This is a genomic window from Sphingopyxis sp. 22461, from assembly GCF_052044915.1.
Classification (GTDB): Bacteria; Pseudomonadota; Alphaproteobacteria; order Sphingomonadales; family Sphingomonadaceae; genus Sphingopyxis.
This window is the reverse complement of record NZ_JBQENY010000003.1, coordinates 341,733-395,325: the sequence shown is the minus strand read 5'-3', so window position 1 is coordinate 395,325 and position 53,593 is coordinate 341,733. Positions and strand designations below refer to the sequence as shown.

Annotated in this window: 61 protein-coding genes (1 of these 61 running past the window's edge); 47 read left to right on the top strand and 14 right to left on the bottom strand. The window is 65.4% G+C overall.

Annotation, left to right across the window (positions count from 1 at the left end; genetic code table 11):
* Positions 1 to 124 precede the first annotated feature (124 nt).
* Positions 125 to 541 carry a CopD family protein gene (locus ACTJI5_RS06865; RefSeq protein ID WP_405053411.1) on the bottom strand — a complete coding sequence of 139 codons (417 nt, stop codon included), beginning with the start codon at positions 539 to 541 and terminating at the stop codon, positions 125 to 127.
* Positions 542 to 574: 33 nt separating this feature from the next.
* A complete protein-coding gene (hemE, locus tag ACTJI5_RS06860) occupies positions 575 to 1,603 on the bottom strand; it encodes a uroporphyrinogen decarboxylase (protein WP_082639746.1) in 1,029 nt (342 codons plus the stop codon).
* 349 nt (positions 1,604 to 1,952) lie between these two features.
* Between hemE and ACTJI5_RS06855 the strand changes: the two genes are divergently transcribed.
* The 12 genes from ACTJI5_RS06855 to ACTJI5_RS06800 all read left to right on the top strand — a co-directional run bounded on the left by ACTJI5_RS06855 (position 1,953) and on the right by ACTJI5_RS06800 (position 10,343).
* Positions 1,953 to 2,765 (top strand): pyruvate, water dikinase regulatory protein, encoded by an 813-nt coding sequence (locus tag ACTJI5_RS06855; RefSeq protein ID WP_440859782.1) that lies wholly within the window; start codon positions 1,953 to 1,955, stop codon positions 2,763 to 2,765.
* Positions 2,762 to 3,358 (top strand): Maf family protein, encoded by a 597-nt coding sequence (locus ACTJI5_RS06850; protein WP_440859781.1) that lies wholly within the window; start codon positions 2,762 to 2,764, stop codon positions 3,356 to 3,358. The genes ACTJI5_RS06855 and ACTJI5_RS06850 overlap by 4 nt, the downstream gene beginning before the upstream one ends.
* Complete coding sequence (gene aroE / locus ACTJI5_RS06845) at positions 3,355 to 4,179, top strand: shikimate dehydrogenase (protein ID WP_440859780.1); 825 nt, start codon at positions 3,355 to 3,357, stop codon at positions 4,177 to 4,179. The genes ACTJI5_RS06850 and aroE overlap by 4 nt, the downstream gene beginning before the upstream one ends.
* Entirely contained in the window at positions 4,176 to 4,799 is a 624-nt protein-coding gene (gene coaE / locus ACTJI5_RS06840; protein ID WP_439512719.1) for a dephospho-CoA kinase, read from the top strand. Before aroE ends, coaE begins: the two co-directional genes overlap by 4 nt.
* A 19-nt stretch (positions 4,800 to 4,818) precedes the next feature.
* The gene (dnaQ, locus tag ACTJI5_RS06835; RefSeq protein WP_440859779.1) at positions 4,819 to 5,520 is read left to right on the top strand and encodes a DNA polymerase III subunit epsilon; all 702 of its coding nucleotides are present in this window, start codon (positions 4,819 to 4,821) and stop codon (positions 5,518 to 5,520) included.
* Positions 5,521 to 5,565: 45 nt separating this feature from the next.
* Positions 5,566 to 6,138, top strand: coding sequence for a ribosome hibernation-promoting factor, HPF/YfiA family (hpf, locus tag ACTJI5_RS06830; protein WP_440859778.1), 573 nt, complete (start codon positions 5,566 to 5,568; stop codon positions 6,136 to 6,138).
* Between the two features lie 148 nt (positions 6,139 to 6,286).
* Positions 6,287 to 6,751, top strand: a complete 465-nt coding sequence (locus ACTJI5_RS06825; RefSeq protein ID WP_037514302.1) for a PTS sugar transporter subunit IIA — start codon at positions 6,287 to 6,289, stop codon at positions 6,749 to 6,751.
* Positions 6,752 to 6,772: 21 nt separating this feature from the next.
* Positions 6,773 to 7,111, top strand: a complete 339-nt coding sequence (locus ACTJI5_RS06820; protein WP_310249976.1) for a DUF1491 family protein — start codon at positions 6,773 to 6,775, stop codon at positions 7,109 to 7,111.
* A 194-nt stretch (positions 7,112 to 7,305) separates the two neighbouring features.
* Entirely contained in the window at positions 7,306 to 7,983 is a 678-nt protein-coding gene (locus tag ACTJI5_RS06815) for a cell wall hydrolase (RefSeq protein WP_440859777.1), read from the top strand.
* Between the two features lie 160 nt (positions 7,984 to 8,143).
* A complete protein-coding gene (locus ACTJI5_RS06810; protein ID WP_310249979.1) occupies positions 8,144 to 8,764 on the top strand; it encodes a DUF4136 domain-containing protein in 621 nt (206 codons plus the stop codon).
* Positions 8,761 to 9,870 (top strand): M14 family metallopeptidase, encoded by a 1,110-nt coding sequence (locus tag ACTJI5_RS06805; RefSeq protein ID WP_440859776.1) that lies wholly within the window; start codon positions 8,761 to 8,763, stop codon positions 9,868 to 9,870. The genes ACTJI5_RS06810 and ACTJI5_RS06805 overlap by 4 nt, the downstream gene beginning before the upstream one ends.
* On the top strand, positions 9,870 to 10,343 hold the full coding sequence (locus tag ACTJI5_RS06800; RefSeq protein ID WP_440859775.1) for a GNAT family N-acetyltransferase: 474 nt from the start codon (positions 9,870 to 9,872) through the stop codon (positions 10,341 to 10,343). Before ACTJI5_RS06805 ends, ACTJI5_RS06800 begins: the two co-directional genes overlap by 1 nt.
* A gap of 64 nt (positions 10,344 to 10,407) precedes the next feature.
* Here the strand turns inward: ACTJI5_RS06800 and ACTJI5_RS06795 are convergent, their stop codons facing one another.
* On the bottom strand, positions 10,408 to 10,863 hold the full coding sequence (locus ACTJI5_RS06795) for an Hsp20 family protein (protein ID WP_058539264.1): 456 nt from the start codon (positions 10,861 to 10,863) through the stop codon (positions 10,408 to 10,410).
* Positions 10,864 to 11,051: 188 nt separating this feature from the next.
* Here ACTJI5_RS06795 and gpmA point away from each other — a divergent pair, with 188 nt between their 5' ends.
* A complete protein-coding gene (gene gpmA / locus ACTJI5_RS06790) occupies positions 11,052 to 11,738 on the top strand; it encodes a 2,3-diphosphoglycerate-dependent phosphoglycerate mutase (protein WP_058539263.1) in 687 nt (228 codons plus the stop codon).
* A gap of 42 nt (positions 11,739 to 11,780) precedes the next feature.
* Here the strand turns inward: gpmA and ACTJI5_RS06785 are convergent, their stop codons facing one another.
* A complete protein-coding gene (locus ACTJI5_RS06785; protein WP_440859774.1) occupies positions 11,781 to 13,871 on the bottom strand; it encodes a TonB-dependent receptor plug domain-containing protein in 2,091 nt (696 codons plus the stop codon).
* A gap of 212 nt (positions 13,872 to 14,083) precedes the next feature.
* On the opposite strand from ACTJI5_RS06785, the gene ACTJI5_RS06780 reads away from it, so the two are divergent.
* Complete coding sequence (locus tag ACTJI5_RS06780) at positions 14,084 to 16,117, top strand: DUF3857 domain-containing protein (RefSeq protein WP_440859773.1); 2,034 nt, start codon at positions 14,084 to 14,086, stop codon at positions 16,115 to 16,117.
* Between the two features lie 18 nt (positions 16,118 to 16,135).
* On the opposite strand, the gene dapD is transcribed toward ACTJI5_RS06780, so the two are convergent.
* Together dapD and ACTJI5_RS06770 are read right to left on the bottom strand one after the other, a co-directional pair.
* Complete coding sequence (dapD, locus tag ACTJI5_RS06775; protein ID WP_439512728.1) at positions 16,136 to 16,978, bottom strand: 2,3,4,5-tetrahydropyridine-2,6-dicarboxylate N-succinyltransferase; 843 nt, start codon at positions 16,976 to 16,978, stop codon at positions 16,136 to 16,138.
* Complete coding sequence (locus ACTJI5_RS06770; RefSeq protein ID WP_439512729.1) at positions 16,975 to 17,652, bottom strand: pyrimidine 5'-nucleotidase; 678 nt, start codon at positions 17,650 to 17,652, stop codon at positions 16,975 to 16,977. The genes dapD and ACTJI5_RS06770 overlap by 4 nt, the downstream gene beginning before the upstream one ends.
* Before the next feature lie 263 nt (positions 17,653 to 17,915).
* Here ACTJI5_RS06770 and ACTJI5_RS06765 point away from each other — a divergent pair, with 263 nt between their 5' ends.
* Together ACTJI5_RS06765 and ACTJI5_RS06760 are read left to right on the top strand one after the other, a co-directional pair.
* Complete coding sequence (locus ACTJI5_RS06765; protein ID WP_440859772.1) at positions 17,916 to 20,312, top strand: S8 family peptidase; 2,397 nt, start codon at positions 17,916 to 17,918, stop codon at positions 20,310 to 20,312.
* A gap of 42 nt (positions 20,313 to 20,354) precedes the next feature.
* Positions 20,355 to 21,656 carry an amidohydrolase family protein gene (locus tag ACTJI5_RS06760; RefSeq protein ID WP_440859771.1) on the top strand — a complete coding sequence of 434 codons (1,302 nt, stop codon included), beginning with the start codon at positions 20,355 to 20,357 and terminating at the stop codon, positions 21,654 to 21,656.
* Positions 21,657 to 21,658: 2 nt separating this feature from the next.
* On the opposite strand, the gene ACTJI5_RS06755 is transcribed toward ACTJI5_RS06760, so the two are convergent.
* A complete protein-coding gene (locus ACTJI5_RS06755) occupies positions 21,659 to 22,153 on the bottom strand; it encodes a DNA-deoxyinosine glycosylase (protein WP_440859770.1) in 495 nt (164 codons plus the stop codon).
* A 305-nt stretch (positions 22,154 to 22,458) separates the two neighbouring features.
* On the opposite strand from ACTJI5_RS06755, the gene rpsL reads away from it, so the two are divergent.
* The 28 genes from rpsL (at position 22,459) to ACTJI5_RS06615 (ending at position 39,922) form a co-directional block, all read left to right on the top strand.
* Entirely contained in the window at positions 22,459 to 22,830 is a 372-nt protein-coding gene (rpsL, locus tag ACTJI5_RS06750; RefSeq protein ID WP_037515637.1) for a 30S ribosomal protein S12, read from the top strand.
* Positions 22,831 to 22,903: 73 nt separating this feature from the next.
* On the top strand, positions 22,904 to 23,374 hold the full coding sequence (rpsG, locus tag ACTJI5_RS06745) for a 30S ribosomal protein S7 (RefSeq protein ID WP_039578261.1): 471 nt from the start codon (positions 22,904 to 22,906) through the stop codon (positions 23,372 to 23,374).
* A 96-nt stretch (positions 23,375 to 23,470) separates the two neighbouring features.
* Positions 23,471 to 25,564 carry an elongation factor G gene (gene fusA / locus ACTJI5_RS06740; protein ID WP_310250007.1) on the top strand — a complete coding sequence of 698 codons (2,094 nt, stop codon included), beginning with the start codon at positions 23,471 to 23,473 and terminating at the stop codon, positions 25,562 to 25,564.
* Positions 25,565 to 25,682: 118 nt separating this feature from the next.
* Positions 25,683 to 26,873, top strand: coding sequence for an elongation factor Tu (tuf, locus tag ACTJI5_RS06735; RefSeq protein ID WP_058539580.1), 1,191 nt, complete (start codon positions 25,683 to 25,685; stop codon positions 26,871 to 26,873).
* 148 nt (positions 26,874 to 27,021) lie between these two features.
* Entirely contained in the window at positions 27,022 to 27,333 is a 312-nt protein-coding gene (rpsJ, locus tag ACTJI5_RS06730) for a 30S ribosomal protein S10 (protein WP_003042199.1), read from the top strand.
* Between the two features lie 298 nt (positions 27,334 to 27,631).
* Complete coding sequence (gene rplC, locus ACTJI5_RS06725; protein WP_058539599.1) at positions 27,632 to 28,408, top strand: 50S ribosomal protein L3; 777 nt, start codon at positions 27,632 to 27,634, stop codon at positions 28,406 to 28,408.
* 2 nt (positions 28,409 to 28,410) lie between these two features.
* Positions 28,411 to 29,037 (top strand): 50S ribosomal protein L4, encoded by a 627-nt coding sequence (gene rplD, locus ACTJI5_RS06720; protein WP_056373120.1) that lies wholly within the window; start codon positions 28,411 to 28,413, stop codon positions 29,035 to 29,037.
* Positions 29,030 to 29,338, top strand: a complete 309-nt coding sequence (locus ACTJI5_RS06715) for a 50S ribosomal protein L23 (protein ID WP_037515644.1) — start codon at positions 29,030 to 29,032, stop codon at positions 29,336 to 29,338. Before rplD ends, ACTJI5_RS06715 begins: the two co-directional genes overlap by 8 nt.
* Before the next feature lie 21 nt (positions 29,339 to 29,359).
* The gene (gene rplB, locus ACTJI5_RS06710) at positions 29,360 to 30,196 is read left to right on the top strand and encodes a 50S ribosomal protein L2 (RefSeq protein WP_039578277.1); all 837 of its coding nucleotides are present in this window, start codon (positions 29,360 to 29,362) and stop codon (positions 30,194 to 30,196) included.
* A 3-nt stretch (positions 30,197 to 30,199) separates the two neighbouring features.
* Positions 30,200 to 30,475, top strand: a complete 276-nt coding sequence (gene rpsS, locus ACTJI5_RS06705) for a 30S ribosomal protein S19 (RefSeq protein ID WP_037515648.1) — start codon at positions 30,200 to 30,202, stop codon at positions 30,473 to 30,475.
* Positions 30,475 to 30,855, top strand: a complete 381-nt coding sequence (rplV, locus tag ACTJI5_RS06700; RefSeq protein ID WP_037515650.1) for a 50S ribosomal protein L22 — start codon at positions 30,475 to 30,477, stop codon at positions 30,853 to 30,855. The genes rpsS and rplV overlap by 1 nt, the downstream gene beginning before the upstream one ends.
* A 1-nt stretch (position 30,856) precedes the next feature.
* A complete protein-coding gene (gene rpsC / locus ACTJI5_RS06695; protein WP_037515652.1) occupies positions 30,857 to 31,564 on the top strand; it encodes a 30S ribosomal protein S3 in 708 nt (235 codons plus the stop codon).
* Between the two features lie 11 nt (positions 31,565 to 31,575).
* Positions 31,576 to 32,007, top strand: a complete 432-nt coding sequence (gene rplP, locus ACTJI5_RS06690; RefSeq protein WP_037515653.1) for a 50S ribosomal protein L16 — start codon at positions 31,576 to 31,578, stop codon at positions 32,005 to 32,007.
* Between the two features lie 5 nt (positions 32,008 to 32,012).
* On the top strand, positions 32,013 to 32,216 hold the full coding sequence (gene rpmC, locus ACTJI5_RS06685; protein ID WP_039578281.1) for a 50S ribosomal protein L29: 204 nt from the start codon (positions 32,013 to 32,015) through the stop codon (positions 32,214 to 32,216).
* Between the two features lie 11 nt (positions 32,217 to 32,227).
* Positions 32,228 to 32,497, top strand: coding sequence for a 30S ribosomal protein S17 (gene rpsQ, locus ACTJI5_RS06680; RefSeq protein ID WP_039578283.1), 270 nt, complete (start codon positions 32,228 to 32,230; stop codon positions 32,495 to 32,497).
* A 60-nt stretch (positions 32,498 to 32,557) separates the two neighbouring features.
* The gene (gene rplN, locus ACTJI5_RS06675; protein ID WP_011543078.1) at positions 32,558 to 32,926 is read left to right on the top strand and encodes a 50S ribosomal protein L14; all 369 of its coding nucleotides are present in this window, start codon (positions 32,558 to 32,560) and stop codon (positions 32,924 to 32,926) included.
* A gap of 2 nt (positions 32,927 to 32,928) precedes the next feature.
* Positions 32,929 to 33,249: a 50S ribosomal protein L24 gene (gene rplX, locus ACTJI5_RS06670; protein WP_440859769.1), complete on the top strand. Its 321-nt coding sequence runs from the start codon at positions 32,929 to 32,931 to the stop codon at positions 33,247 to 33,249.
* On the top strand, positions 33,242 to 33,820 hold the full coding sequence (gene rplE, locus ACTJI5_RS06665) for a 50S ribosomal protein L5 (protein ID WP_058539579.1): 579 nt from the start codon (positions 33,242 to 33,244) through the stop codon (positions 33,818 to 33,820). Before rplX ends, rplE begins: the two co-directional genes overlap by 8 nt.
* 50 nt (positions 33,821 to 33,870) lie before the next feature.
* Positions 33,871 to 34,176 carry a 30S ribosomal protein S14 gene (gene rpsN, locus ACTJI5_RS06660; RefSeq protein ID WP_037515659.1) on the top strand — a complete coding sequence of 102 codons (306 nt, stop codon included), beginning with the start codon at positions 33,871 to 33,873 and terminating at the stop codon, positions 34,174 to 34,176.
* A gap of 12 nt (positions 34,177 to 34,188) precedes the next feature.
* A complete protein-coding gene (gene rpsH / locus ACTJI5_RS06655) occupies positions 34,189 to 34,593 on the top strand; it encodes a 30S ribosomal protein S8 (RefSeq protein ID WP_037515661.1) in 405 nt (134 codons plus the stop codon).
* Positions 34,593 to 35,126: a 50S ribosomal protein L6 gene (gene rplF / locus ACTJI5_RS06650; RefSeq protein ID WP_056373116.1), complete on the top strand. Its 534-nt coding sequence runs from the start codon at positions 34,593 to 34,595 to the stop codon at positions 35,124 to 35,126. Before rpsH ends, rplF begins: the two co-directional genes overlap by 1 nt.
* Positions 35,127 to 35,129: 3 nt before the next feature.
* Positions 35,130 to 35,483: a 50S ribosomal protein L18 gene (gene rplR, locus ACTJI5_RS06645; protein WP_058539577.1), complete on the top strand. Its 354-nt coding sequence runs from the start codon at positions 35,130 to 35,132 to the stop codon at positions 35,481 to 35,483.
* 2 nt (positions 35,484 to 35,485) lie between these two features.
* Positions 35,486 to 36,184, top strand: coding sequence for a 30S ribosomal protein S5 (gene rpsE / locus ACTJI5_RS06640; protein WP_082521561.1), 699 nt, complete (start codon positions 35,486 to 35,488; stop codon positions 36,182 to 36,184).
* A gap of 4 nt (positions 36,185 to 36,188) precedes the next feature.
* Entirely contained in the window at positions 36,189 to 36,374 is a 186-nt protein-coding gene (rpmD, locus tag ACTJI5_RS06635; RefSeq protein WP_037515666.1) for a 50S ribosomal protein L30, read from the top strand.
* Between the two features lie 55 nt (positions 36,375 to 36,429).
* Positions 36,430 to 36,954 (top strand): 50S ribosomal protein L15, encoded by a 525-nt coding sequence (gene rplO / locus ACTJI5_RS06630; RefSeq protein WP_082521560.1) that lies wholly within the window; start codon positions 36,430 to 36,432, stop codon positions 36,952 to 36,954.
* 143 nt (positions 36,955 to 37,097) lie between these two features.
* Complete coding sequence (gene secY / locus ACTJI5_RS06625) at positions 37,098 to 38,471, top strand: preprotein translocase subunit SecY (RefSeq protein WP_058539576.1); 1,374 nt, start codon at positions 37,098 to 37,100, stop codon at positions 38,469 to 38,471.
* A 48-nt stretch (positions 38,472 to 38,519) separates the two neighbouring features.
* Positions 38,520 to 39,179 (top strand): adenylate kinase, encoded by a 660-nt coding sequence (locus tag ACTJI5_RS06620; protein WP_440859768.1) that lies wholly within the window; start codon positions 38,520 to 38,522, stop codon positions 39,177 to 39,179.
* Between the two features lie 47 nt (positions 39,180 to 39,226).
* Positions 39,227 to 39,922, top strand: coding sequence for a hypothetical protein (locus ACTJI5_RS06615; RefSeq protein ID WP_440859767.1), 696 nt, complete (start codon positions 39,227 to 39,229; stop codon positions 39,920 to 39,922).
* Here the strand turns inward: ACTJI5_RS06615 and ACTJI5_RS06610 are convergent.
* Both ACTJI5_RS06610 and ACTJI5_RS06605 read right to left on the bottom strand, forming a co-directional pair.
* Positions 39,919 to 40,449 carry a YceD family protein gene (locus ACTJI5_RS06610; RefSeq protein ID WP_440859766.1) on the bottom strand — a complete coding sequence of 177 codons (531 nt, stop codon included), beginning with the start codon at positions 40,447 to 40,449 and terminating at the stop codon, positions 39,919 to 39,921. The genes ACTJI5_RS06615 and ACTJI5_RS06610 overlap by 4 nt on opposite strands.
* On the bottom strand, positions 40,446 to 40,976 hold the full coding sequence (locus tag ACTJI5_RS06605; RefSeq protein WP_440859765.1) for a ubiquinol-cytochrome C chaperone family protein: 531 nt from the start codon (positions 40,974 to 40,976) through the stop codon (positions 40,446 to 40,448). The genes ACTJI5_RS06610 and ACTJI5_RS06605 overlap by 4 nt, the downstream gene beginning before the upstream one ends.
* 171 nt (positions 40,977 to 41,147) lie before the next feature.
* On the opposite strand from ACTJI5_RS06605, the gene ACTJI5_RS06600 reads away from it, so the two are divergent.
* On the top strand, positions 41,148 to 41,630 hold the full coding sequence (locus tag ACTJI5_RS06600) for an outer membrane protein assembly factor BamE (protein WP_058539572.1): 483 nt from the start codon (positions 41,148 to 41,150) through the stop codon (positions 41,628 to 41,630).
* A 60-nt stretch (positions 41,631 to 41,690) separates the two neighbouring features.
* On the opposite strand, the gene ACTJI5_RS06595 is transcribed toward ACTJI5_RS06600, so the two are convergent.
* Positions 41,691 to 43,955 carry an NADP-dependent malic enzyme gene (locus ACTJI5_RS06595; protein ID WP_058539571.1) on the bottom strand — a complete coding sequence of 755 codons (2,265 nt, stop codon included), beginning with the start codon at positions 43,953 to 43,955 and terminating at the stop codon, positions 41,691 to 41,693.
* A gap of 131 nt (positions 43,956 to 44,086) precedes the next feature.
* Here ACTJI5_RS06595 and mutS point away from each other — a divergent pair, with 131 nt between their 5' ends.
* Both mutS and ACTJI5_RS06585 read left to right on the top strand, forming a co-directional pair.
* Positions 44,087 to 46,750: a DNA mismatch repair protein MutS gene (mutS, locus tag ACTJI5_RS06590; protein ID WP_440859764.1), complete on the top strand. Its 2,664-nt coding sequence runs from the start codon at positions 44,087 to 44,089 to the stop codon at positions 46,748 to 46,750.
* Positions 46,747 to 49,506 (top strand): [protein-PII] uridylyltransferase, encoded by a 2,760-nt coding sequence (locus ACTJI5_RS06585; RefSeq protein WP_440859763.1) that lies wholly within the window; start codon positions 46,747 to 46,749, stop codon positions 49,504 to 49,506. Before mutS ends, ACTJI5_RS06585 begins: the two co-directional genes overlap by 4 nt.
* Here ACTJI5_RS06585 and ACTJI5_RS06580 read toward each other — a convergent pair.
* From ACTJI5_RS06580 to pheS, 4 genes are all read right to left on the bottom strand, one after another.
* Complete coding sequence (locus ACTJI5_RS06580; protein ID WP_310250071.1) at positions 49,503 to 50,054, bottom strand: methylated-DNA--[protein]-cysteine S-methyltransferase; 552 nt, start codon at positions 50,052 to 50,054, stop codon at positions 49,503 to 49,505. The two genes, ACTJI5_RS06585 and ACTJI5_RS06580, sit on opposite strands and share 4 nt — an antisense overlap.
* A 69-nt stretch (positions 50,055 to 50,123) precedes the next feature.
* Entirely contained in the window at positions 50,124 to 51,083 is a 960-nt protein-coding gene (locus ACTJI5_RS06575; RefSeq protein ID WP_440859762.1) for an alpha/beta hydrolase, read from the bottom strand.
* 37 nt (positions 51,084 to 51,120) lie between these two features.
* Positions 51,121 to 53,508, bottom strand: a complete 2,388-nt coding sequence (gene pheT, locus ACTJI5_RS06570; protein WP_440859761.1) for a phenylalanine--tRNA ligase subunit beta — start codon at positions 53,506 to 53,508, stop codon at positions 51,121 to 51,123.
* On the bottom strand, positions 53,505 to 53,593 hold the 3' end of the coding sequence (pheS, locus tag ACTJI5_RS06565) for a phenylalanine--tRNA ligase subunit alpha (protein WP_310250080.1). Its footprint extends 1,030 nt past the window's final position; only the last 89 of its 1,119 coding nucleotides appear in the window; the start codon falls outside the window, past its right edge — the gene reads right to left on this strand; the stop codon is at positions 53,505 to 53,507. Before pheS ends, pheT begins: the two co-directional genes overlap by 4 nt.

Below are 53,593 nucleotides of genomic sequence, written 5' to 3'. Positions count from 1 at the left end.
CCGTGGGACGACCGTTCAAGATAGCTTCGGCGCAAGGAAGCGCCGCCCGCGCGGAGCGGGGTTGATCGGCCCCTATAACCGGGCCGGGGTCAAGTCAATCGGGCAGCGCCCGAAGGATAGGGATTCAGGGACGCACCACGACGAGGATAACGATGATCGCCGCGGCGACCCCGGGAACTTCGTTGAGCATCCGCAGCCGCTTTTCGGAGAGCGGACGCTCGCCGCGCGCGAGTTTCTTCGCATAGCCGATCATCCAGCCATGATAGCCCGACAGCGCGATCACGAGCAGGAATTTGGCGATAAACCATCCCTCGTGCCAATAATCGCCGTTGAAGGCGAGCATCAGCCCGAAGATCCAGACGATGATCAGCGCGGGATTCAAGATGATCCGCCGCAGCCGGTCTTCGCGCTCGATCCATTTCTTGTCCTCGTCGGATCCGACCGGACATTGATGGTGATAGACGAAAAAGCGCGGCATCATGAACAAGCCGGCCATCAGGAAAATCACGAAAATGATATGCGCGGCTTTGATCCAAAGCATCGTCGCCCCCAAAAAACCAGCCAGTTCCATAGATTATCCGCCGCGAACGCGCCTGATCAGATGCTCGACATGCGCGATCGGCGTGTCGGGCACGATGCCATGGCCGAGGTTGAAGATATGGGGACGCGACGGGAAGGCCGCAAGGATTCGATCGATCGCGGTATCGAGCGCTTCGCCGCCGGCGACAAGCGCGAGCGGATCGAGATTGCCCTGCACGGGAAGATGCGCCGGCAGGATGGCGTCGGCCCACAGCGGATCGACCGTTTCGTCGAGCCCGATCGCGTCGACCCCGGTCTCGTCGGCATAGGCGCGGAGCTTGCCGCCCGCACCCTTTGGAAAGCCGATGATCGGCGTGTCCGGATGCAGCGCCCTCAATCGGCGCACGATCTCGGCGTTAGGCGCGATCACCCATTGCTCATATTGCGCCGGCGACAGGCTTCCCGCCCAGCTGTCGAACAACTGCACTGCGTCGACGCCATTTTCGATCTGACCCGACAGATAGGTGACCGTCAGCTCGACGATCGCGTCGATAATCGCCTGGAACGCCGCTGGATCGCCGAACGCGAGCCGCCGGGCGGTAGCCTGATCCTTCGACCCCTGCCCCGCCACCATATAGGTTGCGACCGTCCACGGGCTCCCTGCAAAGCCGAGGAAGGTCGTTTCAGACGGGAGCGAGGCCGCGACGCGCGTCACCGTCGCATAAACCGGATCGAGCCGCTGGTGCGCCGCTTCGAGTGACGCCAGGGCGCTATCGACGAGCGGCGGGGCGAGCCGCGGTCCCTCACCCGCCTCGAACCACAAATGCTGGCCGAGCGCGTGCGGGATCACGAGAATGTCCGAAAAGAGGATCGACCCGTCGAAACCGAAGCGCCGGATCGGCTGCAACGTCACTTCGGCGGCTGCCTCGGGATCGTAGCAAAGCTCGAGGAAGCCGCCCTTGGTTTCGCGCAAGGCACGATATTCGGGCAGATAGCGCCCGGCCTGGCGCATCAGCCAGAGCGGCGGGCGCTCCTGACGCGCCCCGCGCAGCGTTGCCAGAAGCTTCTTCGGTGACGCCTTCACGCGAGCCCTCTTTCTCTTCTCAATATAATCTTAAATGAAATTGTGGTGGTTTGTTGGTCGGCGGACAAGCGCGGCTTTAGGCCGGGGCGTCCTTTTTGCCAACAGCTTGACTCCACAGCCGCCGCCGCCCGCCGCAGAGTCGACCTCGCTTATCCCGCTATTCACAGCCTGTGGATAAGATTCGTCCCTTGTGGATAAGCGATGGAGCGGAATCGACACGGTCGGGGATGAATCGATCGTCCCGATTTGCTCCCCGCGCTTCTCCAAAAATTATCCACAGGGCTCTATTCGTCATCCCGGACTTGATCCGGGATTGCCTTTTTCGGCAGTTTCCCGCCATGGTGCCGCGATGGGCCGGCTCCACTTACATCTCATATCCGACTCCACGGGCGAGACACTCGAAAATATCGCCAAGGCGGCGATCGCGCAGTTCGACGATGTCGAGGTCGTGCGCCATTTCTGGCCGATGGTGCGATCGGAATCGCATCTCGACCGGATCATGGCCGAAGTGCAGGCAAGCCCCGGCATGATCCTCTTCACGCTGGTGAATGGCGAGCTGCGCGTCAGCCTCGAACGCCGCGCGACAGCGCTCAACCTGCCGACGGTTGCGGCGCTCGACGCCGTGACCGACGCGCTGTCGCGGATGCTCGGGCAGGAAGCGAAGGCGCGTCCCGGCCGCCAGCATGCGCTCGATGCCGCCTATTTCGCGCGCGTCGAGGCCATTCAATTTACCGTCGCGCATGACGACGGCATTGGCTGGGAAAATTGGGAGCAGGCCGACATCGTGCTTGCCGGCGTGTCGCGCACCTCGAAAACCCCGACGAGCATCTATCTCGCGAACCGCGGCTTCAAGACCGCGAATATCCCGATCGTCCCCGAATCGCCGCCGCCGAGCGCGCTGTACACGCTGAAGCGTCCGATGATCGTGGGGCTGACGACCGGGCTCGACCGGCTCGTGCAGGTCCGCCGCAACCGCCTCCTGTCTTTGAACCAGGCGCCCGAGACGAGCTATGTTGACGACGAGCGGGTGAAGGCCGAGCTCGCCTATGCGCGGCGGATGTTCGCCGACAATGGCTGGCCGGTGATCGACGTCACGCGCCGCTCGATCGAGGAAACCGCCGCCGCGGTGATCAAGCTCGTCGAAGACCGCAGCGCCGCATGACCCTGCTCCTCGCCTCGCAAAGCAGCGGCCGCGCCGCGATGCTCCGCGCCGCCGGGCTCGATTTCGAGACGAGCGCGGCGCATGTCGACGAAGAGGCGCTCACCGCCTCGCTGCTCGCCGCCGGGCAGACCCCGCGCAACATCGCCGACGCGCTTGCCGAGGCGAAGGCGATCAAAATCTCGTCGCGGCTTCCCGGCGTGACGGTGCTCGGTGCCGACTCCACCCTCGCGCTCGACGACGGATCGATGCTTTCGAAGCCCGAAAGCCCCGAAGAGGCGGCCGATCATCTCCGCCGCATGGCGGGCACGCGCCACCGCTTGTTCAGCGCCGCGGTCGCCGCGCGCGACGGCGCCCCCGTGTGGCGCGCGATCGGCGAGGCGAAGCTGTGGATGCGCCCCTTGTCGGGCGCCTTCATCGCCGACTATGTCGCGCGCGAATGGGACAGCATCCGCTGGACCGTCGGCTGTTACGAAATCGAAGGAGCGGGCGTGCAATTGTTCGAAAAGGTCGAGGGCGATCCCTGGACGATCATCGGCATGCCGATGCTTCCGTTGCTGGCGTGGCTGCGCACCACCGGGCTGGCACCGCAATGAGCACGCCCTATGCCCCCCCTTATGCTGAGGTGATCGGCGATCCGATCGCCCAGTCGAAGTCGCCGCTGATCCACGGCTTCTGGCTCGAAGCGCTTGGCCTCGAAGGCGACTACCGCCGCGCGCATGTGAAGCCCGAAGGTCTCGCCGCTTACATCGCCGAACGCCGCACCGATCCCGACTGGCGCGGTTGCAATGTCACCATGCCGCACAAGGCGGCGGTGATGGATCTCGTCGACGATCCCGGCGATATCCGCGGCACGATCGGCGCGATGAACACGATCGTCCGCCAAAAGGACGGGTCGCTGATCGGCACCAACACCGATGCGGCGGGCTTTTATTCGCCGCTCGCCGAACTCGACCTCGAGGGCGCGCCGGTCGCGGTCGTCGGTGCTGGTGGCGCGGCACGCGCGGTGCTCTTTGCGCTCGCCCGCGCCCAAGTCGGCCCCGTCACGATCCTCAACCGCAGCCCATTGAAGGCGATGGGCCTGCTCGCGACCTTCGGCCTCAAGGGCGATGTCGTCGCGCTCGACGCGCAGCTGCCGCCGGTGTCGCTGCTCGTCAATTCGAGCAGCCTCGGCATGAAGGGCCAGCCGCCGCTCGATCTCGACCTGTCGCCGCTCCCCGAAGATGCGATCGTCTATGATCTCGTCTATTCGCCGCTCCAGACGGGCCTCCTCAAGGCCGCCGAAGCGCGCGGGCTCGATACCGTCGACGGGCTCGACATGCTGATCGGCCAGGCCGCGCTCGCCTTCGAGCTTTTCTTCGGCGCCTCGCCCCCCGAAGGCCGCGACGAGGAGCTGCGCGCGCTGCTGACCGCATGACGCATAACAAGCGCCTCGGCTCGCGGCTCCGCCGTCCCTTCATCCTCGGCCTCACCGGGTCGATCGGGATGGGCAAATCGACCGCGGCGATGATGTTCGAACGCGAAGGCGTGCCCGTGTTCGACGCCGACGCCGAGGTCCACCGGCTGCAAGGCCCCGGCGGCGCATTGGTCGCCGCGATCGAGGCGCGTTTTCCCGGCACCACCGGCCCGAACGGCGTCGACCGCCAGAAACTCGGCGCGCTGGTGCTCGGCAACACCCACGAACTCGCCGCGCTCGAAGCGATCGTCCACCCCGCCGTCGGCAAAGCGCAGAAAAATTTCCTTGCGCGCCACCGCGCGCGCGACGTCGTGGTGCTCGACATCCCGCTCCTTTTCGAAAAGGGCGGCTGGCGAAAGGTCGGGGCGATCGCCGTCGTCTCGGCGCCGGCATGGATGCAGCGGAGGCGCGTAATGCGCCGCCCGGGCATGACCGCGGCGAAGCTCAAGGCGATCCGCCGGCTGCAGGTTCCCGACCGCGTCAAGCGCGCGCGCGCCGATTTCATCATCGAAACGGGTCGCCCGAAAAGCGAGACGCACCGCCAGATAAGATTCATCGCCTCTTGTTTCCACGCCCGATAGGGTCCAGATTAAAGCCTCGATGCGCGAGATTATTTTCGATACCGAAACCACGGGTTTCGATCCCAGGAGCGGGGACAGGCTGGTCGAAATCGGGTGTGTCGAGCTGGTCGACCGCCGCGAAACCGGCGTCACCTTTCACGCCTATTTCAATCCCGAACGCGACATGCCCGCCGCTGCCGAAGCGGTCCACGGCCTGTCGATCCAGTTCCTGTCGGACAAGCCGCTCTTCGCGACTCGCGTCGACGAGCTGATCGAATTTCTGGGCGACGCGCCGCTCGTCGCGCACAACGCCGCCTTCGACTTCGGTTTCGTCAACGCCGAACTCGCACGCGCCGGCCGCCCCGCGCTCGACATGACGCGCATGTGCTGCACCGTTCAGATGGCGCGCAAGCTCCACCCCGGCGCGAAACACAGCCTCGACGCGCTCTGCACGCGCTACGGCATCGACCGCAGCCACCGCGTCAAGCATGGCGCGCTGCTCGACGCCGAACTGCTCGCGCATCTCTATATCGAAATGACCGGCGGCCGGCAGATCGGCCTCGGACTCGCCGCGTCGAGCGCGAGTATCACCGTCGCGACTGCCCCCGCGCCCGCGGCATCGCGCGGTACCGACCGTCCCTTTCGCGAACCCCGTCCCCATATGGCGTCGGCCGCCGAACTCGCGCGCCACGCCGAATTTGTCGCAGGGCTGAACCAGCCGCTGTGGCTCGATACGGTGTGATGACCTTTCCCTAAATCATCGCACCGGCCAAGAAGGAGAAGAAAAATGGAAATCCGCGTCTCTGGCCACCAGATCGAAACCGGCGAAGCGCTTCAGGCGCATGTGTCGGACCGGATGAACGCGATTGCCGACAAATATTTCTCGCGCGCAATCGGGGCGCACGCGACCTTCGGGAAGGGGCCGCACGACAGTTTCCAGTGCGACATCGTCGCGCATGTGATGCAGGGGCTGGTGCTGAAGGGGCACGGCCAGGCGCAGGATGCGCATGTGGCATTCGAAGGCGCCGCCGAACGCATCGAAAAACAGCTTCGGCGCTATATGCGGCGATTGAAGGATCATAACAACGGCGTGGCCGCACCTTCGCCGACGGTCGACGAGATCGAGGACAACGCGGGCTACACCGTCTTCGACGGCGGTAGCGATGAGGATGCGGGCGACGCGCCCGCGATCATCGCCGAAACGCGCGTCGATATTCCGAGCAGCAGCGTGTCCGACGCGGTGATGATGCTCGACCTCAGGAACACCAACGCGCTGCTCTTCGTTAACAGCAGGACCGGCACGCATAATATGGTCTATCGCCGCGACGACGGGACGATTGGCTGGGTCGAACCACGATAGGACTGGATTTTCTCCGCCATCCGGCTTAAGGGCCGCGCCCAACGATGCCCGAAGCCGGGTTGGCGGGGGGCCTGCCACGACAGATCCGCGATCGCTTGCCAGCATGGTTTCTGGCGGTGGCCGGCGTTTAACAAGATTTGACCAGACAATGAATCTTTCTTCCCTTCTCTATCCGGCGACCGTGCGCGCGCATGTGCAGCTCGATTCGAAAAAGGCGCTCTTCCCCTTTGTGGGTGATCTCGCGGCACGTTCGCTCGGCCTCGATGCGGGCGAAGTCAGCGAGGCGCTGCTCGAACGCGAACGCCTCGGCTCGACCGGGTTCGGGCGCGGGATCGCACTTCCGCATGCCAAGATGGCCGATCTCGGCGGCGTGCGCGGCCTGTTCCTGCAGCTGGCGCGGCCGATCGACTTTACCGCGGTCGATGGCCTGCCGGTCGACCTGCTCTTCATCCTGCTGTCGCCGCTCGATGCCGGCGCCGATCATCTGAAGGCGCTCGCCGGCGTGTCGCGGATGCTCCGCAACGATGCGATCGCCGAACGGCTGCGCGGCGCGAAGAGTGACGAAGCGCTTTATGCGATGCTCGCCGACACCGAAGCGCGTGACGCGGCGTAGCGCCGCGCTGCGAGCCATCCCGTGACGCGGCTCAAAAGCCGTTTTCTCGTCGACCTGCTGCTTCGCCGCACCGAAGCGGCCGGCGGCTTTGCGACCGTGGTTATCAAAGGCGACGAAACCTCCGGAATCATTCTCGTCCAATGCAGCGATCGCGGTGAACCCGGACCGCTGCTCGAACGACGCTTTTCAGTAGGCGGCAACTATATCTGGGAGGCGGTCGGCCCGGCCGACGCAAAAGATAGTGAATCGCGCGCGATATATCAGGACCGGCGGCGAAAGGCCGATCCCGATATGTGGCTGATCGAACTGGATATCGCGGATGCGCCACAACTCGTCGCGGAGTGGGCCGCGTTAACTTGACTCTGTTGCGGCGCACAATAAGTGCCGCCCATTCGATAACGCGTAGGTCGTTCCGCGGGTTGCACTGCTTTGCAAGCACCCGGCAAACGGTTTGGACACGCAGTCGGACGATGACCGCAGGCGGCGATACAGGACCATAGTCCCCCGCCTGTTTTGAGAGGTTCGGTTCATCGGCCGCACTTTTGACGGACAATATGAGTCGCATTCTGAACGTAGCCGGCATGGCTGCCGTCGGCATGACTGCCGCCTCCATGCTGCTTTTGGCGGAACCGGGCTTTGCAAGCGATCTTGCGGCCGACGCCAATATCCCCGCGATCATCCTGCCGGGCGCCGACGCGCCGGTCGTGGCTGAGAAGGCGGACCTGTCGACCGATGCCGAACTTCCGGTCGAAGACAGCCAGAAAACCGAAGATGAATCGGCACCCGAGCCGAAGCCGGCGCCGGTCACCGCTGACTCGACCGCCGATTCGCTCGCCGAACTCGTCGCTGCGACACCGAAGCCCGCCGACATCGACCCCGAACTGCGCTGCCTTGCCGGCGCGGTCTATTTCGAATCGCGCGGCGAATCGCTTCCGGGCCAGCTCGCGGTCGCGCATGTCGTGATCAACCGCGCCCAGTCGGGACGTTTCCCCAAGAGCCTGTGCGGTGTCGTCCTTCAGAAGAGCCAGTTCAGCTTCGTGCGCGGCGGCCGGATGCCCGCGGTGCGCAACGCGGCGCAGTGGAGCAACGCCGTGGCGATCGCGCAGATCGCCCGCGACGGCAGCTGGAAGAACCACGCCCCGGGCGCGCTCTTCTTTCACGCGCGCTATGTCTCGCCGGGCTGGCGCAAGACGCGCATCGCGCAGATCGACAACCACATCTTCTATCGTTGACCGGGCGGGCGCCGCGAGAAGCCGCGCCCCTCTCTTCGTCACCCCGGGCTTGATCCGGGGTCCAGCTGCGCCATCGCCGATAGATGCCGGATCGAGCCCGGCAAGACGAAGCGATAGACCGTTCATTGCCAAGCCATATTTGCTGGCGCATGAAGCGGTGATGACGCGTCCCATTTCTGTCGCCCTGCTCTCTGCAGCGGCGCTCGCTCTCGGTGGCTGCGCCACCGCGGTTCCCCCGGTCGAAGTCACGCGCTTCCACGCCAGCGCGCCTGCAGGCTGGGCGCCGGGCACGCGCTATACGGTCGACGCCGCGCCGCTCGGCAACGCCGGGGCGATGATCGACGCGCCCTCGCTCGAATGGAACAGCTACCGCACCGCGGTCGAACAGCAATTGCAACGGCAGGGACTCGTTGCGGCGCCCGACGGCGCCCGCGCGCCCTTGAAGGTGCGCATCGGGTTCGAACGCATGAACCGCGAAGGCGTCGGCAGGCGATCGCCCGTCTCGGTCGGCGTCGGCGGTTCGACGGGCAGCTATGGGTCGGGCGTCGGGCTCGGGATCGGCCTCAATCTCGGCGGCGGTCCCAAGCGGATGGCCGACCTCCAGCTCGCGGTGCGCATCGACGATGCCGCGAGCGGCCAGGCCTTGTGGGAAGGCCGCGCGTTCACCGCGGTCCCGGTGAAGGCGCCCGCCAGCCAGCCCAGCCTCGCCGCGGCGAAATTGGCCGACGCGCTATTCAGGGACTTCCCCGGGGAATCGGGACGCACTATCAGCGTCAAATGACCATCAGCATCAACGCCGCTTTCGACAGCGGCAATATCGTCGTGGAAAATGTCGACGGCACGTCGGCGCGCCTTTCGATTCGCAAGGACCGCGAATCGGACTTTTTCCAGTGGTTCCATTTCCGCGTGTCGTGCGCGGTCGGCGACGCGCTCGACCTCGCGATCACCGGGCTTGGCGACTCGGCCTATCCCGATGGCTGGCCGGGCTATGCCGCCTGCGCCAGCACCGATCGCGAAACCTGGTTCCGCCTCGATACAGCTTATGAAGCCGGCACGCTGACGATCCAGCACACCGCCGAAAGCCCGATCCTCTATATCGCCTATTTCGCGCCCTATTCGATGGAGCGCCATCACGACCTCGTCGCGCAAATCGCCGAATGCGAAGGCGTCACCTATCGCTGCCTCGGCACCAGCCTCGAAGGCCAGCCGATCGACTGCCTCGAACTTGGCACCGGCGACACACAGGTCTGGCTCTATGCGCGCCAGCACCCGGGCGAAAGCATGGCCGAATGGTGGATGGAAGGCGCGCTCGAAAAGCTCGTCGATCCCGCCGATCCGCACGCGCGGTCGCTTAAGCAGAAATGCCGTTTCCACATCGTCCCGAACATGAATCCCGACGGCTCGTGCCGCGGGCATCTGCGCACCAATTTCGCCGGCGTGAACCTCAACCGCGAATGGGACAATCCGACCGCCGACCGCAGCCCCGAAGTGCTCGCCGTCCGCAACGCGATGGACGCGACCGGTGTCGACTGGGCGATGGACGTCCACGGCGACGAAGCGATCCCCGCGGTGTTCCTCGCGGGTTTCGAAGGCATTCCGTCGCTCAAGGCCGAACAGACCGAAAAATATAAGGCGTTCGAGACCGCGCTTGCCGCGAACACCCCCGATTTTCAGGTCGACCTCGGCTATGCCGAAACCGCGCCGGGGCAGGCGAATCTGTCGATGTCGACGACGCAGGTCGCCGAACGCTTTGGCGCGGTGTCGATGACGCTCGAAATGCCGTTCAAGGACAATCGCGACCTCCCCGACCCCGCCCAAGGCTGGTCGCCCGAGCGCTCGAAGCTGCTCGCACACGCGTGCCTCGCGACGCTGGACCAGCTTCTCTGATGTCCAATGCGGGCGCCTGGCGGATCGTCGAGGATGATCTGTCGGGCGCCGACATCCGCGCGCTGCTCGAGCAACATTTTGCGGGCATGCTCGCGAACTCGCCGGCCGGAAGCTGCCATTTCCTCGATTTCGACGGGCTGCGCGCCGACGGCGTGACCTTCTGGTCGATTCACCGCGGCGACGAGCTCGCGGGCTGCGGGGCGCTCAAGATGCTGGGCGCCAAACACGGTGAGATCAAATCGATGCGCACCGCCGAACCCTTCCTGCGCCAGGGTGTCGCGGCGCATATGCTCGACCATATCATCGACGTCGCGCGGACCCGCGGTCTCGAGCGCCTCAGCCTCGAAACCGGATCGAGCGGCGCCTTCGAACCGGCAATCGCGCTTTACCAGCGTTACCGCTTCACCGAGTGCGAGCCTTTCGCCGACTATAAACCCGACCCGTTCAGCCGCTTCATGACGCGCATACTCTAGTCACGAAAACGGGGCCCGGAAGGGACTCCGGACCCCGCAAATTCGTTCAGCCGAGAAGGTCGCGTCACGCGGCCTTCTTTTCCTCAATCGCCGGCGTGCTGCCGCCGATCGCGATCTTGTGCGGCTTCATCGCCTCGGGCACTTCGCGCACCAGGTCGATCGCGAGCAGCCCGTCGGCGAGGTCGGCCTGTTCAACGCGCACGAAATCGGCGAGCTGGAAGCGGCGCTCGAATGCGCGCGTCGCGATGCCGCTATAGAGCAATTGGCGCGCCTCGCCTTCGGCCACCGGCGCCTTGCGGCCGCTGACGGTCAGCATATTCTGCTGCGCGGTGATGTCGATTTCGTCGGACTTGAAGCCGGCGACCGCGACGGTGATGCGGAAATGGTCGTCGGCGAGTTTTTCGATGTCGAACGGCGGATAATTTTCGGCGCCCGAACCACCCGTTTCGAGGAAATCGAACAGGCGGTCGAAACCGACGGTCGAACGGCGATAGGGGGTCCAGTCGAAACTGTTACGCATGGATCTTTCTTCCTTTTACAAAGCGAAGGCAGGGACCGCGGCGGCGTGCCGCGATCGCCACCCGGCCCCGTGTCGGCGGCCGGATAGGGTCAATCTGGTAGCCAGCGAAACCATTTCAAGAGGGCGGTTGGCGTTCGGCGAAAACCCGCGCTAAAGGGCGGCGTCTCTCTCCATCCGAAGGATCCGAAATGCCCCAGCTCATCCTCATCCGTCACGGCCAGTCGCAGTGGAATCTCGAAAACCGCTTCACCGGCTGGTGGGATGTCGATGTCACCGAAAAGGGCGTCGCCGAAGCGATCGCCGCGGGCGAGCTGATGAAGGCGAAGGGCATCGCTCCCGACACCTGCTTCACCTCGGTCCAGTCGCGCGCGATCAAGACGCTGAACCTGGCGCTTGAGGCGATGGGCCGTCTCTGGCTCCCCGTCACCAAGGACTGGCGCCTCAACGAGCGTCATTATGGCGGGCTCACCGGGCTCGACAAGGCCGAGACCGCGGCGAAGCATGGCGACGATCAGGTCAAGATCTGGCGCCGCAGCTTCGACATCCCGCCGCCGCCGCTCGAAGCGGGCTCGCCGTGGGACCTCTCGACCGACCCGCGCTACGCCGGCATCGCCATCCCCTCGGCCGAAAGCCTGAAGGACACGATCGAACGCGTGCTTCCCTATTATGAAGCCGCGATCGTCCCCGAACTCGCTGCGGGCAAGACGGTGCTGATCTCGGCGCACGGCAACAGCCTGCGCGCGCTCGTCAAGCATCTCTCGGGCATTTCGGATGCCGACATCACCGGCCTCGAAATCCCGACCGGCCAGCCGATCGTCTATGAGCTGAACGACGATCTGACCGCGCGCGAGCGCTACTACCTCAGCGAGCGGTAAGGTCCCGTACCCCGGCGAAAGCCGGGGTACGCCGCGGGGACGCTAAAGCGTCCCCGTCACGGTCAGCTGGAAAAACCGCCCGAACTTGCGCAGCCTCTGCTCGCTGAACGCGACCGGCCCGTCGCGCCGGTCGACAAACACCGTCCGGTTGAACCCGTCCCTCATATTCGCGAGGTTGCGGTACGACAGCTTCACCGTGAAGCCCGCGACATCCTTATGCTCGACGAACGCGGTGACGAACGGCCCGTCGGTATATTCCTTCTCGATCGCGCCGAGCCGCAAATTCGGGCTGTAGCGCTCGTCGAAATAGCCCGCGCCCCACGCGAGGTTCGTCCCCGGCACGTCATGCCGCAGGCTCAAATCGACGACATATTCCTGCCCCTCGCTCTGGTCGCGCCACAGGTCGGTGAGCGGGTCGCGCACGCGGTTGCGACGCCAGGTGATGTCGCTGTTGATCCGCGCCCCCTTCCACCCCAGCCGGTCGAGCAGCAAGGTCGCCTTCGAACTGATGCGATAGAGGTGCGCGGGCGGCAAATTGCCGCGTCCTTCGGTGGTCGGCGACAGCGGCACCTGGTCGACGAGGTCCTCGGCATAGGCATAAGCAAAGGCGACCGACGCATTGCCCCACGCCCCCATGTCCTGCACGAATTCCAGCTCGCTGCGATTGACGATCGGCGGCACGAGCAGCCCGTTGCCGCCATTGCCCTGCCCGTTCGCCACATCGACCGAGCTCGCGAAATCGAAAAAGTCGAGCTGGTCGACGCGGCGCTGCACGAACCAGTTGATCGTCGTCTTGGGCGCAATCTTCCACGCCAGCGCGACCTTGCCCTTCGGCCGGATGAAGCGGCGCGTCAGCCCTCCGGGCCCCGACGAGGTCAGCTCGCTATATTCGGCGCCAAGGTTGACCTGCGCGGTCAAATTGGACGCGAGCGAACGCCCCCACGTCAGCGAAGCCTCGCCGCGCTTTTCCTCGACCTTGGTCCGTTCGCCGCCGAAGACGACGGGCCGGAAGCTGCCGTCGGGTTGCAGCTCCGCAAATTCGGAATCGACGTCGAGTATATTGTACGCACCCTCCAGCGCGACCTGCCAGTCGGTGCCGCCGCCGGTGCGCCAGCTATATTCGCCGCGCAGGATCGACTCGCCCTCGTCGGCGGTCTGCTTGAACCGCTCGCCCGCCCGCCCGCCGATCTCGCGATCGACGATAAAGCTGTCGACGAACGGGCTATGCTCGAACCGGTACAGCGTGATCAGCTTCAGCCGCCCCTTGCCCAGCCCCAGTTCGTAATCGCCGCCGATGTCGAAATTATGCTCGTCTTCGGTGAAGCGGAACGCCTCGCGCACCGTGCCGGCGCCGGGCTGAACCGACGTCCCGTCGACCCGCTCGTCGAGGCCCACCAGCTGACCGCCCAGATTGAAATTCCATTTGTTGCCGTTCGCGGTGGTCCGCGCGAGCGCCGCCGACAGGCGCGGCTGATCGGCGTTGTAGCGGCCGAACTCGTCGCGCACGAACAACAGGTCGCCATTGCCGTCGAACCGCTGTTCGGGCCCCCAATGCCCCTGACGCCGCGCTTCGTTCTTCAGGCTGAGCGTCACATTCGTGCCGCCGAGCTTGCCCGTCGTCGAAATCTCGCCGTTCAGCCAGTTCTTGTCGAGCCGCGGGCGCCATTCGGGCTGCCAGCGGATCGTCGTCTTGAACCCGCCGCTCCCCGCGCCCGCGACGAGCACGACATTGGCGACCTGTCCGGTCAGCCCCGGGACGTTCAGCCCCGCGCCGTCGACGATGTCGATATAGGCGACCTCGGCCGCGGTGATGCGGGCCAGCGCGGTGCGCGCATCGGTCGATTTGTTCGCGATGCGCTCGCCGTCGATCAACACATTCTCGGTCGCCGCGCCCAGCCCGCGCTCGCCGCCGTTGGTGCCGGTGACGATCAGGAAGCCCGGCACCTTTTCGACCATGTCGAGCGCGGTGCGCGGTGCGAAGCGCGTGAAGTCGGCGGGCGTATAGCGTTCGGCGCCATTCACCGGCACGGGGATCGCCGCCGGTGCGTCGCCGGTGGGTTCCTGCGCAGCGGCGGGCGCGGCCGACAGCAGAGCCAATATGGCCAGCGATGACCCGTGAAAAACAGCCGACATAATTCCCCCTCGCGGCCGCTATCGAAACAGATGGCCTCCCCAATCGCGAATAATTCGCAATAATTATCCAGCGCTATATTGTCTACCAACGGCTGGCGTCATTCGACGAAGGCCTGGCGATCAGCTTCGACCCCGCTTTTGGCAGCCACCTCGGGTCTCTTCTTGCATCGTGATGAATTCACGACATTATGCTGCGGAGTCGGGGGGGTATAGTGCGCATTCCAGTTTCGATATTCGTGGCGGCCGTGCTCGCGCACGCGCCGGTCCGTGCCGAAGACAATCAGATCCAGCGCGGCGCGGTGCCGCCTTGGGCGGTTCCGTCCGAACTGATGCCGGTTCCGGCCGATGCCGGCGGGATGTTTTTCGTGCGGCGTCAGGATGTGCTCATTCATCTGGATGAACGGGGGCAGGCGCAATATTTCGGTTATCGCATCCGAATCCTCCATCCGAATGCGTTGCAAATCGGAAATGTCTCGACCGCCTGGAATCCCGCATCGGGCGCCCCGGTGGTGCATCTGGTCAAGGTTCATCGGGGCAACGAGACGATCGACGTTCTCGAAAAGACATCGTTCGAAATCCTGCGCCGCGAGGATCAGCTGGAAGCGGCGAAACTCGACGGCGTCCTCACCGCGGTGCTCCGCGTGCCCGATCTGCGCGTCGGCGACGAGCTTGAGGTCGAGCTGACGACCCGGTCGAGCGACCCCACTTTGGGAAAGAATGATTCGGGCCTTCTCTTTCTCGCGCCCAACCCGGCGCCCGGCCGCTACCGGCTGGGACTGAGCTGGGACAAGGGGCTGAAGCCTGCGGTCAGGATGACCCCCGACATGACGGCGATCGGCGTATCGCGCGACGGCGGGATCGACTTCCGGTTCGACAATCCGGCGCTTCTGACGCCGCCGAAGGACGCGCCGGCGCGCTATCAATGGCAGCGGATCGTCGAATTCACCGACTTCGCCGACTGGGCCACGATTTCGCGGCACTTCGCCCCGCTGTACGCAAAGGCCGCGGCGATCGCCGACGGTTCGTCGCTCGACAAGGAAGCGCAGCGCATCGCCGCGGCGCACGCGAAGCCGCTCGACCGGGCCAATGCCGCGCTGAAACTGGTGCAACAGGATGTGCGCTACATCTATGTCGGGCTGGGCAGCGGAAATCTAACCCCCGCCACCGCCGAGGAAACATGGCAGCGGCGTTACGGCGACTGCAAGGGCAAGACGGCGCTGCTGCTGGGCTTGCTCGGCAAGCTCGGAATCGACGCCGAAGCTGTCCTCGCCAACAACAGCGGTGCCGACGACGGCCTCGACGAACGCCTGCCCAATCCGGGGATATTCGACCATGTGCTGGTGCGGGCAAAGATCGACGGCGCTGCCTACTGGCTCGACGGCACGCTTCCGCCGGTCGTTCCGTCCGCTGCCACCCCGGCGATTCCCTATCGATGGGTCCTGCCGGTGACCGCGAAGGGCAGCGCGCTCCAGAAACTCGAATGGCGCCCGGCCAGCAAGCCGAACGAAATCACCCTCTATGAAATCGACGCGCGGGCGGGCTTCGATCGGCCGGCGCGGGTGACGAACACCACCATCGTCCGCGGCATCCGGGGGTTGCAGCAACAGGTCGAGCTGTCCGGATTGACCGCCGATCAATTGCGCGACGGCATGCGCCAACAGCTGGTGGGCGGAACGTGGGAGACGGTCGACGACGTCAAATGGCGCTATGATCAAAAGGCCGAGGCCAGCGTCCTCACCATCACCGGCACATGGACGGTCGACTGGGACGATGACGGCGACGGCGACAAGTCGCTCGCGCTGCCCGGCGGGGGTTTCAACCCGCCCGAACGGCGCGCGCGGGCGGCGGACCAGAATCAGGACCTACCCTATTATAGCGCCCCTGAATTCGACTGCCGCGTGACGACGCTGCGGCTGCCGGCGACGACGAACGCCGCGAACTGGTCGTTCAAAACGGGCTATGACACGCGCATTTTCGGCAAGAATCATTACCGCGCCTTCGACCTTCGCGACGGATCGATCCGCCTGGTCCGCGGCCTGCGCGTCGAACAGCCCGAAATCGACGCGATCAGCGCGCGGCGCGACAATGGCCGGATTGCCAGTTTTGACAACAGCATGGCATGGGTCTTTTACAAGCCCGACGTCGCCAAGCCGCCGGCGCCCGGCGGCAGGCTCGTGCCCGCCACCTACGAGATCGACTGGACCGCCGACACCGTACCCTGCCTTTCGCCCGCCACGATGCGCTGATCGCGGCGCAGGCGGCGATCAGTCGCGCAGCAGCTCGTTGATCCCGGTCTTTGCGCGCGTCTTCGCGTCGACGCGCTTGACGATCACCGCGCAGTACAGCGACGGCCCCGGCGTCCCGTCGGGCAGCGGCTTGCCCGGCATCGCGCCCGGCACAACGACCGAATAGGCCGGGACTTCGCCGATGAAGATTTCGCCCGACGCGCGGTCGACGATCTTGGTCGATGCGCCGAGGTAGACGCCCATCGACAGCACCGCGCCCTCGCGCACGATCACACCCTCGGCAACCTCGGCGCGCGCGCCGATGAAGGCGCCGTCCTCGATCACCACCGGCCCCGCCTGCAGCGGTTCGAGCACGCCGCCGATCCCGGCGCCGCCCGACAGATGGACGTTGGCGCCGATCTGCGCGCAGCTGCCGACGGTCGCCCAGGCGTCGACCATCGAGCCTTCGCCGACATAGGCGCCGATGTTGACGAAGCTCGGCATCAGCACCGCGCCCTTGCTGATATAGGCGCCGCGGCGGACGATCGACCCGGGAACGGCGCGGAAACCCGCGTCGCGAAAACGGTTCTCGCCCCAGCCGGCGAATTTCGACGGCACCTTGTCCCACCAGCGCGCGCCGCCGGGACCGCCTTCGATCAATTCCATGTCGTTGAGGCGGAAGGACAGCAGCACCGCCTTCTTCAGCCACTGGTTGACCTGCCAGGTTCCGCCCGCATCGCGCTCGGCGACGCGGTAGCTGCCGTCGTCGAGCCCGGCGAGCGCGGTCTCGACCGCCTCGCGCACCGCGCCCGTCGTCGTCAGCCCCAGCGTGTCGCGGTCATCCCATGCGGCTTCGATCGTCGATTGCAGGTCGGTGGTCATGAAATTCCCCATGGTAAAGGCAGATTGTCGAGCCAGTCGGCGATGTCGGTCGCGTGGAAATCGACATGCTCCGGCAGGTGGTCCCGATGACCGCTTTCGCTGCCATTGTCCAGCCAGACGGTCGTCATGCCGAGCGCTTTGGCGGGCGTCAGGTTGCGCGCCATATCCTCGACGAAGACGCTTTTCGCCGGGTCGATTCCCAGATGCGTGATCATCATGGCATAGGCTTCGGGATCGGGCTTCGGCGTATAGCGCGTGACGCGGATATCGCAGATGCCGTCGAACAGGTCGGCGATCCCGCGCGCGTGAAGCACGCGCGCGGCATAATCGGCATCGGCGTTGGTGAAGATCAGCTTGCGCCCGGGCAGCCGCTCCAGCCCGGCGCGCAGCCGCGCATCGACACTCAGCCGGTCGAGCGCAATGTCATGGACGTCGACCAGAAAATCCTCGGGGTGCACGCCGTGGTGCCGCATCAGCCCCGCCATCGTCGTGCCATGGTCGTGGAAATACTGCTTCTGCACCCGCCGCGCCTCGGCGGCGTCGACATTCAGCAGCCGCATGATGAAGGCGCCCATGCGTTCGTCGATCAGGTCGAAAAGCCTCGCCGACGGCGCATAGAGCGTGTTGTCGAGATCGAAGATCCAGCTGTCGATATGGTCGAGCGGCGCGGGCATGCGGCGGCGCATAAAGGCTGGGGCGTATGGGAGCAAGCGGAGGTGAAAAGATCCTCCCTGTGGCGAAGCCATGGGGAGGTGGCAGCGCGAAGCGCTGACGGAGGGGCCAATGCGCAACGTCTCCGGCCCCTCCACCATCCGCTTCGCGGATGGTCCCCCTCCCCATGCCCTTCGGGCACAGGGAGGATCGGTTAACCGCATGATGCTACCCCTGCCCCCTCCGCCGCGCTAAAAGGCGGACATCACGGCAAAGGGGAACGGCGATGGCCGACGCGAACCGACGCAGCAGCATCCGGCGGATGGCCGCGCGGCCTTTGCCCCTTCTGCTGGGTCTTGCCGCGCTCTCGCTCGCCGCATGTGGCGGTGGCGGTGCACGGCCCTCGCCGACCCCCGCCCCGCCGCCCGCCCCTGCCCCGGCGCCAACCCCGACCCCGACCCCGACCCCCACGCCTGCACCCACTCCGACCCCGCCGCCGACGGGCAATTTCGATACCGCCGAAACGCGCCGCTCCGACGGCGTCAATTTCCACGGCGCGATCACCGCCTATCAGGCGGGGGCGACCGGGCAGAATATCCTCGCCGGCGTCATCGACGACGGGATCGATCAGGACAGCCCCGAATTCGCCGGCCGCATCTCGTCGCAATCGATCGACCTCGCCGGGTCGCGCGGCATCAACGGCGAGGGGACGCACGGCACCAATGTCGCGCAGCTGTTGCTCGGTGGAAAGAATGACGTCGGCACCTTCGGCATCGCGTTCAACGCCAACCTGCTCGTGCTGCGCGCCGACCGGCCGGGCAGCTGCGCGACCGAAGACCCCTCGAACGACGAAAGCGGCTGCCGCTTTCCCGAAACCGCGATCGCGGCGGGGCTCGACCGTGCGGTCGGCGCGGGCGCGCGCGTCGTCAACATCTCGCTCGGCGGCGAAGACCTGCCCGGTGCCACCTTGCGCGCCGCGGTCTCGCGCGCGACCGCGGCGGGGATTATCGTCATCGTCTCGGCGGGGAATGATGGCGACACGACCGCGAACGGCAATGACCCCAACAACCCCGATTTTTTCGCGCGCGGGCTGCGCGACGCTGGCGGCGGGCTCGTCGTCATTGCCGGATCGGTCAATGAAAATGGCGCGATTTCCGGGTTCAGCAACCGCGCGGGCGGCTATGCCGGCTCCTACCTGAGTGCGCTCGGCGAGGGTGTGTGCTGCGCCTATGAAAATGGCGTGCTCAAGACCGAGGGCAATTTCGTCTTCGTGCTCAACGGCACCAGCTTTGCCGCGCCGCAGATCGCGGGCGCGGTCGCGCTGATCGCGCAGGCGTTTCCGAATCTGTCGAGCCAGCAGATCGTCTCGCTTCTCTATCAATCGGCGCGCGATGCCGGCGCCGCTGGCGACGATGCGGTGTACGGACAGGGCATCCTCGACATTGCGCGCGCTTTCCAGCCGATGGGCGCCACATCGCTCGCGGGCACCGCGACCGCGGTCGCGCTCGGCGCGCCGCTGGGTATCCTCGGCGGTCCGATGGGCGATGCCGGCGGGGCCGGCACGACGGGCCTTGTCACCGACGGCTTCGGCCGCGCTTTCGACGTCGATTTCGGCGGCTCGCTGGGCCAGCGGCGTCCCGACTTCAAGCTTTCGGGCGCGATCGGCGGTCTCGTCCGCCAGCAGAGCGCCGCAAGCCGGTCGCTCGCGCTCTCGCTTGTCACCGCGCCCGGCACCGGCGGCACCGACGCGCTCGCCGGCCTCTCCTTCCACGATGCGCAGCGCGCACGCACCCTCGCGGCTTCGGTGATGACGCGCCTCGATGGACGGACGCGCATCGGCTTTACGGCCGGCCGCGGCACCGGCGGCCTGCTCGCGGGCGAGCGCGGCGAGAGCGGCCATGCGATGCTGATCGGCGACGCCGCGCACGAGGGCTTGGGCTTCGCCGCAAGTCCCGGAATTGGCACGATAATCCGGCATAATATCTTTAATAATCAATATGTTAATATGACATTGGAAAATGGCTGGGTGTCAGGAACACGCTGGCAGGACGACCCCCTCCTCCGCTACCGATCGGGCCATGACAGCCGCTACCAGCGCGTCGGCGCCGCGTGGGATGCGCGCTTCGGCCCGGTCCGCACCGCGCTCGGCGCGAGCTGGCTGCGCGAATCGGACAGCCTCCTCGGCGCCCGCCTCGGCCCGATGTTCGGTGCCGGCGGCGCCACCAGCCTCGTCGGCGATGCCAGCTTCATCCTCGATGTGCGCGATGATTGGAAAGTTGCGGCCGCCTGGCGCCAGATGTGGACACGCCCCGACAGCCAAGGCTTGATTGCGGGCGGCGTGCTCTGGTCGACCGCCTTCTCGTTCGACATTGCCAAGGCGAATCTGATGCGGCCGCGCGACCGCGCCGCGCTCCGTTTCGCCCAGCCGCTGCGCGTCGCGCGCGGCGGCATCGACCTGATGCTTCCCGTCGCGCACGACTATGCGACCGGCCGCACCGACTTCGGCCGCCGCAGCTATAATCTCGCGCCGACGGGCCGCGAACTGGTAGTCGAGGCGAGCTATGCACTGTCGCTCTTCGGCGGAGAACTGATCGCGAATAGCTGGTGGCGCCGCGATCCCGGGCATATCGCCGCGATGCCCGACGACCGGGGTGCGGCGCTTCGCTTTACGATGGGCTTCTGATCGGCTTTAACGCTCCTCAATTCAAATACAGGGGATGCCAGAATGAAGCCGATTCAAATTCTTCCGCTCGCGCTCATCGGCGCGGCGCTCGCCACGCCGCTCGCCGCGCAGGCGCCGACGCGCACGGTGATCCACGCCGGGCAATTGCTCGCCGAACCCGGCAAGCCCGCGCGCGGCGCCTCGACGATCATCGTCGAGGGCGGCAAGATACTGAGCATCGCCGACGGCTATCAGCCCGCCGACCCCGGTGCGACGCTGATCGACCTCAGGGACAAATATGTCCTCCCCGGACTGATCGACAGCCATGTCCATCTGACCAGCGACGCGGGCGGCATCGCCGGCCAGCTCGAAGAGGTCACGCTCAGCCCCGCCGCGCAGGCGTTCAATGCCGAGGCGAACGGGATGAAGACGCTGCGCGCGGGCTTCACCACCGTCCGCAACCTCGGCGATGGCGACGGCGCAACTCTCGCCCTCAGGGATGCGATCCTCGCGGGCAAGGCGCAGGGGCCGCGCATCGTCGACGCCGGCAACAGCATTTCGGGCAGCGCGGGGCATATGGACGGATCGCTCGGTTATCGCGACGAGCTCCGCCCCTTCTTCGCGGGTGCGGGCAACACCTGCAACGGCGCCGACGACTGCCGCCGCGCGGTGCGGCTGCAGATCGGGCGCGGCGCCGACGTGATCAAATTCGCCTCGACCGGCGGGGTGAACAGCCGAATCGGTGCGGGTCTCGGCAAGCAGATGTTCGACGACGAGGCACAGGCGATCGTCGATACCGCGCATCTGTTCGGCAAGAAGGTCGCGGTCCACGCGCACGGCGCCGACGGCATCCGCCTCGCACTCGACGCGGGGGCCGACTCGATCGAGCATGGCACGATCCTCGACGAGGCGACGATCGCGGCGTGGGCGAAGTCGAAAGCATATTACGTCCCGACGCTGTCGACCGTGAACGGCTACAAGGAACGCATCGCGGCGAACACCAACGCTTATGAACCCGACGTGCTCGCCAAGATTCAGTGGCGCATCTCGATCACCGGCAAGAGCTTGCAGCAACTCGTCCCGCGCGGCGTGCGCATCGCCTTCGGCACCGACGCGGGCGTGTCGAAGCACGGCCGCAACGGCGACGAGTTCGAACTGATGGTCCAGCACGGGATGAAACCGGTCGAGGCGCTGAAGGCCGCGACAGTCAACGCCGCCGACCTGCTCGGGCTGTCGAACGAGATCGGCACGATTGCGCCGGGCAAGAGCGCCGACATCATCGCGGTCGCGAGCGATCCGGTCGCCGACGTGCGCGTGCTGAAGAAGGTCGACTTCGTGATGGCGCGCGGGACGGTGGTCGACTGAAATCAGAGCGCGCCGCGCAGCGTCAGCCAGCGATCGCGCTTCGCCGCGAAGCCGATCGTATGCGCGGCGCTGCTCGACGGAAGGTCGACAATCGTGATGCCTTCGAGTGGCGGCAGCTGCTTCCGTCCGATCGCCGCGGCCTTGCCGCCGTTGAAGGCGATCATGCGCAGGTTGGGCATATCGGCGATCAGCGCCGCGAGGTCGTGCGCCTCGGCTTCGCGGATTTGGTTGTCGCTGCTCATGTGCCGTTCGGCGCTGCGGATCACGTCCCACAGCCCGACCTTGGCCTCGCGCAGCGCGGCCAGCCTGTCGGCATAGGGCAGGTCCGCGAGCGGCTGGCCGATGACCGCGCCGAGCAGGCGCCAGAACTGGTTCGTCGGATGCGCATAATATTGCTGCTCGGCGAGCGAGCGGACGCCGGGCAGGCTCCCGAGAATCAGCAATCGCGTGTTGGGCGCGACGTGAGGCGGAAAGCTGGCGTGGCGGACGGCGGGCATGGCTCCCGATAGCCCGTCCCGGCGGGCGCAACAATATTGCCCGCCCCTTGACCCGCGAGGGAATCGGGTCTAGGGGCCCGCTCGACCGAAAAGGGCAGTTTGCTGCCTCTTTCAGTTGCAACAGCGCTTGAACATTGCTGGCGCGGATGGAGCCTCCGGAAGATCGTAGCGATCCGCCGGGGTCTTTTGCTGTTATCAGGTCGGCCGTTTTTCGCCTTTTTTGGCGGGTTATCGGCCGGAGCTTCATCCACCGCGGTACAGTAACCGTTCGCTTTGATGGGCGGACATTTAAAGGTGAAGCATTCATGCCCACGATCAACCAGCTGGTCCGCAAGGGCCGGACTCCCCAGAAGGTGAAGTCCAAGGTCCCGGCGATGGACGCAAACCCGCAAAAGCGCGGCGTTTGCACCCGTGTCTATACGACGACCCCGAAAAAGCCGAACTCGGCGCTCCGCAAGGTTGCGAAGGTCCGCCTGACCAACCAGCGCGAAGTCATCACCTACATCCCCGGCGAAGGCCACAACCTCCAGGAACACAGCGTTGTGCTGATCCGCGGCGGTCGTGTCCGCGATCTTCCCGGTGTGCGTTACCACGTCCTGCGCGGCGTGCTCGATACGCAGGGCGTGAAGGACCGCAAGCAGAGCCGTTCGAAGTACGGTGCGAAGCGTCCGAAGTAAGGACCGCTTTTTCGGCTATTTGATCATCCCTGGCTGCCCTGGCGCCGGGATGCTGTTGTAAAAGGAATTACCTATGGCTCGTCGTCGTCGTCCTGAACGCCGCGAAATCCTGCCCGATCCCCGTTTCGGTGATACGGTGCTGTCGAAATTCATGAACAGCGTCATGCTGGACGGGAAAAAGTCCGTCGCCGAAAGCATCGTTTACGGTGCGCTCGAGTCGGTCGAAGCCCGTGCCAAGAAGGAACCGATCGGCGTGTTCCACGAAGCGCTGGCGAACATCCGCCCGAACATCGAAGTCCGCAGCCGCCGCGTCGGCGGTGCGACCTATCAGGTTCCGGTCGAAGTCCGTCCCGAACGTGCACAGGCACTCGCGATCCGCTGGCTGATCACCGCCGCGCGCAACCGCAGCGAAACCACGATGGCCGCGCGCCTGTCGGGCGAGCTGCTCGACGCGTCGAACAACCGTGGCAACGCCGTGAAGAAGCGTGAAGACACGCATCGCATGGCCGAAGCTAACCGCGCCTTCAGCCACTACCGCTGGTAAGCGCGCGCGGGACGCTGTCGCGTCTCGCAATCGTAACAATCATTCCTATATCGGGGGCGGCTCTAAAGGCCGCCCCCCACATCCAAGGAAAAGACCATGGCACGCAGCCATCCGCTCGAAAATTATCGCAACTTTGGGATCATGGCGCACATCGACGCCGGCAAGACCACGACGACCGAGCGTATCCTTTACTACACCGGCAAGTCCTACAAGATCGGCGAAGTCCATGACGGCGCCGCGACGATGGACTGGATGGAGCAGGAGCAGGAACGCGGCATCACGATCACGTCCGCGGCGACCACTTGCTTGTGGAAGGCCGACGAAGGTCAGGGCCCCGAGCATCGCCTGAACATCATCGACACCCCCGGCCACGTCGACTTCACGATCGAAGTCGAGCGTTCGCTGCGCGTGCTCGACGGCGCGATCACCGCGTTCGACGGCGTTGCCGGCGTTGAGCCGCAGTCGGAAACCGTGTGGCGTCAGGCCGACAAGTATAAAGTTCCGCGCATGTGCTTCGTCAACAAGCTCGACCGCACCGGCGCCGACTTCTATTATTGCGTCCAGACGATCATCGATCGCCTCGGTGCGACCCCGGCCGTCCTCTATCTGCCCATCGGCGCCGAAGGCGACTTCAAGGGTCTCGTCGACTTGGTCAACGAGCGTGCGATCATCTGGAAGGACGAAAGCCTCGGCGCCGAATTCTTCTATGAGGAAATCCCCGCCGACCTCGCCGACAAGGCGGCCGAATATCGCGAAAAGCTCGTCGAACTCGCCGTCGAACAGGACGACGACGCGATGGAAGCCTATCTCGAAGGCACCGTTCCCGACGTCGCGACGCTCAAGAAGCTGATCCGCAAGGGTACGCTGGCACAGGCGTTCGTTCCGGTCCTCTGCGGCTCTGCGTTCAAGAACAAGGGTGTTCAGACGCTGCTCGATGCGGTCGTCGACTATCTGCCTTCGCCGCTCGACATTCCCGACGTTCAGGGCCTGAAGCTCGACGGCGAGACCCCCGATTCGCGTCCGCCGGCCGACGATGCGCCGCTGTCGCTGCTCGCGTTCAAGATCATGAACGACCCGTTCGTCGGCTCGCTCACCTTCGCCCGCATCTATTCGGGTACGCTCAACAAGGGCACGTACCTGAACTCGGTGAAGGACAAGAAGGAAAAGGTTGGCCGCATGCTGCTGATGCATGCGAACAGCCGCGAAGACATCGAAGAAGCCTATGCGGGCGACATCGTTGCGCTCGCCGGCCTCAAGGAAACCACCACCGGGGACACGCTCTGCGCGACCAACGCGCCGATCATCCTCGAGCGGATGGAATTCCCCGAGCCGGTCATCGAGCTGTCGGTGGAACCGAAGACCAAGGCCGACCAGGAACGCATGGGCATCGCGCTCAACCGCCTGGCCGCCGAGGATCCCTCGTTCCGCGTGTCGACCGACCATGAATCGGGCCAGACGATCATCAAGGGCATGGGCGAGCTTCACCTCGACATCCTCGTCGATCGCATGAAGCGCGAGTTCAAGGTCGAAGCGAACGTCGGCGCGCCGCAGGTGGCGTACCGCGAATCGCTCGCGAAGGCCGTTGACGTCGACTATACCCACAAGAAGCAGTCGGGCGGCTCGGGCCAGTTCGGCCGCGTCAAGGTCAGCGTTGCTCCCGGCGAACGCGGCGCGGGCATCACCTTCATCGACGAGATCAAGGGCGGTAACATTCCGCGCGAATATATCCCGTCGGTCGAAAAGGGCATGCGCGAGTCGGCCGAAAACGGTCACATGATCGGCTTCCCGATCATCGACTTCGAAATCAAGCTCACGGACGGCGCGTATCACGACGTCGACTCGTCGGCGCTGGCGTTCGAAATCGCGGGCCGTGCGGCGATGCGCGAAGTGGCGGCGAAGGCCGGCATCAAGCTGCTCGAGCCGGTGATGAAGGTCGAAGTCGTTACCCCTGAGGAATTCATGGGCGACGTGATCGGCGATCTCAACAGCCGCCGCGGGCAGATCCAGGGCACCGACAGCCGGGGCATCGCCCAGGTCGTCGAGGCGATCGTTCCGCTGGCGAACATGTTCGGCTACGTCAATCAGCTGCGCAGTTTCAGCCAGGGTCGCGCCAGCTATTCGATGCAATTCTCGCATTACGAAGAAGTGCCGACCAACGTCGCCGAAGAAGTGAAGGCCAAGATGGCCTGATGGGTCAAAGCCGCGCGGGCTTGCACCGCGCGGCAAGACCCTCTAAGGGCGGCGCCTGATTCAGCAGGCTCGTCCAGGACTGATCAACGCAAACATTGAACAAGAAGGTTATACCATCATGGCCAAGGCTAAATTTGAGCGGACGAAGCCGCACTGCAACATCGGCACCATCGGTCACGTCGACCATGGCAAGACCTCGCTGACCGCAGCGATCACCAAGGTGCTCGCCGAAACGACCGGCGGCACCGCCGTCGACTTCGCGAACATCGACAAGGCGCCCGAAGAGCGCGAGCGCGGCATCACCATTTCGACCGCACACGTCGAATATGAAACCGCAGACCGCCACTATGCGCACGTCGACTGCCCGGGCCACGCCGACTATGTGAAGAACATGATCACCGGTGCCGCCCAGATGGACGGCGCGATCCTCGTTGTGTCGGCCGCTGACGGCCCGATGCCGCAGACGAAGGAGCACATCCTGCTCGCGAAGCAGGTTGGCGTTCCGACCATGGTCGTCTTCCTCAACAAGGTCGACCAGCTGGACGATCCCGAGCTGCTCGAACTCGTTGAGCTCGAAATCCGCGAAGAACTTTCGAAGCGCGACTTCGACGGCGACAATATCCCGATCATCCCGGGTTCGGCTCTCGCCGCCCTCGAAGGTCGCGACGACGCCATCGGCAAGGACGCGATCCTGAAGCTGATGGCTGCCGTCGACGCGTGGATCCCGCAGCCGGAACGTCCGCTCGACAAGCCCTTCCTGATGCCGATCGAAGACGTGTTCTCGATCTCGGGTCGCGGTACCGTCGTTACCGGCCGTATCGAAACCGGCATCGTCAAGGTTGGTGAAGAAGTCGAAATCGTCGGCATCAAGGACACCAAGAAGACCGTCGTGACCGGCGTCGAAATGTTCCGCAAGCTGCTCGACCAGGGCCAGGCTGGCGACAACGTCGGTGCGCTGATCCGCGGCGTCGGCCGTGAAGAAGTCGAGCGTGGCCAGGTTCTGGCGAAGCCCGGCTCGATCACGCCGCACACCGAGTTCACCTCGGAAGTGTACGTCCTGTCGAAGGACGAAGGCGGCCGTCACACGCCGTTCTTTGCGAACTATCGTCCGCAGTTCTACTTCCGCACCACCGACGTCACCGGCGAAGTCATTCTGCCCGCCGGTACCGAAATGGTCATGCCGGGCGACAACGTCCAGCTGTCGGTCAAGCTGATCGCTCCGATCGCCATGGACCCGGGTCTCCGCTTCGCAATTCGCGAAGGTGGCCGCACGGTCGGCGCAGGGGTTGTGGCCACGGTCACAAAGTAATATAGGGCCGCGAGCCGCGCGATTCGGAACTGATTCGCGCGGCTCGTAGCTTAAAGAATTTTGATGGCCGATCCGGTTTCCCTGCGGAAATCGGAGCAGGCCATTTCGGCTCTTTCGCATCGTTAGACGGGATTCGACTGGAACAGTCATGGAAACGCAGAATATTCGCATTCGCCTGAAGGCCTTTGATCACCGCGTGCTCGATCAGGCCACCACCGACATCGCCGATACGGCACGTCGTACCGGAGCGCTTATTCGCGGCCCGATCCCGCTTCCGACGCGTATTGAAAAATTCACCGTGAACCGCGGCCCGCATGTCGACAAAAAGTCGCGCGAGCAGTTCGAGGTGCGTACCCACAAGCGGCTGCTCGACATCGTGCAGCCCACCCCGCAGACGGTCGACGCGCTGATGAAGCTCGACCTCGCCGCGGGCGTGAACGTTGAGATCAAGCTGGCCTGAGGCCAGCGCAGCCCCGGTGAAAACCGGGGTCTCTATCGGCAGGACACTTCGGTGACTGCATTGTCCGGCGCGATCCGGACCGACGATAGGGTGGATACCGCCGGTCGTTTCTTCGGAAACATCCAGACCGGGCTGCGTCCCCCGTCTCGCCGCTCTCCTAAGGGAAGGCGGCACCTCAGCCCGGACGGGGCGATGTATCGAAATTTTGGGCTGGGAGGGTTCTCGTCGGGGTTTGCCTTGATGAGGTCCCACACGCCGTGCGGAATGGTCCGCCCGGCCTCTGTTGAGGAGTATGATCATGCGGACTGGCGTGATCGCGAAGAAAATGGGGATGACCCGCCTGTTTCAGGACGACGGCCGCCATGTGCCCGTCACCGTCCTGAGCCTCGAAGGCTGTCAGGTCATTTCTGTGCGCGAACAAGAACGTGACGGCTATGTGGCCGTTCAGCTCGGTGCCGGCTCGGCGAAGGCGAAGAATGTTGCGAAGCCGCAGCGTGGCGCTTTCGGCAAGGCCGAAGTTGAGCCCAAGGCGAAGATCGTCGAATTCCGCGTCGCCGACGACGCGACGCTCGACGTCGGCGCCGAACTGTCGGCCGACCATTTCGTCGCCGGCCAGATTGTCGACATCCAGGGCGTGACCCAGGGTAAGGGCTTTGCCGGTGCGATGAAGCGCTGGGGTTTCGGCGGTATGCGCGCGTCCCACGGTGTTTCGATCAGCCACCGTGCGCATGGTTCGACCGGTAACCGCCAGGATCCGGGCCGCGTCTTCAAGAACAAGAAGATGGCCGGCCACATGGGCGCACGCAACCGCACCCAGCAGAATCTCGAAATCGTCCGCACCGACGTCGAGCGCGGCCTTCTCTTCGTCAAGGGCTCGGTCCCTGGCTCGAAGGGCGGCTGGCTGATGGTCCGCGATGCGGTCAAGCTGCCGCGCCACCCCGAGGCCCCCTATCCGGCGGGCATCAAGAGCGCAGCGAACGCCAATCAAGAAGCCCCGGCTGATGCGCCTGTGGAAACCCCGGTTGAAGAAACCGTGGTCGACACTGCCACCACCGACGGCGCACAGGAGTCCTGATCATGAAGGTCAAGGTTCACACCATCGACGGCAAGGCCGGCGCAGACATCGATCTTAACGACGATGTGTTCGGCGTCGACCCGCGCGCCGACATCCTTCACCGTGTCGTCAGCTGGCAGCTCGAAAAGCGCCGTGGCCCGGCTCGCGCCGCCCGCGAACGCAGCGACGTGTCGCGCACCGGCAAGAAGTTCGGTCGCCAGAAGGGCGGCGGTACGGCTCGTCACGGCGATCGCGCAGCTCCGATCTTCATCGGCGGCGGCAAGGCGCATGGCCCGCGTGCCCGCACCTTCGGCCACTCGCTGAACAAGAAGATCCGCACGCTCGGCCTGAAAATGGCGCTGAGCGACAAGGCGAAGGGCGGCAAGATCCTCGTTCTCGACACGCTCGAGCTCAAGGACGCCAAGACCAAGGCGCTCGCCGGCCAGCTCGGCAAGCTCGAACTCGGCAATCGCGCACTCTTCATCGACGGTGATGCAGTGCACGAAAGCTTCGCCATGGCGTCGGCCAACCTCATCGGCATCAATGCGATGCCGGCCGCGGGTGCCAACGTCTATGACATTTTGCGCGCCGATACGCTGGTCCTGACCCGCGCCGGCCTCGAAAAGCTGGAGGCACGCTTCAATGGCTAAGGCAAAAACAGTCGACGCGCGTCACTATGACGTGATCCTCGCTCCGGTGATCACCGAAAAGTCGACGCTGCTCAGCGAAAATGATGCCGTGGTGTTCAAGGTTGCGAACGACGCAACCAAGCCCGCGATCAAGGCCGCCGTCGAGGCGCTGTTCGATGTCAAGGTTCTCAGCGTCAACACGCTGATCACCAAGGGCAAGACCAAGCGCTGGAAGGGCAAGCCCTACACCCGCAGCGACGTGAAGAAGGCGATCGTTCGCCTGGCCGAAGGCCAGACGATCGACGTCACGACCGGCGTCTGATTGTAGGAAGAGGCAGAGAAAATGGCACTTAAATCCTATAATCCGACCAGCCCCGCGCAGCGCGGCCTGATCCTCGTCGACAAGTCGTCGCTGTGGAAGGGCAAGCCCGTCAAGGCGCTGACCGAAGGCAAGAACAAGACCGGTGGCCGCAACAACAAAGGTCATGTGACCTCGCGCGGTATCGCCGGTGGCCACAAGCAGAAGTACCGCTTCATCGACTTCAAGCGTCGCAAGTGGGACATGCCGGCTACCGTCGAGCGTCTGGAATATGACCCCAACCGCACGGCGTTCATCGCACTCGTCAAGTATGAAGACGGTGAGCAGACCTATATCCTGGCGCCGCAGCGTCTGGCCGTTGGCGACACCGTCGTCGCCGGCAAGAAGACCGACGTGAAGCCGGGCAATGCGATGGAATTGTCGCAGATGCCGGTCGGCACGATCGTCCACAATATCGAGATGAAGCCGGGGAAGGGTGGCCAGATCGCCCGTTCGGCTGGCACTTATGCACAGGTCGTCGGTCGTGACCGCGGTCTCGTCATCGTGCGTCTCGGTTCGGGCGAGCAGCGTTACATTCGCGGCGAGTGCATGGGCACGGTCGGTGCGGTGTCGAACCCCGACAACCAGAACACCAACCTGGGCAAGGCCGGCCGCAATCGCTGGCTCGGCAAGCGCCCGCTGACGCGCGGTGTTGCAAAGAACCCGGTCGATCACCCGCATGGCGGCGGCGAAGGCCGTACCTCGGGCGGCCGTCACCCGGTTACCCCGTGGGGCAAGCCGACGAAGGGTGCGCGTACGCGCCACAACAAGTCGACCGACAAGATGATCATCCGGTCGCGTCACGCGAAGAAGAAGAGGTAAGCCATGGCTCGCTCGGTCTGGAAGGGTCCTTTCGTGGACCTCCATCTGCTCAAGAAAGCCGAAACGGCCCAGGACGGCGGCAGCAATGCCCCGATCAAGACCTGGTCGCGTCGGTCCACCATCCTGCCGCAGTTCGTGGGGCTGACCTTCAACGTCTACAACGGCCGCAAGTTCGTGCCGGTGTCGGTGAACGAAGACATGGTCGGCATGAAGCTGGGTGAATTTGCGCCGACGCGCTTCTTCCCCGGTCACGCTGCTGACAAGAAGGGCAAACGCTAATGGGCAAGGAAAAGTCCCCCCGCCGCGTTGCGGATAACGAGGCTCTCTCGGTCGGCACGCAGATTCGCGGTTCGGCGCAGAAGCTGAACCTCGTTGCCGCGCTGATCCGCGGCCGCAAGGTCGAAGACGCGATGAACATCCTCACCTTCTCGAAGAAGGCGATGGCTGTCGACGTGCGCAAGGTTCTCGCCAGCGCCGTCGCCAACGCGGAAAACAACCACAACCTCGACGTTGATGCGCTCGTCATCAAGGAAGCGAGCGTGGGCAAGTCGATCTCGATGAAGCGCTGGCACGCTCGTGGCCGCGGCAAGTCGACCCGGATCGTCAAGCCGTTCAGCCGCATCCGCATTGTCGTGCGCGAACAGGAAGAAGAGGCGTAAGATGGGCCAGAAGAGCAATCCGATCGGCCTGCGCCTGCAGGTCAACCGCACCTGGGACAGCCGCTGGTTCGCCGAAGGCCAGGACTATGGCCGCATGCTGGTCGAGGATCTGAAGATCCGCCAGTACGTGTTCAAGAACCTGCCGCAGGCCGCGATCTCGAAGGTCGTGATCGAACGTCCGGCGAAGCTGTGCCGCGTCTCGATCTATGCCGCCCGTCCGGGCGTCATCATCGGCAAGAAGGGCGCGGACATCGAAAAGCTGCGCAAGAAGCTCGGTGAACTGACGGGCAGCGACGTGTCGCTGAACATCGTCGAAATCCGCAAGCCCGAAGTCGACGCCAAGCTCGTCGGCCAGGGCATTGCCGATCAGCTCGAACGCCGCGTCGCGTTCCGTCGCGCCATGAAGCGTGCGGTTCAGTCGGCGATGCGTCTGGGCGCCGAAGGCATCCGCATCAACTGCGCCGGCCGTCTCGGCGGCGCGGAAATCGCACGTACCGAATGGTACCGCGAAGGCCGGGTGCCGCTTCACACGCTGCGCGCCAACGTCGACTACGCCGAATCGACCGCTCACACCGCCTATGGCGTGTGCGGGATCAAGGTGTGGATCTTCAAGGGCGAGATTCTCGGCCACGACCCGATGGCGACCGACCGTCTGATGCTCGACGCACAGACGACCGGCGTCCGTCCGGCTCGTGAAGATCGCCGCTAAGGACTGCTGACATGCTGCAACCGAAAAAAACCAAGTTCCGCAAGGCTTTCAAGGGCCGCATCCATGGCAATGCCAAGGGTGGGACCAGCCTGAACTTCGGCTCCTACGGGCTGAAGGCGATGGAACCCGAGCGGATTACCGCACGTCAGATCGAAGCGGCTCGCCGTGCGATCAGCCGCGCGATCAAGCGTCAGGGCCGTTTGTGGATCCGCATCTTCCCCGACGTCCCCGTGTCGTCGAAGCCTGCCGAAGTCCGTATGGGTAAGGGCAAGGGTTCGCCGGAATTCTGGGCCGCTCGCGTGAAGCCGGGTCGCATCCTGTTCGAACTCGACGGCGTCCCCGGCCCCGTGGCCGCGCTGGCGTTCGAACGCGCCGCGATGAAGCTGCCGATCAAGACGAAGGTGATTGCCCGTCTCGGCGACACCTCGCATCTGGAGGGTTAAGGGCCATGTCCAAGACCGAAGATTTCAAGGCCAAGACCGACGACCAGCTCGCCGAACAGCTTGGCGAACTGAAGCGCGAGGCGTTCAACCTCCGCTTCCAGGCGGCCACCGGCCAGCTTGAAAAAGCATCGCGCGTCAAGGAAGTGCGGCGCTCGATCGCCCGCATCAAGACGCAGCAGACCGAGCGCACGCGCTCGGCCGCGAAGTAAGGAGACTATCGATGCCGAAGCGCATTCTGACCGGTACGGTGGTGTCCGACAAGGGCGACAAGACCGTCGTGGTGAAGGTCGAACGGAAGGTGAAGCACCCTCTGTACGGCAAGATCATCCGCCGCTCGAAAAAGTATCACGCCCACGATGAGGACAACGCCATCAAGGCCGGCGAAACCGTCCGCATCGAGGAAACGAAGCCGATTTCGAAGCTGAAGACGTGGAAGGTGCTCGACAAGGTCGACACCCACAGCAAGCCCAAGACGGCTGCTGACGCCTAAGCTGAGTTTCACGGAACCGCCGGGGCATCCCGGTAGGCCAAAAAAGAAGGAAATGCATCGATGATCCAGATGCAGTCACAATTGGAAGTCGCTGACAACAGCGGTGCAAAGCGCGTCCAGTGCATCAAGGTGCTGGGCGGGTCGAAGCGTCGTACCGCCGGCGTGGGCGACGTGATCGTCGTGTCGATCAAGGAAGCCCAGCCCCGCGGCAAGGTGAAGAAGGGTGACGTGCATCGTGCCGTTATCGTTCGCACCGCCAAGGACGTGCGCCGCGCCGATGGCTCGGTCATCCGTTTCGACAGCAACGCCGCCGTGCTCGTCAACAAGAATGAGGAGCCGATCGGCACCCGTATCTTCGGCCCCGTCGTCCGCGAACTGCGCGGCCGCGGCTATATGAAGATCATCAGCCTGGCACCGGAGGTTCTCTGACCATGAGCATGGCAAAGATCAAGAAGGGCGACACGGTTGTCATCCTGTCCGGCAAGGACAAGGGCAAGACCGGCGAAGTGACGCAGAGCCTGCCGAAAGACGGCAAGGTCGTCGTCGCTGGCATCAATGTCATCACGCGCCACCGCAAGCCGAGCCAGACCAACCCGCAGGGTGGCCTGGAGCGCAAGGAAGCGCCGCTGTACGCGAGCAAGGTCGCGATTGCCGATCCCAAGACCGGCAAGCCGACCCGCGTTCGTTTTGAAACCAAGGACGGCAAGAAGGTCCGCGTGGCCGTGAAGTCCGGGGAGACGCTCAATGGCTGACAACTACACCCCGCGCATGCGCACTCGCTATGACGATGTGATCGTCAAGGCGATGACCGAGAAGTTCGGTTACAAGAATGCGATGGAAGTGCCGAAGATCGAAAAGATCACGCTCAACATGGGCGTCGGCGAAGCCACGCAGGACAAGAAGAAGGTCGAATCGGCCGCTGCCGAGATGGAACTCATCGCCGGCCAGAAGCCTGTCGTGACCAAGGCGAAGAAGTCGATCGCACAGTTCAAGCTGCGCGAAGGCATGCCGATCGGCTGCAAGGTAACCCTGCGCCGCGAACGCATGTACGAATTCCTCGATCGCCTGATCACGATCGCAATGCCGCGCATCCGCGACTTCCGCGGCGTGTCGGCGACGAGCTTCGACGGCCGTGGCAACTATGCCATGGGCCTGAAAGAGCAGATCATCTTCCCCGAGATCAACTATGACCGCATCGACCAGGTGCGCGGCATGGACGTGATCGTCACCACCACCGCCCGTACGGACGATGAAGCCCGCGAACTGCTCAAGCTGTTCGGCTTCCCCTTCCCGATCGAAGCGCAGGAAAAGGAAGCCGCCTGATCCCCCCGGGATCTGGCAGGCTCTTTCAAGAAGGAAAGAGAACTTAAGTCATGGCGAAACTGAGTTCGGTAAACAAGAACGAGCGTCGCAAGCAGCTGGTGAAGAAATACGCCGGCCGTTACGCGAAGCTGAAGGCGATTGCAGCGGACAGCTCGCTCGACGATGGCGAGCGTCTGATCGCGCGCCTCAAGATGGCGGAAATCCCGCGCAATGGTAACCCGACCCGCATCCGTAACCGGTGCGAGCTGACGGGGCGCCCGCGCGCTTATTATCGCAAATTCCGGCTGTGCCGTATCCAGCTCCGCGATCTGGCCAACAAGGGCCTGATCCCCGGTGTTGTGAAGTCGAGCTGGTAAGGGACTGACAAGATGGCAATGACCGATCCCCTGGGTGATATGCTCACCCGCATCCGCAACGGCCAGACGGCGAAGAAGGACAGCGTCCTGACGCCGGCTTCGACCCTGCGTGTCCGCGTTCTCGATGTTCTCCAGCGCGAAGGCTATATCCGCGGCTACAGCGAAGAAGCGCTGGGTGCCAAGGGTCAGCACAAGGGCATCCGCATCGAACTGAAATATTTCGAAGGGCAGCCGGCGATCCGCCATGTGGCGCGCGTTTCGAAGCCGGGCCGCCGCGTCTATTCGGGTTCGAAAGAACTTCCGATCATTCGCAACGGCCTTGGTATCACCATCGTGTCGACCCCGCGCGGCGTTCTCTCGGACGCCGAAGCACGCGAACATAATGTCGGCGGCGAAGTGCTGGCGGAGGTGTTCTGATGTCGCGCATTGGTAAAAAGGCAGTGGCAATCCCCGGCGGCGTTACCGCCGCGATCGACGGCGGCCAGCTCTCGGTCAAGGGCCCCAAGGGCACGCTCGCGATGCCGCTTTCCGACCTCATCAACTATGAAGTCGCCGAAGGCAGCATCTCGGTCCAGCCCGCGAACGGCACCCGCGAAGCTCGCGCTTTCTGGGGCATGCAGCGCACGCTGGTGCAGAACCTGATCACGGGTGTGACCGAAGGCTTCACCAAGGTCCTCGAAATCACCGGTGTCGGCTATCGCGCCAACTCGCAGGGCAAGAATCTGAAGCTGCAGCTCGGCTACAGCCACGATGTCGATTTCGCGGTGCCCGAAGGCATCGAGATCAAGACGCCGGACAACACGACGATCGAGATCAGCGGCATCGACAAGCAGCAGGTCGGCCAGGTCGCGGCGGAAATCCGCCGTTGGCGTAAGCCCGAACCCTATAAGGGCAAGGGCATCAAATATCGCGGCGAGTACATCTTCCGCAAAGAAGGCAAGAAGAAGTAAGCCATGGCACATCTTACCCCTTTCCAAAAACGCCGTCAGCGCGTCCGTACCGCCCTCCGTCAGCGCGCGGGTGGCCGCGCTCGCCTGTCGGTGCACCGTTCGGGCCGCCACATCTATGCACAGCTCATCGATGACGCTGCCGGGCAGACGCTCGCTGCGGCCTCGACGCTGGACAAGGATGTCCGCGGCAAGACCGGCGCGACCACCGCGGCGGCTGCCGACGTTGGCAAGCGCCTCGCCGCTGCCGCGAAAAAGGCGGGCGTGACGCAGGTCGTGTTCGACCGCGGCGGTTTCCTGTTCCACGGGCGCATCAAGGCGCTGGCCGACGCGGCTCGCGAAGGCGGATTGGAGTTCTAATCATGGCAGACGAAGTACAGAACGTCGAAGGCGCTCCCGAAGCAGCCCCCACCGATGGCCAGGCTCCGCGCCGCGGCCGTGGCGGCGGCCGTGACGGTGGTCGTGGCGGTCGTGACGGTGGCCGTGGCCGCCGCGACGATCGTCGCCCGCGCGACGAAGACGGTGGCGAAGAGCTGATTGAAAAGCTCGTTCACATCAACCGCGTCTCGAAGACCGTGAAGGGCGGCAAGCGCTTCGGTTTCGCCGCGCTCGTCGTCGTCGGCGACGGCAAGGGCCGCGCCGGTTTCGGTCATGGCAAGGCGCGCGAAGTGCCCGAAGCCATTTCGAAGGCGACCGCTGCCGCGAAGAAGGCGATGATTCGCGTTCCGCTGCGCGACGGCCGCACGCTGCACCATGATGGCCGTGGCCATTTCGGTGCCGGCAATGTGACGCTGCGTTCGGCACCCGCCGGTACCGGCATCATCGCCGGTGGCCCGATGCGCGCCGTGTTCGAATCGCTGGGCGTGGCCGATGTGGTGACCAAGTCGGTCGGCACCTCGAACCCCTACAACATGATCCGTGCGACCTTCGAAGCGCTCGGCGAGCAGACCAGCCCGAAGTCGGTCGCGCAGCGCCGCGGCAAGAAGGTTTCGGACCTGATCAAGCGTGGCGGTGCGTCCGACCGCGCAGCCGAGGCGGAAGCCGCGGCGGTGACGGAGTAAGACGATGGCTGACAAGAAGATCAAGATCCGCCAGATCGGTTCGCCGATCCGTCGTCCCAAGAGCCAGCGTGCGATCCTGACCGGCCTCGGCCTGGGCAAGATGCACCGCGAGGTCGAACTGGTCGATACCCCGGAAGTGCGCGGCATGATCCGCAAGCTGCCGCACATGGTCGAAGTCGTCGAGGGCTGAACCCCTCGCGACCCGACCTTTACCTATCAGCGCGATAAAAGCGAAAGCGAGTGCAATGACGATCAAGCTTAATGAACTTCGTGACAATGATGGCGCCCGCAAGGGCCGTATGCGCGTCGGACGCGGCATCGGCTCGGGCAAGGGCAAGACCGCCGGCCGCGGCCAGAAGGGCCAGAAGGCCCGCAGCGGCGTCGCGATCAACGGCTTCGAAGGCGGCCAGATGCCGCTCCACATGCGTATCCCGAAGCGCGGCTTCAACAATATCTTTGGCAAGGATTTCGCGATCGTGAATCTGGGCATGATCCAGAAGCTGGTCGACGAGAAGAAGCTCGACGCCAAGGCTGTCATCGATCACGCCGCGCTCAAGGCTGCCGGCGTTGCCCGCGGCGGCAAGGACGGCGTCCGCCTCCTCGCCAAGGGTGAAATCACCGCGAAGCTGAACTTCGCCGTTGCCGGCGCGTCGAAGGGCGCGATCGAAGCGGTCGAAAAGGCTGGCGGCAAGGTCGAACTGCCCGAGCCGAAGGCCGAAGGCGAAGGCAAGAAAGCCAAGCGCAAGGCCGAGGCGGCAGCCAAGAACTAATGCTTACGGGGGCGGGTCGGCGACAGGTCGATCCGCCCCCGACGCATCTGAATTCGGGCCTTTGCCCTTGCGCTTCGTGACTGGCGAACGCACATAGGCGCCGGGTCGCGGGGGCGCGGTCCGCCACTCGAGGAAAGATCACCATGGCCTCTCGCGCCGACCAGCTTGCTTCCAACCTGAACTTTTCGAAGTTCGGTCAGGCGACCGAACTCAAGAACCGTATCTGGTTCACGATCGGCGCGCTGATCGTCTTCCGTTTCCTGTCGTTCGTGCCGCTGCCGGGGGTCGACCCCGTCGCGCTGGCGTCGCTCTACAGCCAGGCGGCGTCGGGCGGCGTGCTCGACATCTTCAACACCTTCTCGGGCGGCAGCCTGGAGCGCATGAGTATCATCGCGCTCGGCGTCATGCCCTATATCACGGCGTCGATCGTCGTGCAGCTGGCGGCGGCCTTGTCGCCCAGCCTCGCCGCGCTCAAGAAAGAGGGCGAAAGCGGGCGCAAGAAACTCAACCAATATACGCGCTACGGCACGGTTTTCCTGACCGCGATCCAGGGCTATTTTATCGCCGTCGGGCTTGAATCGCTCGGCGCGACGCAGGGCATCGCCGCGGTCGTCGATCCCGGCATGATGTTCCGCATCGGCGCGGTGATCAGCATCGTCGGCGGTACGCTCTTCCTGATGTGGCTCGGCGAACAGATCACCAGCCGCGGTATCGGCAACGGCGTGTCGCTGATCATCATGGCGGGCATTCTCGCCCAGCTGCCGCGCAGCTTTGCCCAGATGTTCACGCAGGTGCGCGAAGGCTCGATGGGCGGCGGCACGATCCTCGCGGTCGTCGGCGGCGCGATCGTCATCATCGCGTTCATCAGCTTCATGGAACGCGCGCAGCGCCGCGTCCTCGTTCAGTACCCGAAGCGCGCGACGCAGCGCGGCGGGATGCAGGCCGACCGCAGCCATCTGCCGCTCAAGGTCAACACCGCCGGCGTGATCCCGCCGATCTTCGCCTCGTCGCTGCTGCTGATGCCGCTGACGGTCACGCAGATGATGGGCCAGAACGTTCAGGGCGACACCGCGACCGGCGATTTCCTGATCACGCTCAACCAGTATCTCGCGCACGGGCAGCCGCTGTATATGGCGCTCTATGCCGCGGGCATCATCTTCTTCTGCTTCTTCTACGTCGCGGTCGTCTTCAACCCCGAAGAAACCGCCGACAATCTGAAGCGCCAGAACGGGTTCATCCCCGGCATCCGCCCGGGCAAGAACACCGCCGCCTATCTCGACCATGTGCTGACGCGCATCACCGTGCTCGGTGCGGCCTATCTGGCGGCGATCTGTCTGATCCCCGAATATTTCATCGCCGGATCGGGTCTGCCGTTCCAGCTCGGCGGTACCAGCCTGCTGATCATCGTGAACGTCACGATCGACACGATCAGCCAGATCCAGAGCCACATGCTCGCGCATCAATATGGCGACCTCATCAAGAAGGCCAAATTGAAGGGGGGCGTTGCGCGGCGCTAAAGCGCCCGCTACGCCAACCGCGACACGGTAGGGCAAACAGGGGTCCCCATGACGCTGAATATCATTTTGCTGGGTCCGCCGGGTGCGGGCAAGGGAACGCAGGCGGTGCGCCTGGAAGACGAGCATGGCATGGTCCAGCTCTCGACCGGCGACATGCTCCGCGCCGCGGTCAAGGCGGGAACGCCGATCGGCGTGCAGGCGAAAGCCGTCATGGATGCGGGCGAGCTCGTCTCGGACGAAATCGTCTCGGGCCTGATCGGCGAGCGGCTCGACCAGCTCGGCAGCGACGTTTCGGTGATCTTCGACGGCTATCCGCGCACCGCGGCACAGGCCGAAGCGCTCGACACCATCCTGTCGGCGCGCGGCCGCAAGCTCGACCATGTGATCGAGCTGCAGGTCGAGGAAGATGCGCTCGTCGATCGCATTACCGGCCGCTTCAGCTGCGCCAAATGCGGTGCGGGCTATCATGATCGCTACAAGCTGCCGAAGGTCGAAGGCACCTGCGACGTTTGCGGCAACGACGAATTCAAGCGCCGTCCCGACGATAACGAGGAAACGGTGCGCACGCGCATGGCCGAATATCGCGCCAAGACCGCGCCGATCCTGCCGATCTATGAAGCGCGCGGGATCGTCACCCATGTCGACGGGATGGCGCCGATCGACGAGGTCAACGACGCGATCGAAACCATCCTGGCGACTGCTGGCTAGCCAGTCCCCCCGGCGCCGGTTATTGAGGCGCCACGGGGGACAGGCTGATGGCAATTTCCAGATATTTCGCAGGTGCGGCGCTGATCGCGGCGCTTGCCTTTGCGCCGGCTGCAAACGCTAAGGTTGTCGACCAGAGCGAGATCGGTTTCGCCGTGGCGCATACGGCGCAGGTCGCCGCGACCCCCGCCGATGTGTGGAAAATGCTCCGCATGCCGCAAAGCTGGTGGTCGAAGGATCATAGCTGGTCGGGAGACGCCGCGAACTTCTGGCTCGATCAGCAGGCGGGCGGCTGTTTCTGCGAGAAATTGCCCGACACCGGGGCGGGCGTCGGCAGCGTCCAGCACGCGCGCATCCTCTTTTCGAAACCGAACCAGATGCTGCGCCTGTCGGGCGCGTTCGGGCCGCTCCAGGGTGAGGCGCTGACCGGCACACTGACGATCCAGATCAAGGAAACCCCGACGGGCAGCGCGCTGCGCTTCGACTATGTCGTCGGCGGCTATATGCGCTTCAAGATCGCAGACATCGCGCCCGCGGTCGACAAGGTGATCGGCGAGCAATTGCTCGGCCTTGCCAACGCGCTCGGCGGCGCGCTACCCCCGACCCGCGACGAAAAGGCCGCGGGCGAGGCGGTGGAAAAGCCGAAGGCCGAAACGCCGCCCGCGAAGGAAGAGCCGGGGCTGGGCGCCGCGGTCGCCGATCTGGTCGAGGAAGAGGCAAAGCCCGCCCCCGACGAAGGCCGCTAGGCGTCGGGCTTTCCGCGCAGCTTCGCGAGCGCCGCAAATGGCCCCGCGGCCTCTTCGCTGAGCACGCCCTTTTCGGCGAGGATGCGGTCGGCGTCGGGATGGCGCGGGAAGGGGTTGAGCGCGAGCGAGAGCGTCTGCACCGCCGCTTCGCCGAGGTCGGCCCGGTCGCCTTCGAGCGGCAACAGATCGAGATCCTCGCTGCCGATCTCGATCTCTTCGTCCTCGCCCACGGGCGCATCGACATCGCGCAGGAACCGCAGGTCGAACGGTTCGACGATCGTCGCCGGAACGGGCAGGTCGGTCGCGGCGCAGGCTTGCACGACATGCGCTTGCACCTCACCCTTCGCGCCGATGCCGCCGGCGATCGCGCGCACTTCGGCGGTAACGACGAAGCGGTCGAGCGCGACGAGCGCCAGCCGCTTGGCGATCCGCGCGCGCGTCTCGGTATCAGCCTCGACCGAAAGCGTGCGGCCATGCGCGGCGTCGGCCAGCGTCACGATCAGAGAGAATTCGGGCGGCGTGCTCAACGTGCCGATCCGCCCAGATGGTCTGCGACAATAAGGTCGGCGACCGGGGTGGCCGCAAGCGCGGCACGGAGAGCAGTGACTTCCGCCATCACATGTGCGAGCCCCGCTTCGCCGGGTTCGTTGCCGCGCCACAGGTTGCGGACGAGCGCGCCACGCAGTTCGTCCGATCCATCGGCGGCGCGATAGGCGCCGAGCCGCCCGCCGAGCGCGCTCATCATCCGGCCGACCTGCTTGCCGACGACCATGTCGCCAAAGCCGATCTGGCGCATCTGCCCATCCATGTCGTTCACGAACAATTCGGTGAGCTGGACGCCGGCGAGCCCGTGCGCCGGTTCGTCGTCGATCCGGTGCAGCACGAGCGCCATCACCAGGCTGATCATGTCGAAGCGGCCGTCGAGCGTGTCGGGAACGCTGCCTTGCGCGTACCAGTGCGGCGCGCGAGCGGCGGCGACGACGGCGTTCCATAGCGGGCGGCGGGCCTCGCGCGGGTCGGGATCGGATTTGAAGAGTTTGCGAAGTGAGAACATGGCAGCTGCTTAGGCGCATTCGGGCCGCCCGAAAAGAGCCGCCGGTCAGCTTGTGGCAAGCTTTGCCGCGGCACAAGCGGCTTGTGCGCGCTGTCCGCTTGCGGTTAAGAGGCGCGAGAGCCAGCGCCGACCGCCCGGACAAGCGGCGGACAGGCGCAACGGAGATATTTGATGCCGAATTCGATCCTTTCGCTTCCTGCCCCGCGCGCGCGCCTCGTCGTGCTCGGCCTCGCCGTCGCGCTCGCCACCAGCGGTTGCGCGCAGCTCAAGGGACGGCAGGGCTATGTCGTCGATCCGTTGCTGACCGAGGCGATCACGCCCGGCGTCGATAACCGCGAATCGGTCGAAAAGACGCTCGGCCGCCCGACCTTCGTCGGCCAGTTCAGCAACAATGAATATTATTATGTGTCGCGCGAAACGCGTCAGCTCGCCTTCGCCAAGCCGCGCCCGGTCGATCAGCAGGTGCTGCGCGTCCGTTTCGACGCCGCGGGCAATGTCGCCGCGGTTGATCGCACCGGTCTCGAACTGGTGAGCAAGATCAGCCCCGAAGGCGACAAGACGCCGACGCTCGGCCGTCATCGCAGCTTCTTCGAAGATATCTTCGGTAACATCGGCGCCGTCGGTGCGCCGGGTGCGGGTGCGCCGGGGCAATAAGCCCGAGACACCGGCAATGGACAGAAAAGCGGCGGTGCCCCGGGGCACCGCCGCTTTTTCTTATTGCGCTATCCCGCCGGCCGCGAGCACCGCCAGCGTGACGAGGTCCGACGCGGTCGACGCCATCGTCGCGACCTGCACCGGCTTTTCCATGCCGACGAGCATCGGACCGATGACGGCGCCGCCGCCGAGTTCGCGGAGCAGCTTCGCCGAGAGATTGGCCGATTGCAGCCCCGGCATGATCAGGACATTCGCGGGTCCCGACAGGCGGCAGAAGGGATAATTCTTCATCACCTTCTCATTGAGCGCGACGTCGGGTGCCATTTCGCCTTCATATTCGAAGGCGGGGCCCCGCTGGTCGAGGATCGATACCGCCTCGCGGATGCTTTCGAGCCAGCTTCCCTCGGGATTGCCGAAGGTCGAGTAGGACAGGAAAGCGACGCGCGGTTCGTGACCCATGCGCCGCGCCACCTGCGCGGTACGCTCGGCGATATCGGCGAGCATCTCGGCGGTCGGCCGCTCGTTCACCGTCGTATCGGACATGAAGATGGTGTGGTGCTGATCGACCAGAATGTGGATGCCGAACGGCGTCTTGCCCTCGGCATGGTCGATCACGCGCCGGATTTCGCGCATCGACTGCGAGTAGGTGCGCGTCGTGCCCGTGATCATCGCATCGCCGAGCCCCATTTTGAGCAAGAGCGAACCGAAGATGTTGCGGTCGCGATTGACCATGCGCTCGACGTCGCGGCGCAGGTATCCGCGGCGCTGCAGCCGTTCGTAAAGCATGTCGACCATCTGCGGGACGTGCGGCGAATTGACGCTGTTGTGGACCTCGAAGCTTTCGGCGTCGGCGACGCCCATCGCGCGAAGCTTGTCGTGCAGCCCCTCGCGCCCGACGAGCACGGGGATTCCGTACCCGCCATCGCGGAACTGGATCGCGGCGCGAAGCACGACTTCCTCTTCGCCCTCGGCAAAGACGACGCGCTTCGGATTGTTGCGCGCGGCTTCATAGGCGAGCGTCAGCACCGAGGTGGTCGGATTGAGCCGGGCGCGGAGCTGGGTGCGATATTCGTCGAGATTCGCGATCGGCCGCTGCGCGACGCCGCTCTTCATCGCCGCTTCGGCGACCGCCGCCGGCACGATTTCCATCAGGCGCGGATCGAAGGGCGAGGGGATGATATATTCGGGGCCGAAGCTCGATGCGCGCCCGCCATAGGCCGCGGCGACCTCCTCGGGCACCTGCTGGCGCGCAAGGTCGGCAATCGCATACGCAGCCGCGATCTTCATCTCCTCGTTGATCGCGGTCGCATGGACGTCGAGCGCGCCGCGGAAGATGAAGGGGAAGCAGAGCACATTGTTGACCTGGTTCGGATAGTCCGACCGTCCCGTCGCGATGATCGCGTCAGGTCTTGCTGCACGGGCGTCCGGCGGCGAGATTTCGGGATCGGGGTTCGCCATCGCAAAGATGATCGGCGCGGGCGCCATATCCTTCACCATCTCGGGCTTCAGCGCCCCCGCGGCGGACAGGCCGAGGAACACGTCGGCGCCGACGAGCGCTTCGGTCAGGTTCCGTGCTTCGGTCGGCACCGCATGCGCCGACTTCCACTGGTCCATGCTTTCGGTGCGGCCCTGATAGATCGTGCCCTTGCGGTCGCACATGATGACATTTTCGTGCCGCACGCCCATCGCCTTGATCAGCGCGGTGCATGCGATCGCCGCGGCGCCGGCGCCGTTGACGACGACCTTCACCGTCGCGAGATCGCGTCCCGTCAGGTAACAGGCGTTGATCAGGCCCGCCGCGGTGATGATCGCGGTGCCGTGCTGGTCGTCATGGAACACCGGGATGTTCATGCGTTCTTTCAGCGCCGCCTCGATGATGAAGCAGTTGGGCGCGGCAATATCTTCGAGGTTGATGCCGCCAAAGCTCGGCGCGAGCAGTTCGACCGCCTCGATGAAGCGCTGCGGATCCTCGGTATCAACCTCGAGGTCGATCGAATCGACGTCGGCGAAGCGCTTGAACAGCACCGCCTTGCCTTCCATCACCGGCTTCGATGCGAGCGCGCCGAGGTTGCCGAGCCCCAGGATCGCGGTACCGTTCGAGATCACCGCGACCAGATTGCCCTTGATCGTATAATCATAGGCCTTGGCCGGATCCTCGGCGATCGCGAGCACCGGAACCGCAACGCCGGGCGAATAGGCAAGGCTGAGGTCGCGCTGCGTCGCCATCGGTTTCGACGCGACGATCTCGATTTTCCCGGGCCGGCCATAGGCGTGGTACAGCAGAGCCTCGCGGTCCGAAAATTGCACCTTGCTGCCACTATCCATCGTTTATCCTCTCAAATGAATTCACAAGATGCGCGCCCGAGCCCATTCCCTAGCGTCGCCAAGCGGAAATGGAACCCGCGAATCGCGCGCGCGTCTTGCCACGGCCCCATATCCGTCCCTAAGCATGTCGCATGCCTGTCACCGCCCGCTCCGCTGCCAATATGAACAATCCCGCGCCCGCCGCGACGCCGATGATGGCGCAATATTGGGCGTTGAAGGACAAGGCGGGCGATTGCCTGCTCTTCTATCGCATGGGCGATTTCTTCGAGCTGTTCTTCGACGACGCGAAGGCGGCGGCGTCGACGCTCGACATCGCGCTCACCTCGCGCGGCGAACATGATGGGCAGCCGGTGGCGATGTGTGGCGTTCCCGTCCACGCCGCCGAATCCTATCTCGCGCGGCTGATCCGCGCCGGGCACCGCGTCGCGATCGCCGAACAGATCGAGACGCCCGCCGAGGCGAAGGCGCGCGGCGGATCGAAGGCACTCGTCGCGCGCGACATCGTGCGCTTCGTCACCGCGGGGACGCTGACCGAGGAAAGCCTGCTCGAAGGGCGCAGCGCGAACCGGCTCGCCGCGCTTGCGCAGATCGGCAGCGACGGCGAGGTGGCGATTGCCGCCGCCGATATTTCGACGGGGCGCTTCGAAGTCGTCGCGGTTCCTGCGCAAGCGGTCGACGCCGAACTCGCGCGGCTCGCGCCTTCGGAGCTTCTGATCAGCGAGAGCGCCGAAGACCTGCCGATCTCGTCGGCGCGGCAGATCGTGCGGCGGCCGCCCGCGGACTTTTCGAGCACGAGCGCGCAGAAGCGGCTCGAAAGCTTCTTCGGCGTCCAGACGCTCGACGGCTTCGGCCAGTTCGGGCGCGGCGAGATTGCCGCGATGGGCGCGCTCGTCGCCTATCTCGACCATGTCGGCACCGGCGGGCCGACCTTCCTCCAGCCGCCGCTGCGCCATCTCGCGTCGGGGCGGATGGCGATCGACGCCGCGACGCGCGAGAGCCTCGAACTCGTCCGCACGATGGCGGGTGCGCGCGACGGCAGCCTGCTCGGCACGATCGACCGCACCGTCACCGCGGCGGGCGCACGCCTGCTCGCCGACGATCTCGCGAGCCCGCTCACCGACAAGGATGCGATCCTCGACCGGCTCGACCTTGTCGACGGTCTCGCGCGCGACGCCTTGTGGCGCGGCGAACTGCGCGCGGCGCTCCGCGCTTTGCCCGACGCCGGGCGCGCGCTCGGCCGCCTCGTCGCGGGGCGCGGCGGGCCGCGCGACCTGGCGCAGCTGCGCGATGCGCTCGGCGGCGCTCGGCTCTTGCGCGAACGGCTTGCGCGCCGGCCCGACCTGCCGCCCCTGCTCGCGCGCCTACTTCCGGGGCTCGACGGTCATGGCACGCTCGTTGACGAACTCAGCCGCGCGCTGATCGAAACCCCGCCGGTCGACGCCGCGCAGGGCGGCTATGTCGCCGAGGGTTACGACCATGCGCTCGACGCGCTGCGCGAAACCGCGCGCGACGGACGCAAGGCGATCGCGGCGCTCGAAGCCGACTATCGCGATCGCACCGGCATCGCCTCATTGAAGATCCGCCACAATGGCGTGCTCGGCTATCATGTCGAGGTGCCCGCAAAGCACGCCGACGCACTGATGGCCCCCGAATCGGGCTTCACCCATCGCCAGACGCTCGCGGGGGTCGTGCGCTTCAATTCGTCCGACCTGCACGAAGCCGCGAGCCGCGTCACGCAGGCGGGCGTCCACGCGATCGCCGCCGAGCTGGCGCATCTCGAATCGTTGACCGACGCCGCGATCGCGCGGCGCGAGGCGATTGCCGCGAGCTGCGACGTGCTCGCGCGCATCGACGTCGCCGCGGCGCTCGCCGATCATGCGATGAGCCACAATTGGTGCCGCCCCGACCTTGCCGACGATCCGTGCCTCGACGTCAGCGGTGGCCGCCATCCGGTGGTCGAAGCGGCGCTCGCGAAGTCGGGCGAACGGTTCGTTCCCAACGATGTGTCCTTGTCGGAACGCGACCGGCTCTGGCTCGTAACGGGTCCGAATATGGGTGGTAAATCGACCTTCCTGCGCCAGAATGCGCTGATCGTCGTGCTCGCGCAGGCGGGCGGCTTCGTGCCAGCAGCCGCGGCGAAGCTCGGGCTCGTCGACCGCTTGTTCAGCCGCGTGGGCGCGAGCGACAATCTCGCGCGCGGGCGCTCGACCTTCATGGTCGAGATGGTCGAGACCGCGGCAATCCTCGCGCAGGCGACCCCGCAAAGCTTCGTCATCCTCGACGAGGTCGGGCGCGGCACCTCGACCTATGACGGGCTCGCGCTCGCCTGGTCGGTGGTCGAGGCGGTGCACGAGGTCAACAAGTGCCGCTGCCTGTTCGCGACGCATTATCACGAGCTGACGCGGCTCGCCGAAACGCTGAACGCGCTGTCGCTCCACCATGTTCGCGCGCGCGAATGGCAGGGCGATCTGGTGTTGCTCCACGAACTCGCTGAGGGTCCCGCCGACCGCAGCTACGGCCTCGCGGTCGCGCGCCTCGCGGGGGTGCCCGCGGGCGTCGTCAAACGCGCCGAAGCGGTGCTCGCCAAGCTTGAGGCGGGGCGCGAGAAGACCGGCGGGCTCGCCGCGGGGCTCGACGATCTGCCGCTGTTCGCCGCGACGCTTGCCGAAGCGCCGGCGGCGGTGAAGGACGCGCTGCGCGAGGCGCTGGCGGGTATCGATCCCGATGCGCTCGCCCCGCGCGAGGCGCTCGACGCGCTCTATACGCTCAAGCGGCTGATGGCGGATGAGCGATGAGCGACCTGTTCGACAATCTCGACCAGCGCCGCGCGATCATCGATCGCCGCGCGCTGTCGGGGCGGCTCGAAGAGGTCGCCGGCGAAACGAGCGACACCGGCAAACGCCGCCGCGCGCTGGTCGACCTGCTCAAGGGCGCGCTCGAGGATGGCCGCGCCGAGATCGAGCGCCGACTGCTCGAACGCCCCTCGTCGGGGCGCGTCGTCGCCAATGCGACGGCGTTCCTGATCGACCAGATCATCCGCCTCAGCCATGATTTCACCACCGGCCATATCTATCCGTCGGCCAACCGCTCGGCGGGCGAGCGCATCACTTTGATCGCGGTCGGCGGCTACGGGCGCGGCGAAATGGCGCCGCACAGCGATATCGACATCGGCTTCTTGACGCCGTTCAAGCAGACGAGCTGGACCGAACAGGTGATCGAGGCGCAGCTCTATACCTTGTGGGATCTCGGGCTGAAGGTCGGCCATTCGTCGCGTTCGCTCGACGAGATGGTGCGCGCGGCGAAGGAGGATCTCACGATCCGCACCGCGCTGCTCGAAGGGCGGTTCATCTGGGGCGACCGCGCGCTTTACGATCAGGCGTCGGCGCGCTTCGACGCCGAAGTTGTCGCGGGCAATGCGCGAGCATTCGTCGCCGAAAAGCTCGCCGAGCGCGACGAGCGGCACAAGCGGATGGGCGATTCGCGCTATGTCGTCGAACCCAATGTGAAGGAAGGGAAGGGGGGGCTGCGCGACCTCCACACGCTCTTCTGGATCGGCAAGTTCATCCACCGTGTGCGCACCGTGCCCGAGCTGGTCGATGCGGGGCTGATGTCGGGGCGCGAGCTTCGCCAGTTCGCGCGCGCCGAAAATTTCCTGCTCGCGGTGCGCTGTCACCTCCATATTCTCGCCGGCCGCGCCGAGGACCGGCTGACCTTCGACTTCCAGCCCGAAATCGCGCGCCGGATGCATTTTGCCGACCGGCCGGGCAAGAGCGCGGTCGAGCGCTTCATGCAGCTCTATTTCCTCCACGCCAAAAGCGTCGGCGACGTCACCGGCACCTTCCTCGCGCATCTCGACGACCAGATGGCGGCGCGCGGGCGGCGTTTCCTGCCGACGATCCGGCGCCGCCCGGGCAAGCTTCACGGCTTCGTGCTCGACCGCGGCCGGCTCGCGTTGCCGAGCGACGACTTTTTCCAGCAGGAGCCGGTGCGGTTGGTCGAGATTTTTGCGCTCGCCGACAAGCATGGCCTCGAAATCCATCCGCAGGCGATGCGGCAAGCGCGCCACGACGCGAAGCTGATCGACGCGCGCGGGGTGCGCCGCATCGCACGCGCCAACGAGCTGTTCCTCGACGTGCTGACGAGCCCGCGCGACCCTGAAACGGTGCTGCGCTGGATGAACGAGGCGGGGGTGTTCGGCCGCTTCGTTCCCGATTTCGGCCGCGTTGTCGCGCAGATGCAGTTCGACATGTACCATCATTATACGGTCGACGAGCATACGATCCGCGCGATCGGGCTGCTCGCTGACATTGAGCAGAACCGGCTCAAGGACGATCATCCGCTGTCGACCGCGATCATGGACCAGATCCATTCGCGGCGCGTGATCTATGTCGCGGTGCTGCTCCACGACATCGCCAAGGGGCGCGGCGGCGACCATAGCGTGCTCGGCGCCGAACTGGCGCTGCGCGTCTGCCCGCGGCTCGGGTTGAACGAGGCGGAGACCGAGACCGTCTCGTGGCTCGTGCGCTATCACCTCCTGATGTCGGCGACCGCGTTCAAGCGCGACCTTGCCGATTTCAAGACGATCCTCGATTTCGCGCAGGTCGTGCAATCGCCCGAACGCCTGCGACTGCTGCTCGTGCTCACCGTCGTCGACATTCGCGCGGTCGGCCCCGGGGTGTGGAACGGCTGGAAACGCCAGCTGCTCACCGAGCTTTACGACGCCGCCGAAGAAGTGCTGCGCCTCGGCCACAAGCAGCGCGGCCGCGAGGCGCGGATCGAAAGCAAGAAGGAAGCGGTCGCGGCGCAGTTCGGCTTCGACCAAAAAACCTTCGACAAGGTCGCAAAACGCCTTCCCGAAAGCTATTGGATCGCCGAACCGGTCGAGGTCATCGCCGCCAACCTCGTCCATATCCGGCAGGCGGGCGACGCGCCGCTGCATATCGCCGCGGTCCCCGACGACGATCGCGGCGCGACCTTGGTGATGGTGCTCGCCGCCGACCATCCAGGGCTATTCTATCGCATGGCGGGGGGCATCCACCTCGCTGGCGGCAACATCATCGATGCGCGCATCCACACGACGCGCGACGGGCTCGCGCTCGACAATTTTCTTGTCCAGGATCCGCTCGGACGGCCGTTCGCCGAAGCGGGGCAGATCGGCCGGCTGACCCGTGCGATCGAGGATGCGCTCGCCAACCGCCACAAATTGCTGCCCAAACTCGAAGCGCGGGCATTGCCGCGTACGCGCGCCGAGGCATTCCGCGTCGCGCCGAACGTCTTTGTCGACAATAAGGCTTCCAATCGGTTTACGGTGATCGAGGTCAATGCGCAGGACCGTCCCGCGCTGCTCAATCAGCTCGCCTATGCGCTGTTCCAGTCGAAGGTGACGGTGCACAGCGCGCATGTCGCGACCTACGGTGAGCGCGCGGTCGACACCTTCTATGTGACCGACCTGATCGGCGACAAGATCGACAGCCCGGCGCGCGTGAAGAGCCTCGAGAAACGCCTGCTCGAAGCGGCGACGAGCCATAGCGAGGATGCCGTCGCGGCCTAGAAGTCGAACCCTTGCTGCACCGGGGGAAGGGGCACGCCTTCGAGTTCGAGCATCCGCGCCTTGGATTGCGAGCCGCCCGGCGCGGAGAACCCGCCGATTCCGCCACCCGCAGCCATGACGCGGTGACAGGGGATGATCAGCGGCACGGGATTCGTCGCCATCGCCTGCCCGACGGCGCGGGCATGTTCTGGCCCCACGTCCAGCGCCCGTGCGACGGCGCCATAGGTGGTCGTTTCGCCCCAGCCGAGCTTGCGTACCAAAGCATAGACTTGTGCGAAGAAGGGCGGCTGTTCGCCCAGATCGATCGGTATGTCGAAAAACTCGATCCGTTCGCCTTCGAAATAACGGATCGCCGCGTCGATGACAGCCCCAATTTCGGCCGGGGGCGCGCTACGCACCGCGTCGGGCAGGCGGCGTAAAATGGCGCGCTCGGCTTCGGCCGCGGTCGACGCAGGCAGGCGAAAACTCATAATGCCGGTGCGCGTCCAGCCGATGGCCGCGACGCCGGCCGCGGTTTCGAAAAGCTGATAATGGCTATGGCCGGGCATATCCGTCCCTCATCTTGGGTTCGATATAGGGCGTTGTTTCGCCAAAACCATATCGCAAGATACTTGCCTTCAGCCGCCTGAGGATCCCGCCATGATCGCCGCCGCCGCGAGCAGCCCGCCGTTGAAGCGCTGCGACAGTGCGGCGTCGGGGATCGCATTAAAGGCATGGATCGCGCCGGCATAGCTGTGCAGGTCGACGGGCACCCCCGCCGCGACGAGCCGGCGCGCATAGTCGAGATTTTCGTCGAAGAAGAGGTCGAGGCTTCCGGTCGCGATATAGGCGGGCGGCAGGTTCGACAGATCGTCGGCAAGGCTCGGCGAAAACCAGCCGCGCCGGGTGTCGTCGATCTTATAGTCGCCCTGCAGCGCGCGCCAGCCGAAGCGATTGCTCGCGCGCGTCCAGATGAACTCGCCGGTCGTCGGATTGTTGTACGGACAGGCATCGCCGCCGGTGCGGTGATCGAGCATCGGATAGGTCAGGAGCTGACCCGCGATCGCGGGTCCGCCAAGATCGCGCGCCATGATCGCGAGCGCCGCGGCAAGCCCGCCGCCTGCACTCTCGCCCGCGACGATGATCCGGCCCGCGTCGAAGCCGAGCGCATCGGCTTGCCCCGCGAGCCACGCCAGCGCCGAATGGCAATCTTCCTGCGGCGCGGGGAAAGGATGTTCGGGGGCGAGTCGATATTCGACCGACGCGACGGGAACACCCGCTGCGGCCGCCAGCGCGGCGGGCCCGGCCTGCATCTGCTCGACCGACCCCATCACCATGCCACCGCCATGGATGTGCAGGATCGCGCCGCCGCCCGGGCGCGTTGTGGCCGGGCGATAGAGGAAGACCATTATGTCGGGTCCGCCATGGATCGACGGCACGAGCAACCTTTCGGGCGCGATGACCGGTGGCGGCAGGATCGAATAAGTCTCCGCCGCCTTGGCACGAATCTGAGCGATCGGCGCCGCGTCGAGATCGGCGCGTGGAAACAGGTCGATGATCGGCGCGATCTCGCGGTCGACGAGGTGGCGGGTGTCCATATCAAACTCTCCCCTTCATCCCTCGCCGACGCGAAGCTCAGCCGCGCAGCGCCGCCCCGACCTTCGCCGCCGCGGCGACCACCTTGTCGGCGATCGCCTTCAGCTCGGCGTCGGTGAAGCTCTTTTCCAGCGGCTGCAACTCGACCTCGACCGCGAGGCTGACCTGACCTTCGGGTACGCCCTGGCCGGCGAAAAGGTCGAAGAGGCGCGCATCGACGATCGCCGCCTTGTCGGCGCCGCGGACAGCGCGCACCAGATCGGCGGCGGTCAGGCTGGTCGGCGCGAGGAAGGCGAAGTCGCGGCGCACCGATTGCAACGCGGGCGGGGTGAACGCCGCGCGCGCGGGCCCGCTCGCGCGCTTCGCCGGGATCGCGTCGAGGAAGATCTGTACCGCCATCACCGGGCCGTCGACGTCGAAGGCGCGCGTCAGCAGCGGGTGGAGCGCGCCGAACTCGGCGAGCACCGCCTTGGGACCGAGCCGTAGCGTCGCCGACTGGCCGGGGTGCCAGATGCTGCCGGTCGTGACCGCCTCCATCACCTGCAACCGGTCGGCGGGCGCGCCCGCGGCCTCGAGCAGCGACAGCGCCGCCGCCTTGGCGTCGAACGCATCGAACGGCGCGGCCTTGCCCGCCTGCCAGCCGCGCGCTTTTTTGTCGCCCGCCATCAGCACAGCGAGCGTCGGATGTTCGGCGTCGGACAGATAGCGCCGTCCGATCTCGAACAGGCGGATGCTGTTCGCGCCGCGATTCTGGTTGCGCTGCGCCGCGGCGAGCAGGCCGGGGAGCAGCGACGGGCGCATGACCTTCAGGTCTTCGCTGATCGGATTGGCGAGGCTCCACGTGCCACCGCCGAACGGCGCGGCATCGGCTTCGCTGATGAACGACCAGGTGACCGCTTCGTCGAACCCGGCGGCGGCCGCGGCGCGGCGCACGCGGCGTTCGGTGAGTTGTTCGGCGGTCGCGGTCGGCTTCGCGACGCCGTCGGTGCGCGGCAGCGGCACCGATGCCACGGCGTCGAAGCCGATGATGCGCGTGACTTCCTCGACGATATCGGGGGCGCCGTCGACATCGCGGCGCCAGCTCGGCACCGCGACCTGCCAGCGGCCACCCTGTTCGATCACCGAAAAACCGAGTGCGGTCAGAATCTCCTGCTGCCGTTCGGGTGCGATCGCGATGCCGCCGAGCGTTGCCGACAGCGCCGGGTCGTAATCGACCGTCTTCACTTCGGCGGGCGGGGTGCCCGCGCGCGCCATGGCCGAGGGGGTGCCGCCGCAAATCGCGAGCAGATGCGCTGTCACGATCGCGGTCGCGTCGTCGAGGAACGCCGGATCGACCCCACGCTCGAAGCGGCTGCGCGCGTCGCTGGTCAGCGCGAGCGCCTGGCCGGTGAGCGCGATGCGTTCGGGAGTAAAATAGGCGACCTCGATCAGGACGTCGGTCGTCGTCTCGCTGCACCCGCTATGCTCGCCGCCCATGATGCCGGCGATGTCGTGGACGCCTTGATCGTCGGCGATCACCGTCATCGTGTCGGTGAGGGTATAGTCCTTGCCGTTCAATGCGGTGACCGTCTCGCCGTCTTTCGCGCGGCGCGCGACGAGCGCACCGGTGAGCTGGGCGCGGTCATAGATATGGCTCGGGCGGCCGAGATCGAACATCACATAATTGCTGATGTCGACGAGCGCCGAGATCGAGCGCTGCCCGACGGCTTCAAGGCGGCGGCGCATCCATTCGGGCGCGGTGCCGTTGGTGACGCCGCTGATCGTGCGGCCGTAGAAAGCGGGGCAGCCCTCGGGATCGAGGGTAGCGATTTCGGTCGCGGGCGCGCCTTCCCCGACGATCGTTGGGATATCGAGCGGCTTCAGCGTGCCGAGCCCCGCCGCGGCGAGGTCGCGCGCGATGCCGCGCACGCCCATGCAGTCTTGCCGGTTCGGGGTGATCGAAATGTCGATCACCGGATCGCCCGCGCCGCTGTAATCGGCAAAGGGGGTGCCGATCGGGGCGTCGGCGGGAAGCTCGATGATCCCGTCATGATCGTCACCAAGCTCGAGCTCGCGCGTTGAGCACATCATGCCGTTCGATTCGACACCGCGCACCGCGGCGACCTTCAGCTCCATGCCGTTCGCGGGCACGACCGCGCCGGGCAGGCCGAGCACGCCGATCAGGCCGGCGCGCGCGTTGGGGGCGCCGCAGACGACGGTCAGCGGAGCGCCGCCATCGCCGGTGTCGACGGTCAGCACTTGCAGCTTGTCGGCTTGCGGATGACGTTCGGCGGTCAGCACCTTGGCGACGCGGAAGCCCGCGAGCTTTTCGGCGGGGTTCTCGACGCCTTCGACCTCGTGGCCGATACGGTTTAGCGTCGCGACGACGTCATCGACGGTCGCGCTCGTGTCGAGATGCTCTTTCAGCCAGTCGAGGGTGATCTTCATGCTGAAATCCCCCCGCTGAGCGTAGGGACCGACAGCGCGCCGAACCCGTAGTGCGACAGCCAGCGCAGGTCGCCGTCGAAGAAGG

Coding starts and splice junctions, on each gene's coding strand:
- rplP (WP_037515653.1), top strand. CDS start 31,576: ATGCTGCAACCGAAAAAAACCAAGTTCCGCAAGGCTTTCAAGGGCCGC.
- ACTJI5_RS06765 (WP_440859772.1), top strand. CDS start 17,916: ATGGCCGACGCGAACCGACGCAGCAGCATCCGGCGGATGGCCGCGCGG.
- ACTJI5_RS06850 (WP_440859781.1), top strand. CDS start 2,762: ATGACCCTGCTCCTCGCCTCGCAAAGCAGCGGCCGCGCCGCGATGCTC.
- secY (WP_058539576.1), top strand. CDS start 37,098: ATGGCCTCTCGCGCCGACCAGCTTGCTTCCAACCTGAACTTTTCGAAG.
- ACTJI5_RS06575 (WP_440859762.1), bottom strand. CDS start 51,083: ATGGACACCCGCCACCTCGTCGACCGCGAGATCGCGCCGATCATCGAC.
- aroE (WP_440859780.1), top strand. CDS start 3,355: ATGAGCACGCCCTATGCCCCCCCTTATGCTGAGGTGATCGGCGATCCG.
- rpsL (WP_037515637.1), top strand. CDS start 22,459: ATGCCCACGATCAACCAGCTGGTCCGCAAGGGCCGGACTCCCCAGAAG.
- rplO (WP_082521560.1), top strand. CDS start 36,430: ATGACGATCAAGCTTAATGAACTTCGTGACAATGATGGCGCCCGCAAG.
- ACTJI5_RS06815 (WP_440859777.1), top strand. CDS start 7,306: ATGAGTCGCATTCTGAACGTAGCCGGCATGGCTGCCGTCGGCATGACT.
- hpf (WP_440859778.1), top strand. CDS start 5,566: ATGGAAATCCGCGTCTCTGGCCACCAGATCGAAACCGGCGAAGCGCTT.
- pheT (WP_440859761.1), bottom strand. CDS start 53,508: ATGAAGATCACCCTCGACTGGCTGAAAGAGCATCTCGACACGAGCGCG.
- rpsJ (WP_003042199.1), top strand. CDS start 27,022: ATGGAAACGCAGAATATTCGCATTCGCCTGAAGGCCTTTGATCACCGC.
- fusA (WP_310250007.1), top strand. CDS start 23,471: ATGGCACGCAGCCATCCGCTCGAAAATTATCGCAACTTTGGGATCATG.
- gpmA (WP_058539263.1), top strand. CDS start 11,052: ATGCCCCAGCTCATCCTCATCCGTCACGGCCAGTCGCAGTGGAATCTC.
- rplR (WP_058539577.1), top strand. CDS start 35,130: ATGGCACATCTTACCCCTTTCCAAAAACGCCGTCAGCGCGTCCGTACC.
- ACTJI5_RS06800 (WP_440859775.1), top strand. CDS start 9,870: ATGTCCAATGCGGGCGCCTGGCGGATCGTCGAGGATGATCTGTCGGGC.
- rpsN (WP_037515659.1), top strand. CDS start 33,871: ATGGCGAAACTGAGTTCGGTAAACAAGAACGAGCGTCGCAAGCAGCTG.
- rpsH (WP_037515661.1), top strand. CDS start 34,189: ATGGCAATGACCGATCCCCTGGGTGATATGCTCACCCGCATCCGCAAC.
- rplV (WP_037515650.1), top strand. CDS start 30,475: ATGGGCAAGGAAAAGTCCCCCCGCCGCGTTGCGGATAACGAGGCTCTC.
- ACTJI5_RS06785 (WP_440859774.1), bottom strand. CDS start 13,871: ATGTCGGCTGTTTTTCACGGGTCATCGCTGGCCATATTGGCTCTGCTG.
- rplE (WP_058539579.1), top strand. CDS start 33,242: ATGGCTGACAACTACACCCCGCGCATGCGCACTCGCTATGACGATGTG.
- ACTJI5_RS06805 (WP_440859776.1), top strand. CDS start 8,761: ATGACCATCAGCATCAACGCCGCTTTCGACAGCGGCAATATCGTCGTG.
- ACTJI5_RS06770 (WP_439512729.1), bottom strand. CDS start 17,652: ATGCCCGCGCCGCTCGACCATATCGACAGCTGGATCTTCGATCTCGAC.
- rplN (WP_011543078.1), top strand. CDS start 32,558: ATGATCCAGATGCAGTCACAATTGGAAGTCGCTGACAACAGCGGTGCA.
- ACTJI5_RS06810 (WP_310249979.1), top strand. CDS start 8,144: ATGACGCGTCCCATTTCTGTCGCCCTGCTCTCTGCAGCGGCGCTCGCT.
- ACTJI5_RS06755 (WP_440859770.1), bottom strand. CDS start 22,153: ATGCCCGCCGTCCGCCACGCCAGCTTTCCGCCTCACGTCGCGCCCAAC.
- dnaQ (WP_440859779.1), top strand. CDS start 4,819: ATGCGCGAGATTATTTTCGATACCGAAACCACGGGTTTCGATCCCAGG.
- rpsC (WP_037515652.1), top strand. CDS start 30,857: ATGGGCCAGAAGAGCAATCCGATCGGCCTGCGCCTGCAGGTCAACCGC.
- ACTJI5_RS06760 (WP_440859771.1), top strand. CDS start 20,355: ATGAAGCCGATTCAAATTCTTCCGCTCGCGCTCATCGGCGCGGCGCTC.
- ACTJI5_RS06715 (WP_037515644.1), top strand. CDS start 29,030: ATGGCTAAGGCAAAAACAGTCGACGCGCGTCACTATGACGTGATCCTC.
- rpmD (WP_037515666.1), top strand. CDS start 36,189: ATGGCTGACAAGAAGATCAAGATCCGCCAGATCGGTTCGCCGATCCGT.
- ACTJI5_RS06595 (WP_058539571.1), bottom strand. CDS start 43,955: ATGGATAGTGGCAGCAAGGTGCAATTTTCGGACCGCGAGGCTCTGCTG.
- rpsQ (WP_039578283.1), top strand. CDS start 32,228: ATGCCGAAGCGCATTCTGACCGGTACGGTGGTGTCCGACAAGGGCGAC.
- ACTJI5_RS06825 (WP_037514302.1), top strand. CDS start 6,287: ATGAATCTTTCTTCCCTTCTCTATCCGGCGACCGTGCGCGCGCATGTG.
- rplD (WP_056373120.1), top strand. CDS start 28,411: ATGAAGGTCAAGGTTCACACCATCGACGGCAAGGCCGGCGCAGACATC.
- rplC (WP_058539599.1), top strand. CDS start 27,632: ATGCGGACTGGCGTGATCGCGAAGAAAATGGGGATGACCCGCCTGTTT.
- dapD (WP_439512728.1), bottom strand. CDS start 16,978: ATGACCACCGACCTGCAATCGACGATCGAAGCCGCATGGGATGACCGC.
- ACTJI5_RS06795 (WP_058539264.1), bottom strand. CDS start 10,863: ATGCGTAACAGTTTCGACTGGACCCCCTATCGCCGTTCGACCGTCGGT.
- rplF (WP_056373116.1), top strand. CDS start 34,593: ATGTCGCGCATTGGTAAAAAGGCAGTGGCAATCCCCGGCGGCGTTACC.
- rpsE (WP_082521561.1), top strand. CDS start 35,486: ATGGCAGACGAAGTACAGAACGTCGAAGGCGCTCCCGAAGCAGCCCCC.
- tuf (WP_058539580.1), top strand. CDS start 25,683: ATGGCCAAGGCTAAATTTGAGCGGACGAAGCCGCACTGCAACATCGGC.
- ACTJI5_RS06865 (WP_405053411.1), bottom strand. CDS start 541: ATGCTTTGGATCAAAGCCGCGCATATCATTTTCGTGATTTTCCTGATG.
- rplB (WP_039578277.1), top strand. CDS start 29,360: ATGGCACTTAAATCCTATAATCCGACCAGCCCCGCGCAGCGCGGCCTG.
- rplX (WP_440859769.1), top strand. CDS start 32,929: ATGAGCATGGCAAAGATCAAGAAGGGCGACACGGTTGTCATCCTGTCC.
- ACTJI5_RS06620 (WP_440859768.1), top strand. CDS start 38,520: ATGACGCTGAATATCATTTTGCTGGGTCCGCCGGGTGCGGGCAAGGGA.
- rpmC (WP_039578281.1), top strand. CDS start 32,013: ATGTCCAAGACCGAAGATTTCAAGGCCAAGACCGACGACCAGCTCGCC.
- coaE (WP_439512719.1), top strand. CDS start 4,176: ATGACGCATAACAAGCGCCTCGGCTCGCGGCTCCGCCGTCCCTTCATC.
- rpsG (WP_039578261.1), top strand. CDS start 22,904: ATGGCTCGTCGTCGTCGTCCTGAACGCCGCGAAATCCTGCCCGATCCC.
- ACTJI5_RS06855 (WP_440859782.1), top strand. CDS start 1,953: ATGGGCCGGCTCCACTTACATCTCATATCCGACTCCACGGGCGAGACA.
- ACTJI5_RS06585 (WP_440859763.1), top strand. CDS start 46,747: ATGAGCGACCTGTTCGACAATCTCGACCAGCGCCGCGCGATCATCGAT.
- mutS (WP_440859764.1), top strand. CDS start 44,087: ATGCCTGTCACCGCCCGCTCCGCTGCCAATATGAACAATCCCGCGCCC.
- ACTJI5_RS06600 (WP_058539572.1), top strand. CDS start 41,148: ATGCCGAATTCGATCCTTTCGCTTCCTGCCCCGCGCGCGCGCCTCGTC.
- ACTJI5_RS06580 (WP_310250071.1), bottom strand. CDS start 50,054: ATGCCCGGCCATAGCCATTATCAGCTTTTCGAAACCGCGGCCGGCGTC.
- ACTJI5_RS06605 (WP_440859765.1), bottom strand. CDS start 40,976: ATGTTCTCACTTCGCAAACTCTTCAAATCCGATCCCGACCCGCGCGAG.
- ACTJI5_RS06615 (WP_440859767.1), top strand. CDS start 39,227: ATGGCAATTTCCAGATATTTCGCAGGTGCGGCGCTGATCGCGGCGCTT.
- rpsS (WP_037515648.1), top strand. CDS start 30,200: ATGGCTCGCTCGGTCTGGAAGGGTCCTTTCGTGGACCTCCATCTGCTC.